Origin of the sequence: Mycobacterium intermedium (assembly GCF_002086275.1) — a bacterium.
GTDB lineage: Bacteria > Actinomycetota > Actinomycetes > Mycobacteriales > Mycobacteriaceae > Mycobacterium > Mycobacterium intermedium.
Map to the genome: position 1 here is coordinate 1 of NZ_MVHT01000014.1, position 57,671 is coordinate 57,671.

General features: G+C 63.8%; 45 protein-coding genes and 2 pseudogenes (1 of these 47 running past the window's edge). 24 read left to right on the forward strand and 23 right to left on the reverse strand.

The features are described 5' to 3' along the window. Window positions 1-55: 55 nt before the first annotated feature. Window positions 56-1,600 carry a serine/threonine-protein kinase gene (locus BST27_RS32320; RefSeq protein WP_170062280.1) on the reverse strand — a complete coding sequence of 515 codons (1,545 nt, stop codon included), beginning with the start codon at window positions 1,598-1,600 and terminating at the stop codon, window positions 56-58. Window positions 1,601-1,899: 299 nt separating this feature from the next. Here BST27_RS32320 and BST27_RS07440 point away from each other — a divergent pair, with 299 nt between their 5' ends. After that, window positions 1,900-3,012, forward strand: a complete 1,113-nt coding sequence (locus tag BST27_RS07440; protein ID WP_069419986.1) for a coiled-coil domain-containing protein — start codon at window positions 1,900-1,902, stop codon at window positions 3,010-3,012. Between the two features lie 30 nt (window positions 3,013-3,042). Here BST27_RS07440 and BST27_RS07445 read toward each other — a convergent pair whose 3' ends face one another. Then, window positions 3,043-3,837 carry an alpha/beta hydrolase gene (locus tag BST27_RS07445; RefSeq protein WP_069420008.1) on the reverse strand — a complete coding sequence of 265 codons (795 nt, stop codon included), beginning with the start codon at window positions 3,835-3,837 and terminating at the stop codon, window positions 3,043-3,045. A 269-nt stretch (window positions 3,838-4,106) separates the two neighbouring features. Here BST27_RS07445 and ngg point away from each other — a divergent pair, with 269 nt between their 5' ends. The 3 genes from ngg (at window position 4,107) to BST27_RS07465 (ending at window position 7,503) form a co-directional block, all read left to right on the forward strand. Further along, a complete protein-coding gene (gene ngg / locus BST27_RS07450; RefSeq protein WP_069419985.1) occupies window positions 4,107-5,924 on the forward strand; it encodes an N-acetylglutaminylglutamine synthetase in 1,818 nt (605 codons plus the stop codon). Between the two features lie 196 nt (window positions 5,925-6,120). Further along, complete coding sequence (locus tag BST27_RS07455) at window positions 6,121-6,378, forward strand: hypothetical protein (RefSeq protein ID WP_069419984.1); 258 nt, start codon at window positions 6,121-6,123, stop codon at window positions 6,376-6,378. A 261-nt stretch (window positions 6,379-6,639) separates the two neighbouring features. Further along, window positions 6,640-7,503, forward strand: coding sequence for a bestrophin family protein (locus BST27_RS07465; protein ID WP_069419983.1), 864 nt, complete (start codon window positions 6,640-6,642; stop codon window positions 7,501-7,503). A gap of 41 nt (window positions 7,504-7,544) precedes the next feature. Here the strand turns inward: BST27_RS07465 and BST27_RS07470 are convergent, their stop codons facing one another. From BST27_RS07470 to BST27_RS07510, 9 genes and pseudogenes are all read right to left on the reverse strand, one after another. Next, complete coding sequence (locus BST27_RS07470; protein WP_069420007.1) at window positions 7,545-7,754, reverse strand: hypothetical protein; 210 nt, start codon at window positions 7,752-7,754, stop codon at window positions 7,545-7,547. Window positions 7,755-7,782: 28 nt separating this feature from the next. Beyond that, window positions 7,783-7,938: pseudogene (locus BST27_RS07475) on the reverse strand (SDR family NAD(P)-dependent oxidoreductase); the annotation flags it as partial. A gap of 356 nt (window positions 7,939-8,294) precedes the next feature. After that, entirely contained in the window at window positions 8,295-9,215 is a 921-nt protein-coding gene (locus tag BST27_RS07480) for an FkbM family methyltransferase (RefSeq protein ID WP_170062281.1), read from the reverse strand. Between the two features lie 29 nt (window positions 9,216-9,244). Continuing rightward, window positions 9,245-10,327 (reverse strand): NAD-dependent epimerase/dehydratase family protein, encoded by a 1,083-nt coding sequence (locus BST27_RS07485; protein WP_069419981.1) that lies wholly within the window; start codon window positions 10,325-10,327, stop codon window positions 9,245-9,247. Continuing rightward, on the reverse strand, window positions 10,317-11,111 hold the full coding sequence (locus BST27_RS07490; RefSeq protein ID WP_197518129.1) for a glycosyltransferase family 2 protein: 795 nt from the start codon (window positions 11,109-11,111) through the stop codon (window positions 10,317-10,319). Before BST27_RS07490 ends, BST27_RS07485 begins: the two co-directional genes overlap by 11 nt. Continuing rightward, window positions 11,108-12,724, reverse strand: coding sequence for a class I adenylate-forming enzyme family protein (locus BST27_RS07495; RefSeq protein WP_079219943.1), 1,617 nt, complete (start codon window positions 12,722-12,724; stop codon window positions 11,108-11,110). The genes BST27_RS07490 and BST27_RS07495 overlap by 4 nt, the downstream gene beginning before the upstream one ends. Continuing rightward, complete coding sequence (locus BST27_RS07500; protein ID WP_079219942.1) at window positions 12,721-13,959, reverse strand: cytochrome P450; 1,239 nt, start codon at window positions 13,957-13,959, stop codon at window positions 12,721-12,723. The genes BST27_RS07495 and BST27_RS07500 overlap by 4 nt, the downstream gene beginning before the upstream one ends. Then, window positions 13,956-15,071: a 3-oxoacyl-ACP synthase III family protein gene (locus BST27_RS07505; RefSeq protein WP_197518128.1), complete on the reverse strand. Its 1,116-nt coding sequence runs from the start codon at window positions 15,069-15,071 to the stop codon at window positions 13,956-13,958. Before BST27_RS07505 ends, BST27_RS07500 begins: the two co-directional genes overlap by 4 nt. Before the next feature lie 1,272 nt (window positions 15,072-16,343). After that, complete coding sequence (locus tag BST27_RS07510; RefSeq protein WP_069419980.1) at window positions 16,344-16,703, reverse strand: Rv2640c family ArsR-like transcriptional regulator; 360 nt, start codon at window positions 16,701-16,703, stop codon at window positions 16,344-16,346. Window positions 16,704-16,804: 101 nt separating this feature from the next. Between BST27_RS07510 and BST27_RS07515 the strand changes: the two genes are divergently transcribed. The 3 genes and pseudogenes from BST27_RS07515 to arsB form a co-directional block, all read left to right on the forward strand. Continuing rightward, window positions 16,805-17,275, forward strand: coding sequence for an ArsI/CadI family heavy metal resistance metalloenzyme (locus BST27_RS07515; RefSeq protein WP_069419979.1), 471 nt, complete (start codon window positions 16,805-16,807; stop codon window positions 17,273-17,275). Between the two features lie 113 nt (window positions 17,276-17,388). After that, on the forward strand, window positions 17,389-18,357 hold the full coding sequence (locus tag BST27_RS07520; protein WP_232007312.1) for a TauD/TfdA family dioxygenase: 969 nt from the start codon (window positions 17,389-17,391) through the stop codon (window positions 18,355-18,357). Continuing rightward, window positions 18,354-19,457: pseudogene (arsB, locus tag BST27_RS07525) on the forward strand (ACR3 family arsenite efflux transporter); the annotation flags it as partial. The gene BST27_RS07520 and the pseudogene arsB, both read left to right, overlap by 4 nt. Window positions 19,458-19,507: 50 nt before the next feature. Here the strand turns inward: arsB and BST27_RS07530 are convergent. Together BST27_RS07530 and BST27_RS07535 are read right to left on the reverse strand one after the other, a co-directional pair. Next, on the reverse strand, window positions 19,508-19,744 hold the full coding sequence (locus BST27_RS07530; RefSeq protein WP_269149709.1) for a PIN domain-containing protein: 237 nt from the start codon (window positions 19,742-19,744) through the stop codon (window positions 19,508-19,510). After that, a complete protein-coding gene (locus BST27_RS07535; protein WP_069419977.1) occupies window positions 19,741-19,953 on the reverse strand; it encodes a type II toxin-antitoxin system VapB family antitoxin in 213 nt (70 codons plus the stop codon). The genes BST27_RS07530 and BST27_RS07535 overlap by 4 nt, the downstream gene beginning before the upstream one ends. 223 nt (window positions 19,954-20,176) lie before the next feature. Between BST27_RS07535 and BST27_RS07540 the strand changes: the two genes are divergently transcribed. Beyond that, the gene (locus tag BST27_RS07540) at window positions 20,177-21,067 is read left to right on the forward strand and encodes a DMT family transporter (RefSeq protein ID WP_197518127.1); all 891 of its coding nucleotides are present in this window, start codon (window positions 20,177-20,179) and stop codon (window positions 21,065-21,067) included. 4 nt (window positions 21,068-21,071) lie between these two features. Here the strand turns inward: BST27_RS07540 and BST27_RS07545 are convergent, their stop codons facing one another. Genes BST27_RS07545 through BST27_RS07555 form a run of 3 tightly spaced genes read right to left on the reverse strand, consistent with a single transcriptional unit; the run spans window position 21,072 to window position 25,261 of the window. Further along, window positions 21,072-21,899 (reverse strand): acyl-CoA thioesterase, encoded by an 828-nt coding sequence (locus tag BST27_RS07545; protein ID WP_069419976.1) that lies wholly within the window; start codon window positions 21,897-21,899, stop codon window positions 21,072-21,074. A 54-nt stretch (window positions 21,900-21,953) separates the two neighbouring features. Further along, window positions 21,954-22,982, reverse strand: a complete 1,029-nt coding sequence (locus BST27_RS07550; RefSeq protein WP_083148419.1) for a CobW family GTP-binding protein — start codon at window positions 22,980-22,982, stop codon at window positions 21,954-21,956. Beyond that, window positions 22,979-25,261: a SpoIIE family protein phosphatase gene (locus tag BST27_RS07555; RefSeq protein ID WP_069419974.1), complete on the reverse strand. Its 2,283-nt coding sequence runs from the start codon at window positions 25,259-25,261 to the stop codon at window positions 22,979-22,981. The genes BST27_RS07550 and BST27_RS07555 overlap by 4 nt, the downstream gene beginning before the upstream one ends. Before the next feature lie 322 nt (window positions 25,262-25,583). Here BST27_RS07555 and BST27_RS07560 point away from each other — a divergent pair, with 322 nt between their 5' ends. The 8 genes from BST27_RS07560 (at window position 25,584) to mmpH (ending at window position 36,538) form a co-directional block, all read left to right on the forward strand. Continuing rightward, window positions 25,584-27,257, forward strand: a complete 1,674-nt coding sequence (locus BST27_RS07560; RefSeq protein WP_069419973.1) for a PecA family PE domain-processing aspartic protease — start codon at window positions 25,584-25,586, stop codon at window positions 27,255-27,257. Between the two features lie 112 nt (window positions 27,258-27,369). Beyond that, entirely contained in the window at window positions 27,370-27,978 is a 609-nt protein-coding gene (locus tag BST27_RS07565) for a TetR family transcriptional regulator (RefSeq protein ID WP_069420000.1), read from the forward strand. A gap of 250 nt (window positions 27,979-28,228) precedes the next feature. After that, window positions 28,229-28,663, forward strand: a complete 435-nt coding sequence (locus tag BST27_RS07570; RefSeq protein ID WP_197518126.1) for an MmpS family transport accessory protein — start codon at window positions 28,229-28,231, stop codon at window positions 28,661-28,663. Then, on the forward strand, window positions 28,660-31,587 hold the full coding sequence (locus BST27_RS07575; RefSeq protein WP_069419972.1) for an MMPL/RND family transporter: 2,928 nt from the start codon (window positions 28,660-28,662) through the stop codon (window positions 31,585-31,587). Before BST27_RS07570 ends, BST27_RS07575 begins: the two co-directional genes overlap by 4 nt. Before the next feature lie 412 nt (window positions 31,588-31,999). Continuing rightward, on the forward strand, window positions 32,000-33,250 hold the full coding sequence (locus tag BST27_RS07580) for an Rv1453 family transcriptional regulator (RefSeq protein ID WP_069419998.1): 1,251 nt from the start codon (window positions 32,000-32,002) through the stop codon (window positions 33,248-33,250). A 201-nt stretch (window positions 33,251-33,451) separates the two neighbouring features. Continuing rightward, window positions 33,452-34,720 (forward strand): MMP alpha-(1->4)-mannosyltransferase, encoded by a 1,269-nt coding sequence (manT, locus tag BST27_RS07585; RefSeq protein ID WP_069419971.1) that lies wholly within the window; start codon window positions 33,452-33,454, stop codon window positions 34,718-34,720. Next, window positions 34,714-35,472 carry a class I SAM-dependent methyltransferase gene (locus tag BST27_RS07590; RefSeq protein ID WP_069419970.1) on the forward strand — a complete coding sequence of 253 codons (759 nt, stop codon included), beginning with the start codon at window positions 34,714-34,716 and terminating at the stop codon, window positions 35,470-35,472. Before manT ends, BST27_RS07590 begins: the two co-directional genes overlap by 7 nt. Continuing rightward, window positions 35,459-36,538: an MMP endo-(1,4)-3-O-methyl-alpha-D-mannosidase gene (mmpH, locus tag BST27_RS07595; protein ID WP_069419969.1), complete on the forward strand. Its 1,080-nt coding sequence runs from the start codon at window positions 35,459-35,461 to the stop codon at window positions 36,536-36,538. The genes BST27_RS07590 and mmpH overlap by 14 nt, the downstream gene beginning before the upstream one ends. Window positions 36,539-36,549: 11 nt before the next feature. On the opposite strand, the gene BST27_RS07600 is transcribed toward mmpH, so the two are convergent. From BST27_RS07600 to BST27_RS07620, 5 genes are all read right to left on the reverse strand, one after another. Beyond that, a complete protein-coding gene (locus BST27_RS07600) occupies window positions 36,550-37,218 on the reverse strand; it encodes a class I SAM-dependent methyltransferase (RefSeq protein WP_069419968.1) in 669 nt (222 codons plus the stop codon). Between the two features lie 50 nt (window positions 37,219-37,268). Further along, the gene (locus BST27_RS07605; protein WP_069419967.1) at window positions 37,269-38,153 is read right to left on the reverse strand and encodes a universal stress protein; all 885 of its coding nucleotides are present in this window, start codon (window positions 38,151-38,153) and stop codon (window positions 37,269-37,271) included. Between the two features lie 65 nt (window positions 38,154-38,218). Continuing rightward, window positions 38,219-40,609: a heavy metal translocating P-type ATPase gene (locus BST27_RS07610; protein WP_069419997.1), complete on the reverse strand. Its 2,391-nt coding sequence runs from the start codon at window positions 40,607-40,609 to the stop codon at window positions 38,219-38,221. Between the two features lie 340 nt (window positions 40,610-40,949). Beyond that, on the reverse strand, window positions 40,950-42,602 hold the full coding sequence (locus BST27_RS07615; RefSeq protein WP_197518132.1) for a sensor histidine kinase: 1,653 nt from the start codon (window positions 42,600-42,602) through the stop codon (window positions 40,950-40,952). Between the two features lie 254 nt (window positions 42,603-42,856). Beyond that, window positions 42,857-44,896, reverse strand: a complete 2,040-nt coding sequence (locus BST27_RS07620; RefSeq protein ID WP_069419965.1) for an erythromycin esterase family protein — start codon at window positions 44,894-44,896, stop codon at window positions 42,857-42,859. A 360-nt stretch (window positions 44,897-45,256) separates the two neighbouring features. Between BST27_RS07620 and acsA the strand changes: the two genes are divergently transcribed. The 8 genes from acsA (at window position 45,257) to BST27_RS07660 (ending at window position 55,468) form a co-directional block, all read left to right on the forward strand. After that, complete coding sequence (gene acsA / locus BST27_RS07625; protein ID WP_069419964.1) at window positions 45,257-47,059, forward strand: acetate--CoA ligase; 1,803 nt, start codon at window positions 45,257-45,259, stop codon at window positions 47,057-47,059. Beyond that, entirely contained in the window at window positions 47,059-48,069 is a 1,011-nt protein-coding gene (pdhA, locus tag BST27_RS07630; protein WP_139805057.1) for a pyruvate dehydrogenase (acetyl-transferring) E1 component subunit alpha, read from the forward strand. Before acsA ends, pdhA begins: the two co-directional genes overlap by 1 nt. Then, entirely contained in the window at window positions 48,066-49,046 is a 981-nt protein-coding gene (locus BST27_RS07635) for an alpha-ketoacid dehydrogenase subunit beta (RefSeq protein ID WP_069419962.1), read from the forward strand. The genes pdhA and BST27_RS07635 overlap by 4 nt, the downstream gene beginning before the upstream one ends. Further along, on the forward strand, window positions 49,043-50,311 hold the full coding sequence (locus BST27_RS07640) for a dihydrolipoamide acetyltransferase family protein (protein WP_069419961.1): 1,269 nt from the start codon (window positions 49,043-49,045) through the stop codon (window positions 50,309-50,311). The genes BST27_RS07635 and BST27_RS07640 overlap by 4 nt, the downstream gene beginning before the upstream one ends. A gap of 6 nt (window positions 50,312-50,317) precedes the next feature. Then, on the forward strand, window positions 50,318-50,578 hold the full coding sequence (locus tag BST27_RS07645; RefSeq protein ID WP_069419960.1) for an acyl carrier protein: 261 nt from the start codon (window positions 50,318-50,320) through the stop codon (window positions 50,576-50,578). Window positions 50,579-50,668: 90 nt separating this feature from the next. Next, window positions 50,669-52,081, forward strand: coding sequence for a wax ester/triacylglycerol synthase family O-acyltransferase (locus BST27_RS07650; RefSeq protein ID WP_069419959.1), 1,413 nt, complete (start codon window positions 50,669-50,671; stop codon window positions 52,079-52,081). 190 nt (window positions 52,082-52,271) lie between these two features. Continuing rightward, window positions 52,272-54,857: a magnesium-translocating P-type ATPase gene (gene mgtA, locus BST27_RS07655; RefSeq protein WP_069419996.1), complete on the forward strand. Its 2,586-nt coding sequence runs from the start codon at window positions 52,272-52,274 to the stop codon at window positions 54,855-54,857. Between the two features lie 143 nt (window positions 54,858-55,000). Then, window positions 55,001-55,468 (forward strand): hypothetical protein, encoded by a 468-nt coding sequence (locus tag BST27_RS07660; RefSeq protein WP_069419958.1) that lies wholly within the window; start codon window positions 55,001-55,003, stop codon window positions 55,466-55,468. A gap of 4 nt (window positions 55,469-55,472) precedes the next feature. Here BST27_RS07660 and BST27_RS07665 read toward each other — a convergent pair whose 3' ends face one another. Beyond that, on the reverse strand, window positions 55,473-56,879 hold the full coding sequence (locus tag BST27_RS07665) for a wax ester/triacylglycerol synthase family O-acyltransferase (protein WP_069419957.1): 1,407 nt from the start codon (window positions 56,877-56,879) through the stop codon (window positions 55,473-55,475). A gap of 10 nt (window positions 56,880-56,889) precedes the next feature. Next, a protein-coding gene (locus tag BST27_RS07670) for an alpha/beta hydrolase family protein (protein ID WP_197518130.1) crosses the window boundary here: on the reverse strand, window positions 56,890-57,671 show its 3' portion. It continues 385 nt past the right edge of the window; only the last 782 of its 1,167 coding nucleotides appear in the window; its start codon lies beyond the right edge, outside the window; it ends in the stop codon at window positions 56,890-56,892.

Consider the following 57,671-nt stretch of genomic DNA (forward strand, 5'->3'; position numbering starts at 1 on the left):
GGAGTCCGCGGCCGGGATATTGGCGGTCTTTGGCGTGCGTGGGGTAGCGGTCATTTCAGGGTCCTTTTCTGGGCGGCGGGTTGAACAGATGAGCGGCGGCCAGTCCCTCGACACCACCACCGGCAAATGGCGGCCGCCCGGTCAGACACTCGTAGAGCACGCAGGCGAGTGAGTACACATCCCCGCGCGCATCGGCGATGTGCTCGAGCTTGAAGCGCTCCGGAGCCATATATGCAGGGGTTCCCGGATTGACATTCGTGCGGGTCAGGCGGGTACCAGTCGCCTCCTGCACCAATCCGAAGTCGATCAGGTACACAAACTCTTCGCCGACCATCAGCAGGTTCGACGGCTTCACATCACGATGCACGAGCCCCGACTTGTGAGCTGCATCCAGCGCTGCGGCGGCCTGTTCGATAACACGGACGGCCCTGTGTGGGCTCATTTGCCCGTCGCGACGCAGCACAGTGTGCACATCGGTGCCGTCGACGATCGGCATCACCAGATACAGGCGTCCGTCTATCTCGCCGGCGTCATAAATCGGGACGATGTTCGGGTTCGCCAGTCGGCCCGCCGCAAAGGCTTCTCGGCGAAACCGCTCCACATACCCTGGCTCGGTAGCCATCTCCGGTCGCAGCAGTTTGACGGCCACATCGCGGTCCAGCGCGGTGTCGTAGGCCCGATACACCGAGCCCATGCTGCCTTGACCGAGCATCTCGAAAAGCCGATAGCGGCCGAACTCCACTTCCGTCGCCGGCTCGGGGGGTGCGGCGACGGGGGAGGCGAGGGCATCTCGTGCCGCGATGGACAGGTCGCGGACGGTTTGATAGCGGTCTTCTGGCTTTCTGGCCATGCCACGCGCGATCACTTCGTCAAATCCAGTTGGGATTGCGGGCACGATCTCGGTGGGCTTGGGGGGCTCACCCTGCGAATGCGCGTTGACGAATTGTTCCAGGCTGTCGCCGTCTACGGCCTGACGCCCGGTCAGGCACTCGTAGAGCACACAAGCCAGTGCGTAGATGTCGCTGCTGGGTTCGACGGCACCGCCATCGAAGCGCTCCGGCGCCAGATATGGCCAATCTCCGATAGCGACGTCGGCAGCCGACGCGCTCAATGCCCTGGTACGAGCTTCGACGCCAACATCGAGGAAGTACACAAATTCGCCGCATGCCACGAACAGGTTTGACGGCTTCACATCGCCGTGAACCAGCCCGCCATTGTGCGCGGCTTCCAAGGCCGCGGCGGCCTGCTCGATCACCCGCACGGCCGACCTTGGACTCATCGGCCCGTCCCGACCCAGCAAGCTCTTGAGATCAACGCCGTCGACGTTGGGCATCGCCACATACAGCCGTCCGTCGATGTCACCGACGTCGTAGATCGGGATGATGTGCGGATTGCTCAGCCGGGCGGCGCTGGCGACCTCCTCCCGGAGTTGCTCGTAGCGCCCCGGGTCGTTGGTCGACTCCGCGGGGAGCACCCGCAGGGCCGCTTCCCGCTTCATCTCCGTGTCGTAGGCCCGATAGACCGTTCCCGTGCAGCCCCATTGGAGCGTCTCGAGTAGCCGGTAGCGTCCAAAGACTTCGCCCATCGCCTCCGTCGCCACCGCACCTCCCTCTAAGCGCACGAACGGTGCCTGGATGCTACAACGCCTACAGGTGGCACCTGAGGACTTTGCTACTGGTAGTTCGTAGGCGTGCGCGCATTTTCGCCTGGGGATTCGTGGCCGCAGAATGCACGACACGGGGATCACCAGCGCGGCAAAGAGAGCGGATTTGGCAGCAGTTCGGGCAGATTCGTGAATCAAGCCCCCCGACTAGACATAGTCGCTGCCAATTCGTAACCTATCCGAGACATATCGCCGGGCCAGATCGGCCCATGCAGCGAAGGATCGTGACAGTCCGTATGACACGCGTGCGCCAATTACTGCGGCGGACGGTGTACGGCTGGGTTGCGGCGATCGCCGTGCTGGCGATGTCCATTAGCTCGATGGGCGTTGTGAATGCGGATCCGGCGAGTGACGCGATGGCGAGGCTCAACGAACTGTCCCGTCAGGCGATAAAGGCTCGCGAGGCGGTCACCGCCGCGCAGCGTGATGTCGACGCTCGACTGGCCGCCCAATCAGAGGCCGAAGCCCGCCACCGCGCCGATCTGGAGGCGCTCGAGGCCGCCAACTCACAGCTTCAGCCACTTCAGGCGGCTGCAGGCCGAGTGGTGGCGATGGCCTACATGGGTGGCCGGACCGGTGAATTGCAGACCGCGCTGACCGCGGAGTCGCCGCAGCAGCTGATCGACCAGCTGTCCATCCAGCGGTTGGTGGCCGCCCAGACAACCGAACAGATCAAGGGATATCAATTAACCCGTCAGCGCGCGGCCGAAGCTGCCTTGGCCTCGGAGAGATCGGCTGCCGACGCCCGCGCCGCGGCCGAGCAGGCCGCCGCAGTGCAAGCGGAGCTGAAAGCGAAATGGAGTGAACTGCTGCGTCAGATTGCCGCCGCGGAGGCGCAGTACGCGGCGTTGACACCGCAACAGCAAGCCATGGTCGACAATGCCGCCGCACCCCCGCCGGAGAGTGCGCCTCCGGCAGACCTGGCTGCGGCTCCCGGCCAGGCTCCTCCCGGCGACGTTGGTCCATCCCTCGCAATTGCCGGCGGGGACATCCCGGACGCACTACCCGTCGGCGTCGCGCCCGAGGCCGGGTTACAGCCCAACACCATCCTGGCCGCCCGGGCGGTCAGTGCACGGTTTCCCCAGATTTCCACCATCGGCGGGGTCCGGCCGGACTCGAAACCTTGGCACCCCAGCGGTCTGGCGATTGACATCATGATTCCCAACCCCCAGAGCCCCGAGGGCATCGAACTCGGGAACGAGATTCTCGCGTTTGCGTTGAGCAACGCCGACCGGTTCGGGTTGCAGGATGTGATCTGGCGTGGCACGTACTACACGCCGGCGGGTCCGCAGGCGTCGGGTTATGGCCACTTCGACCACGTGCACATCACTACGACGCCGAGCCGCTAACTGAGCCCCGGCCTACGCCAGCACGGCGTGTCACGCTTCGGCGGTGATGCCCTTGTCCGCCGCCCATTTGTCGAATGCCGCGAGCGTCGCCGGCATGGCCGGTCCGTCGATCAGCATGTGGTCTGAGCCGGGCAGTTCGACGTAGTCGGCGCGACCGTTGTATCGGCGGGCCGTCGCCTTGCACATCGCTGGAACGCAACACTTGTCCTCGGCACCGGCGATGACCAATACGTGGCCGCTGATCTTGTCGAAGTCGACCCGTGCCGCACGTTTGCGGTCAAACGGCCACAAGACCATCTCGCGGTATGCCCGCCCGGACTCCGCGCACAGGCTTGCGTAGAACTCGTCGGATAACGGTTGGCCGACCGCGTTGCAGATGTATTTGTCCCACCCTTTCTTGGCGACCGGGTACATCGGGCGGCCCATGATCCATTGCGGAAGAAACCGGGTCCACAGCATCGTCTGCGAGGGGTAGAACGCGAATATGCCTGCCGCCGGTGCGGGCCCGAGCAGAACGACGCCTCGGTGGGGGACTCGCGCTGCGACCAACTGTGCAAGCAGCCCGCCCAGAGAGTGGCCGATGATGACCGGAGGCGTCTCCATCGACTTCACGACGTCGCAAAGGGCATCCACATAGTCGAGGAGACCAAGCTTGCCGACCCTGTCGGCAGCGGCCCAGATGTCGATCTCTTTAGGGTGGCCGTGCTCGGGGTAGCTGGGTCCGTGGACACGGAATCCTCGCTGTGCCAGCTCGGCGCCGAAAGCGTCCCACTGCTTGCAATGCCCCCAGGTGCCGTGAATGAGAAGTACGTCTTGCGGTGCCATGGACCGTCCCTTCATCGCGTCGCAGTTACTTTCCCACCCACGACTGAGGCCAGGTTGGGCCGGCGACGACGGCGGACCTTGTCGCTGACTGCGGCTGCACTTTGGCGCTGCGATAGATTAAAGGCCTCGGCGTTAAGCATCCAGCGCCGGTGGCTTCGACGACATGCTCGGGTGGCCTAAGCACCTACTCGCCCGCTCTTGACGATGCGCTCGAAGAGTTCGCTGGGTCGGTCCAGGGAACACAACCCGAGGAGGCGGGGATCGCCGTCATGACTGCCGACAATTTATCCCAGGAACATCCCGAGGCGATTACGCTCGGGCTGCACGACGCCTCGCCGCCCCACCTGGTAGAGGCGATGGTCAAAGATGTACAGCTGGACTTGGGTTGGGGCCGGCTCATCTTCGGCCAGACTTTTGCCGATGCCGCTACTCTGACCGAGGTATTGCGTCAGGAAGCGCCTGGGCGACGCGACATCTGCATCTACGCACGCGAAGCGCACGTCATCGTTGCCGGAGCACCGCATGAGCTGTTCATTGACCCCAGTCACACCTATCGACTGCGCTTCGCAGAGCAGACTCAGCAGCACGATTCAGCACCATCTCCCGCAGGCGCGACCATACGCACGCTGAACGACCCGAGTGACGCCGATGCGATAAATCGCGTGTTAGTCAGTTGCGGAATGGTTCCCGCGCCGGTTGAGACGATCTGGCACAACCATCTGCACGCCGACGCGGTGACATACCTCATCGCCGTGCGTGACGACGACGGTGCGGTGATTGGCGCGGTGACGGGCGTCGACCACGAAGTGCTGTTCGCAGATCCGGAGCGAGGCTCGAGTTTGTGGACCCTAGCGGTCGACCCAGCCGCTGCTCTGCCTGGCATCGGGCAGGCGCTGACTAGGGCTCTGGCCGACCATTTCCGTCGATTAGGTCGTGCCTACATGGATCTGTCGGTCGCGCACGATAACGCTGCCGCCAGTGCCCTCTACGAAAAGCTCGGCTTCCGCCGCGTCCCGGTGCTGGTGATCAAGCGGAAGAACGCGATCAACGAGCCGCTATTCACCAAGCCGCCCGAGACTGTCGATGACCTGAACCCCTACGCCCGGATAATCGCCGACGAGGCCATGCGCCGCGGAATCCGGGTCGAGATTCTCGATGCCGAGACAGGGGAGATGCGCCTCACCTACGGCGGGCGCAGCGTCGTCACCCGCGAGTCGCTGTCCGAATACACCTCAGCGATTGCGATGTGCCGTTGCGACGACAAGCGATTGACCCGGCGGCTTGTCGAGCAGGCGGGCATCAATGTTCCTCGCGCACGCCTGGCCACTTTCGACGAAAAGGACTACGCGTTTCTGGCTGAGGTGGAAGAGGTTGTCGTCAAACCGGTCCGCGGCGAGCAGGGCAAAGGCATCACCGTGGGTGTGACGGTTCAAGATGGCGCCAGCGAGCTTGCCAAGGCCGCCGCATACGCAAGGCAGCAACACCCGGAAGTGCTGATTGAGCAACGACTCTACGGCGACGATCTCCGCTTGGTGGTGATCGACGGCCAGGTTGTGGCCGCCGCGCTGCGAATGCCCCCCGAGATCATCGGCACGGGTAAACACACTGTGCGTGAGTTGATCGCAGCGGAAAGCCGACGACGCTCGGCAGCCACCGGTAATGAGTCCCGCATTCCTTTCGACGACATCACCGAGAAGGCGGTATCCAAGGCCGGCTGGCAGTTCGACGATGTGCTGCCCCAAGGAACTCGACTTCAAGTTCGGCCCACCGCCAACTTGCATCAGGGCGGCACGATCCGTGATGTCACCAGCCAGGTGAACCCGGAGCTTTGTCGGGTTGCGGTCAAGGCGGCGACGGCGATCGGCATCCCCGTGACGGGTATCGACCTGCTTGTGCCTGATGTGACTGGCACCGAATACACCTTTATCGAAGCCAACGAACGACCCGGATTGGCCAACCACGAACCGCAGCCCACGGCAACGGCTTTCGTCAACTTTCTCTTCCCAGGCCAACCTGAACAACCACTCGCCTGGACGCCCGGCGAATCGCGAGGTGACCAGAAGGACTCTGCGAGCAACGACGGCTGAAGCCGTTTCCGGTGAGGGCGCCGTGATAGGTCCGGCTAGCCAACAACGGTTGGGGCAGAGCACGACTCTGTGCTGTGACTGTTAGGAATCGTTACCGCAATCGCGATTTCGCGTTCGTATCTTTGGATCTACGAGAATGCCTGAGCGTTCGACCCACAAACGCCGATCGACGTTCGCGAGTCTTGGGGGCTGTGACATGACCATCGCAATCGACACACACGATCCAGTCGAGAAATACGTAGCCGACGAGCATGAGGATTTCATCTCGGCGGTTGCAAGCATCAACGCAATTGGCGGTCGAGGGGACAACGACCGTGTCGAAACGAAGCCGCGGTGGCGACCGACCGAAGAAGAGATCGTGCGGGCGGCGATCGCGGTGATTTTCATATCCCTCATGGCATTGATCGGCCTCGCCGCGGGCGCGTTCTTGACGGTGAGCTTGACGGCGGCTTAGCAGCGGATACGGCCGCAGGCCTGTCCGGACCGGCGTGACCGGAGGCCTGTTGCCGATACCTTCCGTCCAAGGCCACCAGTTGCGGCGCCTTCCACGTGGATGATCTTGCGCCATCCCTCGAAATTTGGGACGATCCGGCGGCGGTGTGGCAGAGGCATGATCTGCAGTTTGAGCGCGCCATAGCCGTCGCCGTGGAAGCCCTCACGAAGTGCCCCGCGCCCGCGCCTGCTGAGCCCTATCCCAACTACGCCGAAACTAACCATGATTCAATACGATGCGCACAAGTGGCTGGACCATTTCTTTGACATCCGCGGCTCGCTGGTCCGGGAGATTGTCGGTCGAGTCTCCATATGCGTCGCTTGGTCGGCGGCGGTCGTCGCCTTTCACAACTATGTCGCTCCGGTCGGCATGCCGTTCCAGCTGCACACCTTGATGGGCCTCGCTCTGGGTCTCCTTCTGGTCTTCCGCACCAACTCCAGCTACGACCGTTTCTGGGAGGGACGCAAACTGTGGGGAGGGATCGTGAATGAGACACGGAACCTCGTCCGGAGCGCCACCGTGTACATCAAGGAGGATCCGGCGCTGGTCGCCCGACTCACCCGATGGACAGCCGTCTTTCCGTGGACGGTCGTGCACAGCCTGCGTGGAACCAAAGGACTCGGGCCACAAATCACTGAACTTCCACCCGATGAGGCGCAGGAGGCGATCGACGCCGAGCATCCCGCTCTCGCTGTGGCCGGCAGGATGTCCGACTGCCTCCGGGAGGCGCGCGATCGCGGCCTGATCTCGGACATGATTCTCACGTCGATGGACCAGAACATTCAGCTCCTGATCGACTACCTCGGCGGCTGCGAACGAATTACCAAGACGCCGATGCCATTCGCCTACGCCGTGCACCTGCGCCGGGCGCTTGTGCTCTATTGCTTCACCCTGCCGTTCGCCATGGTCGAGACGTTCGGCTGGACGACCATCGTCGACGTCCTTTTCATCGCTTACACATTCTTCGGCATCGAGGAAATCGGCGTCGAAATCGAAAGCCCCTTCGGACATGACGCGAATGACATCCCCATCGAGCACATCTCCGAGACGATCCACAAGAACGTCTACGCCCAGGCGGGGATTTAGGCGCGGACCATCTTGACAGCGAATCGGGTGCGTTGTGAGGTTCAGACGACGCTGCTGACGATCGCAATGACCAGCCCGGCCAGGGTGAGCACCCCAACGATCACAGACGAGGCGATCGCCCGGCGTCGTTGGCGCCGGCGGGCGCCGTCGATCGCGACTGCCATGGCGACGAGGATCGCCGCTGCGTACGCCGCCAGCGCCACCGTCAGCGTCGCCGTTGTCGCGGGGCTGGCCAGGGTCACGCTGTGCATGCCGTGAGCGTAGCCAACGACGAGACGCTCGCCCGATCTGCTCGACAGCGTCATCCAACGCATCCTGTCGTCGACCAGTGATGAAAACGTAGGCACCGTCCCCGACGAATAACTTTGCGCTCGCCAAGGCCAAACCGCTTGTCGCTCCGGTGATGACCGCAACCTTGCCGCTCAACTTCCCCATCAACGCTCCATCCTCGAAGCGCGGGCCACTGACCCGCATGTCGAACTCTTTGCCTCGATGGCTGTTCCCACCCAGCGATGCAGGAATGCGCGTAGCTCGTCTGGAGAACGGGGAGGGGATCGGGATCTCCCTGGCATGACCTCGGACGTCTCGCCGCCACCGGTGGAGACATGAGCGCAATCGACTGGGGCCGTCTGGAAACTGACCGCACCGAGGAGATCTGCTCTGCGGTCCGTGAAGTCACGACGCAGTGTGCGGGGCCAGCGCCAGCCTTCAACGCCACGCAGGATCCGGCACTACAGGGTGCCCCACACCGCAGACGCCGACTTCGCGAAAAATCCGGCTACGCAGGGTGGTTACAGTTCCGTCTGGTCGGCTCTCGATAGCACCAGATCGTACTGGCCGATCCACGACTTGAGAGGTGCCGTAACGCGCTGCGGTGGTCGCGCGGAATGTGGCCAGAAATAGCGCCACGGCAAATAGGTGTTGTCGACGCGGTACGCGTGAAAACCGGCAGCGAAGAACGGCTCGAGCACCGCCTCGGGCGACAGTTCCCCCGTCTGCCACCAGCGGGGCGAGAGTTCGAGCAGAAACTCCGCTTCAGGTCGGCAGTTTTGAAGTACGCGAGTCATGCCAGCAATCACGTCGCGCTCATTTCCCTCGACGTCGATCTTGAATAGCCGCGCCGCGCGGATTTCGTTCTCCGTGAGCAGCTCGTCTAGCGGAGCAGTGGGCACGAGCGCTTCTTGCTTCAGTCCGCGTTCGCCAAGCGTGGTGCTCCATCCGAGATTCCAGGCCGGGCCGAGATGAATGGAAAGCTCGCCGCGCTCACCCGTTGCCGCCGCGTTGATCACGCGCACATGGGAGGTCGTATCCGCAGCCAACACCAGATTCTCGCGCAGCAACTCGAAGATGAAGGGCGAAGCCTCGACACTCACCACGTGCCCGCCTTGCCCGACGAGCCGCGAAGCGAGCAGGGAGTAGTAGCCCGCATGGGCCCCCACGTCGACAAACGTATCTCCCGGCTCTAGCCGCCGCCGCACGAAACCAGAAATGTCCGGCTCCCACACCCCGAACAGGTAGACATAGAGCTGCACAAGGTCGGGCAGCAAGCAATTCATGCGCGTGCCAAAGAGCGATTCGGCCGGCACTTTCCACGGGCCTCGCACCGCTGCGCGGAGGGAAATAAGGGAATAGACCGCGGTGAACAGGCAGGTTCCGAGAATTCCGACCGCTAAGCGCACGGGCAACCACGGCGAAAGAGCGCGCAATAGCATTGCGCGTAAGAGTTGTCGCATAACGGGAATCACTGGCTTGAGCCTGCGCTTATCGGTGTACGACGGTGCGCCGCGCGAGATCTGGATAGTGAACGGCGCAGCGACGCTGTCATCGACGTCGAGACGATCGGATCGATCGTCTCGAGGCCCGACGGCGAGTCGAAGGGCGGGTCGACGTAGTCGAGCTCGTCACGCGCCTTGGTGAGGTCGTACACAAAGTCGTGGAGCAAGTGGCTCAGCTGGTACCGCGTCACGATCGGGCGCGGCAGCCGGCCGTACAGGTGCGTGGCGTCGGCGACGTTCGCGAACGCCCAGGCCGCGCCGCCGGGGATGTAGAAGATCCGCTCCGGCCGCCCGACGCGTCGCAGAGCCGTGGTGAGCAGCTCCTGCTTGGTCGCGGCGGTCGGGTCGGCGATGTTGAACGCACCCGTCGCGTCGGACTCGATCGCAAGCGCGATCGCCCAGGCCAAGTTGTCGACATGCGTAAGCGAGATGCGATCGCCGGGCTCGCCGACCATCATCAGCCGCCCGAACCGGAAGCGGCGCAGCAGGCGCGGCAGCAGCGTCGTGTCGCCGGGGCCGTACACCGCGTGCGGGCGCAGGATGATGCTGCGATCGGCGGCCTCCGCCGTCACGAGGTTCTCGGCCTCGCGCTTGGTGCGCCCGTATGCGTTGAGCCAGCGCACCTGCTTCGTGTCCTCGCCGTTGGCGGGATCGGCCTCGGCCTCGCGCACGCACGAGTGGTGGGCGCGCGGGTCGTAGACGCTCGCGCTCGAGATGTGGACGATGCGCGCCTCGGGCCAGGTCGCGAGCACGTGGCGCGTGCCGTCGACGTTGCCGCGGCGGAACGGCTCGTAGGTGCCCCAGTCGTCGACCATGCCGGCGCTGTGCACGACGGCGTCGACCTCGGGCGCGTCCTCGAGCGGACCCGCTTCGATGTCCCAGCTGCGATAGCGGGAGCGCTGCGCCTCGGGTATGCGCTCGGCGGGGCGGCGACCGAAGCGCCACACGTGGTAGCCGGCGCGCTCGAGGTGGTCGGCGGCGCGGCCGCCGATGAAGCCGCTCGCCCCGGTGACCGCGACTCGCGGCCGGCGCGGTGTATCAGCGGACATCGACGACCTCGCATCCGCCGCCGTGGTTGAGGTACCAGCGCAGGTTGTTGACGATGCCGTTGCGCGCGGCGCGGCGGTTGGAGAAACGCACGATCGCGTCCCGGCGGTAGCCGAGCCTGGAGCTCACCTTGCGCACGCGGTTGACTATCTGCTTGTCCTCGTGCACGTCCTCGATCTTCGTGCGCGGGAACCCCCCGCACTCGAGGTAGACGGTGCCGCGGATGCCCATGTTGCCGCCGGGCGCGAGGATGAATGGCGCCTGGTAGCCCTCGCCTTTTCGGTTGTTGTTGGGGCGGATACGCCCGACGAAGCGCACGAGGCCGTAGACAAGCGGGACACTCACCGACGCGCCGAACGGCGCGGTGCCGTCGTCAAAGCGCGCACGGTAGTTGCCGCCGACGAGGTCGAGCCCGCCGTCGAGCGCGTCGCGCATGCGCGCTGCCCACGTCGGCTCGGGCACGCAGTCGGCATCGGTGCGCAGGATGAACGTCGCGCCGTGCTTGATGGCATGGCGAAATCCCGTGTCGCACGCCGCGCCGGTGCCCTTCTCTTCCTCGCGGATCACGCGTACGTCGAGCTCGGGATGGCGCAGGCCCGCGGCCTTCACCTCGGCAGCGGTGTCGTCAGTGCTCGCATTGTCAACGACGAGCACCGTTGGCGAGACATCCTTCTGTAGGGCGAGCGCGTCGATCGTCGAGCCGATCCACGCCGACTCGTTGTAGGCCGGGACCACGATCCACAGCTCGTTCGCATTGCTCATCGCATTGCTCATCGCGTAGCTCATCGCATGGCTCCTTCCTGGCTCGCCGCCGCCTGCACGCGCAGCGCCTTGCGGTTGATCTTGTGGCTGCGGCCCGAGCGCGGCAGCTGCCCGACCACACGGATCTCGTCGGGAAACGCCTGCACGTCAATGCGAGTGTCGCCACTGCGGATACCGCGCTCCACACGCTTGTGCAGCTCGTCGCTGGTGAGCCCACGCACCGCCGGGTCCGGCTCGACGTAGAGCAGTACGCGCTCGTCGGCGGTCTGGGGATCCGGCACGCCGATGATCGCGCACGCCCCGACACCGTCGATGCGGCTGATCGTCGGCTCGTACAGGCCGGGGTAGAGGTTGAACTCGTCGCGGATGAGCATGTCCTTCGCGCGACCCATCAGCACGATCCGGCCCTCGTCGTCGATGCGCGCAATGTCGCCCGTCCGGTGCCAGTCGACGCGCTCCATGCCGACGTAGCCGAGGAACGTGTTGGGGCCGCGTAGCTCGAGCTCCTCACCCGCCAAGCGCACCTCGACGCCCGGCACGGGGCGGCCAACGACATCGCCGTCGCCCGACCAAGCGAGCTTCTCGCGCGAGTCGATCCACGCGACCGGGACCATCTCGGTCATGGCATACGCGCAGGTGATCTTCATGTCGTCGTTACCGAGCGCGTGCACGCGTTTGAGCACGGTCGAGGTGATCGGCGCGCTGAACAGGAACAGGTGCTGGAGTGACTCCGGCAGCTGTCGCCCGGTGCGCTCGCAGTGCAGCGCGACCTTCCACGCCTCGACCGGCAGCAGGAACGCGTGCGTGACGCGGTGCTCATCGACGTCGTGCAGGAACTTCTCGGGCGTGATTGACAGCGGCGCTACCACGCAACGCAGCCGCTTGAGAGCACCGACCACCAACGTGTGGACGCTGTGGGTGTAGATGACCGCGTCGGCCGGCAGCTCGAATTCGCTGAGCAGCATCCGCACCGCGCCGGTGATCGAGCGGCCGGTGTGCTGCACGCCCTTGGGCATGCCGGTCGTGCCGGAGGTGAAGATCACCATGCTCGGCGCGTCGGGCTCGATGCTCGCAGGCAACGCCGCGGACTCGCCGGCCGACTCCTGCACGAGCTTGTGCAGCGCGAGCGAGCGCGGTACGAGTCCTGGCACACGCCAGCCGACGCGCACGTGCTGGCCGGGCACCTTCGCCAGGCGCGGCAGCTCGAGCCCGGCGCGACGCAGGTGTATCCGCAGCGGCGTACGCGCGCTCGCCGCGTAAAGCAGCGACTCGGCGACGACCCAGCTCGGGCGCAGCAACTCGAGGCGCCGCGCGAACAGCTCGTTGCCGGCACCCGGATCCACGAACGTGACGACGGCGCCGTTGCGCATCGCGGCCAGCAGCAGCACGAGCGCGTCGATGCCGGGGCGCACGCAGAACAGGATCACGTCGCCGGGGCGCATCCTGCGCCGGCTGAACGCGTGCGCGGTGCGCTCGACCTGGTCAGCGAGCGTCGCGCCGGTGAGACGGCGGTCGCCCTGCACGAGCAGTTCGCGCTCGCCACTCGCGCGGGCGCGCTCAACGACCGCGTCGACCATCTTGGCGAGGTCGCCGCTCGTGAGCGCGACGTCGAGCGTGTCGGTCGGGATCGTCGTCACTGCCCAGCCTCCTTCATGCGGATCACGAGCCGCTCGTAGGTGGGCAGCAGCACGCCGCGTGCGGCGCGGCGGTCGACGACCTCCACCTCGTCCTCGAGGCGCATGATCGCCTCGAGCACCATCGACAGCTCGCGCTTGGCGAGGTTGAAGCCGAGGCAGAAGTGGGGACCGGCGCCGAACCACAGGTGGCGCAGCGGGCGCGGCATATCGCGACCTATGTCGAAGTGGTCGGCGTCGGCGATCACGCGTGGGTCGCGGCACGCGTTGGTCATGAACCCGAGCAGTAGCCGGTTCGCCTTGAGCTGCACGCCGCACAGCTCGTGGTCGCGTGCGATCGTGCGCGTGAATGCCGGTACCGGCGTCACGACGCGCAGGCCCTCGTCGATCGCGCCGTCGAGCAGCCCCGGGTCTTGGCGCAGCCGCGTCCACTGTCCGGTGTCGCAGAGCAGCGCGACGAGGCGGCCGATCGCGGTCGACGTCGTCTCGGTGCCGGCGAGCATAAGGATGCCGATGACGCCGCGCGCCTCGTCGAGCGAGAGCCCGATCTCGCGCATGCGTCCGGGGATCGTGTCGGGGCTGCCGCTGCGATACGCCTGGTCAGTGCCATCGACGAGGCGCGCGAACAGCTCGCGTGCCTGCTTCACCTTGCGCTCGTTGAGCCGCCGCACGCGCAGCGGCACGAGCGCGGTGAGCTGCGCGCCGACGTCGTGCAGCTCGAGCGCGCGTCGTTCGAGCGCGTCGCCCTCGAGCTCCATGCCGGTCAGGTGGCAGAGCAGCGTGCCGGTGAACACGCGCGCGAAACGGGCGACGTCCACCTCGCGACCGGCGGCGAGGTCGTCGTGCAGGCCGGTCGCGAGCTGGCCGAGCACCTGGTCGGTCACCGCCCGCACGTACTTCGGCGTGAACAGGTCCTGCAACTTGCGGCGCAGCGAGATGTGCGGGGGACCGTCCATGTTGAGCAGCGCGTACTCACCCAGCACCTGCGTCATGAGGACGCCCGTGCTCGCCGGCCCGGTCTTCGTGTAGGTCTTGCCGTCGAGCAGGATCTCGCGCGTCACCTCCGCGCCACTGACGACATATCCCAGGCCGGGCATGTGCCAGACGTCGGGATGGCGCTTCATCGCCCACTTAGAGATCGCCCAGCCGAGTGGCTGCGCGGCGATGAAGAGCTTGCGTTCGTTGCGCTGCGCGAGCGCGGCGCCGGTGTCCCAGGTCTCCTGGGTCATCGTGCTCATAGCCGGGTCGCCATCACGCCGACGCTGATGCCTGCCGCGAGGCCGATCCACAGCACGTTCGATCCACGCTCGGCGCGACCGTCGTCGATCGCGCGGCCGAGCTGCAGCGGCATCGTCGCGCTTGCGACGTTGCCGAGCGTGTCGATCGTGCGCACGATCTTCGACTCGGGCACCCCGCTGATCGTCAGGAACAGGTCGAGGAACGGGCCGGTCACCTGGTGGAAGATGACGACGTCGTAGTCGTCGAACGAGGTCTTCGTGCGCTCAAAGCAGTCGAAAAGGATCTGCGGGCCGAGTTCGAGGAACGCGTCGCGCAGCGAATTGCCGTCGCCCGAGAAATAGGTGTACTCGGGATCGCGCGGATGCATCGTGCCGCCCGCACGCAGCGTGCAGATCTCCCAGTGGCGGCTCGCCGCCTGGAAGTCGAGGTAGCGGATACCCGTGCCGTCGCTGCGCCCCTCGAGCACCATCGCCGCACCGGCGTCGCCGAACGTGTAGCCGGCGAACGACCTCTTCATTTGCTCCTCGTCCTTGAGCTCCCAGCGGATCGCCTCGCTCGGCGCCTCGCCGGTGCACACCAGGACCTTCTCGTACTGCCCGGTGCGGATGAGCCCGTCGGCGACCTGCATGCCGTTCATGAACGAGTTGCACGCGTTCTTTACGTCGAACACCATCGCGCCGTCCGCGCCGAGCTTGTAGCTGACGAGGTGCGCCGTCGCCGGCTCCACGAGGTCCTGGCTCGACGAGGCGAAGATGATGAGGTCGATCTCGTCGATCGAGGCGCCGGCCTGCTCGAGCGCGCGCTCGGCGGCACGCACCGCCATGTCGCTTGCGTTCTCGTGCGGCAGCTTGTAGCGGCGCTCGCGCACGCCGGTGCGCTCGGTCACCACGCCCGGACGCGGAGCGAAGTTGTGCATGTGGCTCGCCTCGGTGATGCGCCGCTCCACCTCCTCGGAGGTCACCACTTGGTCCGGCACCCAAGAGCCCACGCCCGCGATCGCTGCACGAACGGCGGGCCGCGCCGAGCGCGTGATCGTCGGCCGTGGGACCCGGTGCAGTTTGTCCGTCGCCGCCACGTCCATGAGCGCCGGCACAGCCATCACAACCGACATATCAGCCTCCTCCTGCCGGGTCACCTGTTCCTTGAAGCGACCTCATCACTAGATTGTGGGCGTGTTGTTCACTCTAGAGCTTCTTGTTCCATTTCTGCAACTATTAAAACTATTTCCGGGTCTCTTAGCCGTAAATAGAATCGAGGTGCAACGGACGAGTACGGTCCATCGGTGGTGGTTGGTGCGTTTACCGGCGATCGGCGAGGGGAGGGCCCTACACGTCTCAATCGGAGATAGACGACGCCTGGGAGCGGTTTGAGCTGCGTTCAGCCCACGCTCATGTGACCACCCGATTGGCAGTGGTGAAGTCCGCCGACCGGGCCCGCCAGGAGCGGTGGAGCGGTTCATGTTTCGCGGCTTGCCGTCGTGGCTGGAATTGGAATCGGTGGTCGGAGACCCGGCAACTGCGGTCTGACAGCACCTGGTGTAACTGGCTGACTATTCTGCGGCGCACGGTGACTGGCCTACACAGTTCCCGCCTGATCTGACCGCTTCCGTCCCAGCGCAGTACGGGGCCATCACGACCTGTTCCACGGCGTCATAGTTTCGCGGGTCCGTCCGAAGCCGCAGGCGAGGGCGCATCGGGTGCCTGCCGAACACGACGACTTTACTTGACATAATGTCGCTTATCGGCACAAAGGGTAAAACGAGGTGGGCCGGCTCGGTGGTGCCACAACCACATTCGAGCAGCCCACAGTCGCTTCCACAGTGACAGCCATCTCCTTCGGTGCCGCTGCGCGCACAGTATGTACGCCGCACTACGGCGTGGCGACCTCGCCACTGACAGCGACCCGGACCGCCCGGCACTTCCCGTGACTGCAACCACGGCGGGTGCGCAAGGCCCAGCTGCCTAGGGCGCCTAAGCCCCGCTCTCCGCACGCCACGCACAATACGTCACTGTGACGAATTGTTTCGTGCCGCAGGCGTTGTCGACTACGCCACGCGCGGTGCGATCGTCGGCGCGCACTGTCGCCAGCGAAATCGATGCCGTGTGGTTGGTCACCGCGTATTTGAAGCTGGCGTATTGGGCACAGCTTGTGACGAAGCCGGTCTAGCGCATTCCGTGTAACAACAGGGCCCTGCCGTCCATTGTCCCCCGTACCTGGACGCCACGTAACCGCGTCCCGCATTCGTCACAGTGACGAAAAATACTGTGCCGCAATCGCTTCGATTAGGCCTGCCGCAACGGCTTTGACTCTGCAGATTTGGCGGGAAAGACCGAGAAGGCATCGCCAAAAGCGCAGAGTCAACGGCGCTGATCCAGTCTCCGAACTACGAACAACACGTTGGGTCGAGCACCACGCACAACGCCCGCAGGGACTCCGCCCGCGGCCGGTGATAGACGTTCATGCCGCGCCGATCGGAGATGACGAGGCCGGCTTTGCGTAGTTGACCGAGATGGTGGCTGACGGTGGACTCCGAGATCCCCAGCACGCCGGCCAGGTCCCCACTCGTCTTCTCGCGGTCGGCTGAGCTGAACAGATAGGACATGATCTTCACCCGCACCGGGTCGGCGATCGCCTTGAGTCGCATCGCGACGGCAAGAGCATCCTCATCGCTGATCGGCCCAGCCGCCACTGGTGCACAGCACACCGGTGCGGACATATCGATCACAGGCAAGGACTTCGGCATGGCTCCATCCTGCCACGGTTCTTGACATATATCAAAAAGGTGGCATCCTGATGTTGACGCGTCATTTCGATATATGTCTCATCTGCGTCAGGAGGTCCACCATGTCCCGTGTTCAACTCGCCCTCAACGTCGATGATCTCGACGAGGCGATCACGTTCTACTCAAAGCTGTTCAACACCGCTCCGGCGAAGGTGAAGCCGGGCTACGCCAACTTCGCCGTCACGGCACCCCCGTTGAAGCTGGTGCTGCTGGAAAACCCCGGTCAGGGTGGCACCATCAACCACCTCGGCGTCGAGGTTGAATCCAGTGAACAGGTGCAGGCCGAGATCGTGCGACTCTCCGGCGAGGGGCTGTTCACCGCGGAGGAGATCGGCACCACGTGTTGCTTTGCCACCCAAGACAAGGTCTGGGTGACCGGCCCGGCCGGCGAGAAGTGGGAGGTCTACACCGTGCTGGCCGATTCCGACATCTTCGGCGCCAGCCCGCAGCGGCCCGGTGACAGCGACGACGCCGTGTGCTGCGGCGGATCGTCCAAGGGTGCAGAGACCGCTACAGCAGCGTCGTGCTGCTGAGGCTCGCGTGCCCACAATTCCGGGGTGGGCGTCCCCGATGCCCACCCCGGATTTGCGGGCACAAATACCCGTTGGCGCGCGGCCCGCGTGCCCGGTACGCAGACCTGGAGAACATGACCATGGCTTCCCTGGTGCCAATTGATTCCCCGTCGGTGTGGACGCCGGCCGATTTTCCCGACCCGTCCCTGTGGTCGTTCGACTTGAGCCCCGCCGAGCGGCAAGCCCTGATCGATTACGGCCGCGGTGGAACAGACCCCAGATTGCGCAGTCAGCTAGGGGCGGGCGCGGCGCAGTGGACCCAACTGCTCAACGCCGGTCCGGGGTTCGTGCGGCTACGCAACTTCCCGATCGACGAGCTCACCGATCCGCAGATCGAGCGTGCCTACCTCGGGTTGGGCTCCCTCCTAGGAACTCCCGTCGGGCAAGATCGCGACGGCAACATCCTTTCGCACATCCGCGATGAACGACTGCCGGCCAGCCCAGATGTGCGCAAGTACCGCACCAACCTGCGCCAGGATTTTCACAGTGACGGCTCCGACTTGGTCGGCCTACTGTGCCTACATCCAGCCAAAGTCGGCGGCGAATCACGCATCGTCAGCGCACACGCGGTCTACAACGAGATGCTGCGCCGCGACCCCCACCTACTGTCGGTGATGTATGCACCGATGCCGTGGAGTCGCAACAATGAACAACCCCCCGGAGAGCCGGAGTTCTTCGAACTGGCCCCCATCACCGACATCGGCGGAGTACCACGGATCTTCTTCGTCGCCTGGTACATCCGCGATTCCCAGCGCCACGACGGGGCTCCGCTGCTAACCGACGACCAGCTCGCGGCCCTGGGCCTGGTCGAGACCATCGCCAACGATCCCGCGTTTTACATCGAGATGGAATTTCGGCCCGGCGACGTGCAACTTCTCAACAACACCACCGTGCTGCACTCGCGTGAGGCCTACACCGACCATGACGAGCCGCACCTTCGCCGGCACCTGCTGCGGCTGTGGCTCACGACCGACACCCCGCAGGCCAATGAGCTTCTCCGCAGCGGTATCCCTGTCGCCACCGGTCGTCCCTTACCCGCATGACCGAGATGACGCCCTCGCCCGCACCGCCGGTTCTCGGCAAGCTCTCCACCCTCGACCGATTCTTGCCCTTGTGGATCGGCCTGGCGATGACTGCCGGGCTGCTGTTGGGGCGATGGATACCGGGCCTGAACACGGCGCTGGAACGCGTTGCTATCGACGGGATTTCGCTGCCCATCGCGATCGGCTTGTTGATCATGATGTATCCGGTGCTGGCCAAGGTGCGCTACGACCGCCTGGACACAGTCACCGGTGACCGGAAACTCCTGCTGTCCTCGTTGGTGTTGAACTGGCTGCTCGGGCCGGCGTTGATGTTCGCCTTGGCCTGGTTGCTGCTTTCCGACCTACCCGAATACCGCACCGGCCTGATCATCGTCGGGCTGGCACGCTGCATCGCCATGGTGATCATCTGGAACGACCTGGCCTGTGGCGACCGCGAGGCTGCCGCGGTGCTGGTGGCGCTGAACTCGATGTTCCAAGTCGCCATGTTCGCCGTCTTGGGCTGGTTCTACCTCTCGATCCTGCCCGGCTGGCTCGGACTCGAACAGACCACCATCACCACCTCACCGTGGCAGATCGCGAAGTCCGTGCTCATCTTCCTCGGCATCCCGTTGCTCGCCGGTTACCTGTCGCGACGTCTCGGTGAAAAGGCCAAGGACCGCGACTGGTACGAGACGAAGTTCCTGCCGCGCATCGGACCGTGGGCGCTTTACGGCCTGTTGTTCACCATCGTGATTCTCTTTGCGCTACAAGGTGATCAGATCACCAACCGCCCATTCGATGTCGCCCGCATCGCGCTCCCATTGTTGGCCTACTTCGCCGTCATGTGGGGCGGGGGCTACCTGCTCGGCACCGCGCTGGGCCTGGGCTATGAGCGCACCACCACGCTGGCGTTCACCGCCGCCGGCAACAACTTCGAACTCGCCATCGCGGTCGCGATCGCCACCTACGGCGCCACCTCAGGCCAAGCGTTGGCCGGGGTCGTCGGACCCCTCATCGAGGTACCGGTTCTTGTTGCGCTGGTGTATGTCTCGCTGGCCCTGCGACGCCGCTACCAGCATCACACCGCAGCGCATTCCCCCGTCGTCAACCGCCCCGGCGTAAGGATGTGGCGGCGAGGCCTGTAATTGCCGTGATTACGTCGAAATCCGCGTCACGGTGACGAGGTTCGCGTTGTGTTGGATTGCGACGGCCGCAAGCCATTCACAAGGCGCTCGAGCTTGGCGTGTGCCGCGTCATCAACTGCGCCGGACAAGATGTCGATGGCGATCGGCTCACACATGGCGATCTGGCCGGCTTGTTCGACAAGCAGACGACACACCTCCACCGCAGCAATCGAGCCCGTCGCACGGAAGTACTCGATCCATGCCGAAGTGTCGATCAGGATCACGCGAATTCGCCGGGCTGGTCCTGTCGCATCGCGTCCAGGTCGCCGCCCCAACCGACCCCTTCCAAGCCGAGCAGGAAGTCACGGCTCAACGGAGCGCCGACCAATCGCCGCAGCGCGAGGTGGACGGCCTCCTTCTTGGTGGACACGCCAAAGCGTCGCATCACTTCCCCGACGAGCTCGTCGTCGAGGTCGATGTTCGTGCGCGACATACACCTATGATCCACCTTCGATACACAACGGGCAGGCGAGCGGGTTGCCCGTCGTACCGCGTTACGTCACCGTGACGAATGCCGCTGCGCCGCAGTGCGATTGGTACAGTCGATACCGGCTTTAGGCCTGGTCCGCTCGGCAACGGCCTGTAGGACGTCCCGACCGACTGGTGTCGGGACGGCGCCACAGTCAGCGACGACCACCCGGGGGTAAGGCGAACACATGGATTGGCTGGTCTCACACGCGGAAGCTATCGGTGCGGCATTGATGGCCGCGTTCGTTGCTGCGGTGGGCATCGTAGTTCGGCAAGCCGCCCTGCAGCGTCCGGCCGTCGATGAGTCCGGTGCAACCGTGCTACGGGACCCGTTGTGGTGGGCGGGGACGGGCGCCGCGATCACCGCGTACGTGTTTCAGGCGATCGCACTGGCACACGGCTCGCTGCTGTTGGTGCAACCACTGCTGGTGTCCTCATTGCTTTTCGTGCTGCCGCTGAGCGCCCGACGGTCGGGCCACCGCGTCACCGGCCTCGAATGGGCATGGGCGCTGCTGCTGACGGCGGCCCTATCGGTATTCGTTCTGGTGGGCCAGCCACGCGAAGGGCACTACCGTCCCCCGGTGCCGGCCTGGACGCTTGCCCTTGCCTGGATCGTGCCGGTTTCGGTGATCTGCGTGGTGGTGGCCCGACGCAGCACCGGCCGCGTCCGCGCTACGTCGCTGGGGGTGGCGGTCGCCGTCGGGCTCGGGATGGTCGCCGTGTTGACCAAGGTGTGCACGCACCGGTTCGCCGTCGGCTCATGGCACGGGCTGTTGACCAACCCAGCCCCGTACGTTCTTGTCGCCGCAGCGATCGTGGTGACGGTATTGCAGCAGTGGGCTTTCCGGGCGGGAGCGCTACAAGCGTCCGTACCGGTGATGCTGGTCGGCGAACCGATCGTCGCGGTCGTCCTCGGCATCAACGTTCTCGGCGAGTATCTGACCATGAGCGAGCTGGGAGCCGTGGTGCTACCGGTCGCGGTCGTAGCGATGGTGATGGCCACCATCGCGCTCGGGCGCAGCGAAGGCGCCGAGACCGAAAGCGCCGGGCACCCCGCCGTAGCGCACGCAAGCCAGTAACAGTTCAGGAGCGGCGTGCGGGAAAGTACATTTCCTGGCGCACCGTGCACACCAAGTCGCCGTTGCGGTTGAACATCGTTCCGCTCGCCAGTGCCAGCGAGTCGGCACTGCTGGGCGAAAGCCTGTCATAAAGAAGCCAATCCGACAGTACCGCGGGCCCGTGGAACCACACCGAATGATCACGTTGCGCCGAGGCAGCCACTCCCCCTTGCGCGACGATTGCCGGTTCGGTCAACGTCACCGCCGACAAATACGCCACGAGGCTCGCGGTCAGCACCGGGTCGTCGGGAACCGCGCCGTCCGGTCGCCACCACATCGGCGACCGTGCGGGCGGCACGTCCTCGGCGTGGATGACGCGCCGCTCGAACCAACGCAGGCTTGCCCACCGTCCGGCGCGGCTGTCTTCGGACTCGGCCAAGTGCGGTGCAACCCGCGGCAACGTTTCCGGGTCCGGCGCCTCCGGCATCGTCGGTTGGTAGACGACTTGGGCAGCAGCAGGATCGGTGACCTTGAACGACGACATCGTCTCCATGAGAATCTTGCCGTGTTGGCGAGCGGTGACTCGACGCGCCGAAAATGTCCGCCCTTCTTGCAGATCAACCACTTCGAAGTCCACCGGCAGGCGCGCATCACCGGGACGGAGGAAGTAGGTGTGCACACTGTGCGGCACACGACCCGGTGCGGTGTGGCTCGCGGCGAACAGCGCCTGCGCCGAGATATGGCCCCCCAAGATGTGATTGGCCGGCGCGGGCAACTGCTGACCAATGAAGTTCCAGTCATCCACCCGTGTCAGCGACAGGGTGGCGAGCACGTCGTCGAGCGAGGATGACATCGGGAGTATCTTGCCCGACCGCCGGCAACGACCCACCGCCGGTCTGGACGACACTCAGACGCCAATCCCCCGATACCTCTGCAGTCGCCGCAACGCTGGGGCTGACGCAGCCCCCGCGGCGGGCCGCAGTGCCCCGGCCAGTGCCGCCCGTACTGCCCCAACGTTCAGGTGCATCCCGATCGCCACCAGACAGCTTCCTTCGGCCCGTGGCGGCGCCTTGTCGATGTGAATCGCGTTGCCGACCAGATTGACGACGTAGCGCCGAACCGACCGGCCCTGCCGGACTGCCACCACGCCCTTCAGCCGGAAGACGCCGGAGGGTGGCTGTTCGAGGAGGTCCAACAGTGGGTCGAGATCGATGCAGTCGGCGCAGCGTGCCGTGACCGCGTCAGCGTGGACGTGGTCGTGCGCCTCGTCCGGTCCGGAGGCAAGCAACAAGTCACGAAACGATAGCTGCCCCAATGGATCAGGCTCGTCCAACGCATCGAAGAGCAGCGCGTGGTCGATTCGGCCACCGCTGGTGCCAACAACGACCACGCGCGGGTTACGTTGCGCTACCCGCTGTTTGACGCGTTCCACCACCGCCGCCCGTTCGTCCTCCGGCACCTGGTCAAGTTTGTTGACGACGACGAGCGACGCGGCGCCGTAGCGCGCCGGGGGCAACTGGCTGCGGTCGACGGTGTCGAAGTGATTAGCGGCGTCGACGATGTCGACGATGCCGCCGCTACGCACCCCGGAAACCTTGCTGAATCCGATGATCCGTGCGATCGACACCGGATCGGCCACACCGCTGGCCTCGACGATGATGGCATCGAGGCGGCGCGCCGGGTCGGCGAGCTTTGTGAGGGCTTCGTCCAAACCGCCGTCATCGGGCAGGCAGCAGATGCATCCGCCAGCAATCGATGCCGGTTCGTCGATCTGGCCCGCTACCAGCCCGGCGTCGATGTTGAGTTCGCCAAAGTCGTTGACAACCACGCCGATTCGCGTGCCAGGACTACGCAGCAGATGGTTGAGCAGCGTCGTCTTGCCGGCACCAAGGTGACCGGTGAGCGCGATGACCGGTATGGCGGACCGGCTGCTCACCGGTCAGCTGTGTGGCGCAGGGTGATGATGGTGACGTCGTCGTCGGTATTGCCCCACGCCATCGAACTCCAAATCCACGACGCGGTCACGTCGCGGGTACGACCAAGGATCTGGGCCAGCCTGTCGAGACCGTCGTCGATCGCCTCCCCGCGTCGTTCCACCAAACCATCGGAATACATCACCAACGCGTGCCCGGCCTCCACCGTGAACGTACTGGGCGCATACGTGACGCCGGCAATGCCGATCGGCGGCGAGAGGCGTATCGGCGCCTGCACCGCGGGGTTCCCGGAGGGCGCCGCCGGGTTGGGTAGGTACGGCATCAGATGGCCGGCGGACGCGGCCTCCACGTGCCCGGAATCGAGATCGACCCGGGCGGCGATGATCGTGGCGAACGCGCCGGGCAGCATGTGCACACAGAAGTCATTGAGCTGGCTCAGCGCCCCGGCCGGTGTGGCGCCGGCGAACAACTGCGCGCGTAAGGCGTTGCGCAGCTGCGCCATCGTGCCGGCGGCATTGACGCCGTGTCCCGCGACGTCGCCGATCAGCACGATCAGCCGGCCGTCGCGCAGTGTGAATGCGTCGTACCAGTCGCCGCCGACGTTGTCGCCTGAGGCCGGTTCGTAGTGCGCGGACAGCTTCCAATTCTCGAGCTCGGGCATCGACTCCGGCAGCAGGCTTAGTTGCAGCGTCTCGGCGAGCCGCAGCGCACCCCGCGCGCGGCTGTACAGGGATTCGACCAGGTGGCGTCGCAGCGTCTCCGCCGATTCCGTCTCGCTCTGCGTCCACGGTTCGCTGCGCAGGCGCACGATCTCGCGCCACCGATCGAATGACTTGCGCGGACTGAGCCGCAGCTGGTCACCCTCGTTGACCGCGATGGTCTTGTTGTGCGGATCACCGCCCCAGTCCACCGAGCGCAGCACCTCGCGACGAAACCAGATTGCGTACTGCCCGTCGGGCAGGTTGAGAGCGAGCGCGCCGGCAGCCAACTGCGGGTCCAGGCCGAGGTCGGGTAGCTCGTCGGCCAGGCACTCGCAGCTCGCGATCTCCTCACCCGCGCCGCGCGCCCAGGCCGCGACCGCGGCCACGATCTCCGGGGAAGGAACTGTTCCCTGCGTCCGGCGGTCACCCTGGATGTCGACGACGACGCCGTCGGCAGGCACCAGATCGAGCAGGTCAGGCGCCCCGAGCAGCGCCGCCGACAGTGATTCTCTGTCGTCCAAGGTCGCCGCGGTGAGTTTGGTGAGCAATGCCTGCGCGGCCAGCCGTTCTTGCAGCAAATCACCCTCGAAGCGGTCGACGAGTCGCAATGACAGGGTCGAGCCGAGGAATTCGGCCGCCACCCGGGCGCCGAACGGCGGCAGATACGGACCGTCGTAGTGATGGCAGGCGATGAGCCCCCAGAGACGTCCGTGCCGCAGCAACGAGATTGACATCGACGCGCTCACGCCCATGTTCTGCAGGTACTCGATGTGTATGGGCGAGACACTGCGCAGTGTGGCGTAGGTGAGGTCCAAGGGCTTGCCGGTGTCGGGGTCCACCGTCGGAACGACGGGCGCGGGCACGTAGTGGACGTCCGAGATCAGACGTATCCAATTTTTCTCGTAGAGAGCGCGGGCTTGTGCCGGGATATCGGTCGACGGGTAATGCAGTCCCAGGAACGAATTGAGATCGTCACGTTTGGCCTCGGCGACGACCTCGCCGTTGTAGTGCGCGTCGTAGCGGTACACCATCACGCGGTCGAAACCGGTGAGTTCACGTACCGCGCGGGCGGCTGTGTCATACAGCTCGCCCAGCGTGGCGGCCCGGTTCAACTCCTCTACCGAGCCGCGCACCGCCTGATAGGTATTAGGAAAGGAGAAAGGCCGCTCGCCGTAGGCGATTTCGAGTTCGATGAGCAGGACGCGCCCGGGATCGCGATGCAGGATGGCGTCGAAGTTCTTCGACTCCCCGCCGACGTCGATCACACACTCGATGGGGTTGCGTTGGCGCAGATCACTGAACGTGGACGCGGCCTTCTCGATGCGCGCGGCCTCTTCGGTGCCGATCAGCGCCGACAGGTGCTGCCCCAGGACGGCCTCGACGGAGCGGCCTAGCAGGTCGGCGACGTTGGCGCTGATGTGGCGTATCGCGAAATCGGGCTCATGCACGACGGCAAGCACGCCCCGCGGTTGAATGCTGCCCGGGATGTGTATCGGCTCACGGGCGCAGTTGTCTAGGTCGATCGGCGTGCCGACCGGGACAAGGTCGACGTGCTGACTGTCTGATGCGGATGGCGGGATTGTTTCTCCCTTTTGGTCAGGCTCTCGGTTCTGTGAGAAGGACTAGCCCGGCCATCAGGTTATCAAGGCGTCTCCTCTTCCACCGGCATTGATCGAAGCCAACCGTCAACACCGGCAACGGCCCACTGCATGTCAGCTACTAGACGCCGCTGGCTCTAATTCCACACGCCGCAACAAGCGGGTTACCGCAGGACCAATGGGCGTAACAGGCTTTCTGTGAGTATGCGATGTATTGCAAAGGTGTTTACGGAAGCCGCACCAGCGGGGCAGGAAATGGTTAGGCTTCATCCACACAGCCGGGTACTGACGCGAGAGGGGCACCGTGTCGTTCGTAACCGTGGCGCCTGAGTGGCTGAGCTCGGCGGCAGCGGAATTGGAAAGCATCGGCGCGGCGCTGAACGCGGCGAACGCAGCTGCGGCCGCTCCGACCACCCAACTCGCCGTCGCTGCAGCAGACGAGGTATCCGCCGCGGTTGCAACGTTGTTCGCCGGATTCGGCAACGAATATCAAGCGCTCAACACGCAGGTCAGCGCCTTCCACCGGCAGTTCCTGCTGGCCTTGAACTCGGCAGCCGGTACCTATGCCTCCGCCGAAGCGGCGGCGAGCGTACCGCTGCTGGACGAGGTCTTGGGGGTCATCAACGCACCCACGCAACTGCTGCTGGGGCGTCCGCTGATCGGCGACGGAGCGCCTGGCACCGAAGCCAGCCCTAACGGCGGTGCCGGCGGCCTGCTGATAGGCAACGGCGGAGCCGGATATTCCTCGACGACACCTGGCGTAGGCGGCGGTGCCGGCGGCGCCGCAGGGTTGATCGGTAACGGCGGCGCCGGGGGTGTCGGCGGGGCGGACGCGCCTGGCGGGGCCGGCGGCGCGGGCGGATGGCTGATCGGCAACGGCGGCTGGGGCGGCACCGGCGGCATATCGACCACTCTTGTTAATGGCGGCGCCGGCGGCGCCGGAGGCAGGGCGTACCTGCTGGGCACCGGCGGAAACGGCGGGGCCGGTGGCCTGGGCACCGCCGCGAAACTTGGCACCGGCGGCGTCGGCGGCAGCGCCGGCCTGCTATGGGGCGGCACCGGCTTCAGCGGGCCTGGCATCGACGGCCGTACCGTCCCGATGTCACTGGTCGCCGGCACCGAACCCGTCGTGAACCTCTCCGTCAATGGCGGAAACTATGCACCGATCCTGGTTGACACCGGGTCCGAGGGGCTCGTCGTCCAGATGAAGGACGTGGGAGGTCTACCGGGATTGCTGAAGATGGGCATCCCCACCGGCGGCATCAGCGTCAGCGCCTACAGCGGCGGATTGACCTACCTCTTCGCCTCCTACCCGACAACGGTGGACTTCGGCAATGGCATCGTCGCCGGACCCACGAACGTCAACGTCGTGCTCCTCTCGATCCCGACGTCTCCGTTCGCGATGGGCGCATATATCCGAAACTTCTTGCAGAACCCGTTTGTCACCCCGTTCGACGCTTACTTCGAGACGGCTGGCGTGGACGGGGTTCTGGGCCTGGGGCCCAACGCCGTTGGCCCGGGCCCCAGCATCCCGACGCAGGCATTGCCGGGCGATCTGAGTTCCGGCGTACTGATCGACATACCGGACGGCAAGCTGTGGTTCGGCCCGAATCCGCTACCCAACCCGGCCGACAACATATCGATCGTCGGATCGCCCATTGCCAACCTCTGGGTGTCCGTCAACGGCGCGCCACCTGTACTCGTCCCGTCGATCATCGACTCCGGTGGCGTGCAGGGCACCATTCCGGCATCGGTCATCGGTTCTTCAACCCTGCCCGCCGGAGCAACCATTCAGGTCTTCGCCGATGCCGCCGGCACCAAGTCCCTGTACAAGTTCGAAACGGATTGGTACAAGCCAACGGTGATTACCTCAGGCCTGATGAACACTGGCTTCCTGCCGTTCTGGTACCAGCCCGTCTACATCGACTACAGCCCGGCGGGAGTCGGGACCACGATCTTCGACCATCCGCAGCCCTGAGCGTGAATCCCACGACATGACACGCCGATTCAGCGTCGCCTGATTCACGCTCGAGGGGCAGGTCACGCCCGTTCGGACTGCAAAGTTTGCAGAACGTGCAATTATGGTGGGCATGGCGAATCAGTTGGGCCTCCGCGAGCGACGGCGCCGCCAAACCAGCGCGGACATCCGTGGAGCGGCGGTGGAACTGGCGCAAGCGCGCGGCTGGGACAAGGTGACCATCGAGGAAATCTGTGCCCGGGCCGGTATCTCTGCCCGTACGTTCTTCAACTACTTCCCCAACAAGGAAGCGGCAATCGCCTACGGGCCTTCCGATTTGCCACCCGAACTGGCGGACGATTTCGTCGCGGCCGGGCCCGCCCCGTATCCGGTGGTGCTGGCCGAACTGATCACGCTGGCCGCCCACCACCTGCGCGACATGCCACCGCAACGCGAACAGGCCGTGTGCATGCTGGACCTGGCCAAGACGACCCCGGCGGTGCTGGCGGCGTTCCTCGCCGACCTGGAGCGATTCCAGACCCAGCTGACCGACATCGTCGCTCGACGCCAAGGCATGAGTCCCGATGATGAGATACCCGCGCTGATATCGGCTTTGGCGCTGACGGCCGTGCGTTCTGGCATCGAGCGCTGGTCCAAGAGCTATCCCACCGACACCGACGACACGCCGATGCCCTATGTCGAGCGTGCCGCCGCAATGGTCAACAGCATCTTCACGCGGTAATTGACGTGACCGCCAACACATAAACTTGCATACTCTGCAAAAACTGCACATGATGTATCGTGACCTTTTGGTGACAGTCCAGCGCGGTCGCTCGTCGCGGAGTGTGCCGTAGCCGGCGCCAGCGGTCGCGGACCATGCCCGGTCATGCCTGGAGCCTGATCGACCACTACTACGCATTGCCGCTGTAATCCGTTGCAGCACTGTCTATTTCGTGAATCGCGCGCAGGGACGGGAAAGGAAATCGCCACGCATGGGGATATCCAAGATCGTGCGCAACGCGTGGTTGCCGCTGTTGATCGTGGCGGTCGTCGTAGTCGGCGGTTTCGCCGTGACACGGGTCAAGTCCTTTTTCATCGCCGAGCAATCCGCCCCGGTGGGTGGCGCCAAGGTCGATGACTCCAAGCCGTTCAAGCCCAAGGTCGTCAAGTACGAGATCTTCGGCGCGGCGAGCCGTGCCAACGTCAACTACCTGGACCTCAACGCCGAGCCCCAGCGGTTGGATGGCGCGCCGCTGCCGTGGACTTTGGTCCTCACCACGACCGCGCCTTCGGTATTCCCGACCATCTCGGCGCAAAGCGACGGCGATTACCTCGGTTGCCGGATCACGGTCGACGACGAGATCAAGGACGAGAGGATTGCCAACGGCGTGCACGCCCTGACCTCCTGCTTGGTGAAATCGGCATGAGTACCACCTCTGAAGACGTGCGAGCCGACGACGCTCGGACCGACGCCATTCCCGTCGCCAAACACGCGGCCCGGCCGTTGATTCCACGATTCATCCGCACCTTCGCCGTGCCCGTCATCCTGGCCTGGATCGCGCTTATCGCTGTCCTGAACACGGTCGTCCCGCAATTGGACGAGGTCGGGAAGATGGTTTCGGTCTCGATGAGCCCGGACGACGCACAATCGGTGATCGCGACGAAGCGCGTCGGCCAAGTTTTCCAGGAGTACTCGTCCAACAGTTCGGTCATGATCGTGCTGGAAGGCGAGAATCAACTGGGCGCCGAGGCCCACGCCTATTACGACCAGATCGTCAGAAAGCTCGAGGCAGACCCGGAACACGTTGAGCACGTTCAGGATTTCTGGAGCGATCCGCTTACCGGAGCCGGCGTGCAGAGTAACGACGGCAAGGCCGCCTACGTCCAGGTCTATCTCGTCGGCAACCTCGGTGAGACAAAAGCCAACGACTCGGTCGAGGCCGTCCAAGCCATCGTGGAAAGCGTCAAGGCACCCAACGGGGTCAAGGCTTATGTCACCGGACCTTCGGCGTTAGAGGCAGACCAACACATCGCCGGCGACCGCAGCCTCCAGGTGATCACGGCCGCGACCTTCGTCGTGATCATCGCGATGCTGCTGATGGTCTACCGCTCGATTGTCACGGTGCTGATCACGCTGGCGATGGTGGTCCTGGAGTTGGCCGCCGCCCGGGGTGGTGTCGCGTTCTTGGGATACCACCGGATCATTGGGCTCTCTACGTTCGCGTGCAACCTGCTGGTCACCTTGGCGATCGCCGCCGCCACCGACTACGCAATCTTCCTGATCGGCCGATACCAGGAAGCCAGGGCCGTCGGCGAATCGCGAGAAGACGCGTACTACACCATGTTCCACGGCACGGCCCACGTGGTGCTCGGATCCGGCATGACCATCGCCGGCGCCACCTTCTGCCTGCACTTCACCAACCTGCCGTACTTCCAGACGCTGGGCATCCCGCTCGCCATCGGCATGGTGATCGTGGTTTTCGCGGCGCTGACGCTGGGTCCTGCGGTCATTTCGGTGGCATCGCGTTTCCGCCAGATCCTCGAGCCCAAGCGGGCCCAGCGGATTCGCGGCTGGCGCAAGGTCGGCGCAGTGGTCGTGCGGTGGCCGGGACCGGTGCTGGTCCTGACGATCGGCATCGTGCTGGTCGGCCTGCTCACCCTGCCCGGCTACCGGACCAACTACAACGACCGCAACTACCTGCCCGCGGATCTACCGGCCAATGCCGGCTACGCGGCAGCGGATCGGCACTTCTCGAAGGCACGCATGAACCCCGAGTTGCTGATGATCGAAAGTGACCACGATCTGCGCAATTCCGCTGACTTCCTGGTCATCGACAAGATAGCCAAGTCGATCTTCCGGGTGCCCGGCATCAGCCGCGTTCAGGCCATCACCCGACCGCAGGGCACGCCGATCGAGCACACCTCGATCCCCTTCCAGATCAGCATGCAAGGCGTCAGCCAACAGATGACGCAGAAGTACCAGGAAGACCAGATCGCGGACATGCTGCGTCAGTCCGAGGAAATGCAGACGACCATCGACAGCATGATCGAGATGCAGGACATCACGGCGCAGATGACCAACGACATGCACATCATGGTCGGCAAGATGCACGCGATGACGATGGACGTCGCCGAATTGCGCAACCACATGGCCGATTTCGAAGACTTCTTCCGTCCCATCCGGGCCTACTTCTACTGGGAGAAGCACTGCTTCGACATCCCGGTGTGCTGGTCATTGCGATCGGTCTTCGACGCGCTCGACGGCGTCGACATCATGACCGACGACATCGAGAGCCTGATGCCCGTGATGGATCATCTCGACACGCTGATGCCGCGGCTGAATGCGCTGATGCCGCAGATGATCCAGAACATGAAGAACATGAAAACCATGATGCTGACCATGTATTCGACCCAGAAGGGTCTGCTGGAACAGCAACAGCGGGCGCAGCAAGACTCGGCCGCCATGGGTAAGGCGTTCGACGCATCCAAGAACGACGACTCGTTCTACCTGCCACCGGAGACGTTCGACAACCCCGAGTTCAAGCGGGGCATGAAGAACTTCATCTCCCCCGACGGTCACGCCGTACGCTTCATCATCAGCCACGACGGCGATCCGATGACGCCGGAAGGCATTTCGCACATTGCCGCGATCAAGAAGGCCGCCTATGAGGCCCTGAAGGGCACGCCGATGGAGGGCTCGAACATCTACCTCGGCGGCACCGCGGCGACCTTCAAGGACATGCAGGAGGGCAGCAACTACGACCTTCTGATCGCCGGAATCGCTTCCATGTGCTTGATCTTCATCATCATGCTGATCATCACGCGAAGCGTTGTGGCGTCGGCGGTCATCGTGGGCACCGTGTTGATTTCCCTGGGTGCATCTTTCGGGCTTTCGGTGCTCATCTGGCAGCACCTCATCGGCATCGAACTGCACTGGATGGTCCTGGCGATGTCGGTCATCATCCTGCTTGCCGTGGGCGCCGACTACAACCTGCTCCTGGTGTCCCGATTCAAGGAAGAGATCCACGCTGGCCTGAACACCGGCATCATCCGCTCGATGGGCGGCACCGGTTCGGTGGTCACGTCGGCCGGCCTGGTCTTCGCGTTCACGATGATGACGATGGCGGTGAGCAAGTTGATCGTCATCGGCCAGGTCGGCACCACCATCGGCCTCGGTCTGCTGTTGGACACGCTGATCGTCCGGTCGTTGATGACTCCATCCATCGCCGCGCTGCTGGGCAAGTGGTTCTGGTGGCCGCAACGGGTCCGTCAGCGTCCCGTCCCGTCGCCGTGGCCCAAGCCGAGCAAGCACTCGGCCGAGGATGCCGAATTGGTGGCAACTGCCAACTGAGCCCAGCCGAACGGCGGACGGCGACCAGCTGCCGGAGGTCAGCCATCGGCCATCGGGTTAGGCGCCGCCGACGCTCCAACTCCCCCCAGCGCCCCTCCCCTAAAGCACGCGGGGCGTGCCTAGGCGGCGATCCATCGATCTCAGCGCGGCGTGTCGGGACGCGGCTGCACTGTTCTGTACCGTGAATCCGCATGTCACGGGGCATACGTTCGGTCAAGCACGGTCGGTCGCGCATGTATCGCATACGTTTAAGTATAAGATGCTTGACTGTATAGGATACGTGTATGTAGCATTCTTGTTACGTCCTCCGACAGCACTCAGAACCCCACATCGCCGGCAAACCAGCCCAACAGCATGCGAGAGACCGATGAAGCTGCGTACCCGTACCGCACCCGCAACCGAATGGCCGCCCATGGTAGACAGCCAGCTGACACCGCGGATTCGTGAGCTGATCCGCCAGGGAGCGTGGATGGCTCTCAACCCCAGCCCGGAGTGGCTCGAAGAGCTCGACCAAGCCACCGTGGTCACGAATCCCACGATCATTGAGAACCCCGCTTTGGCCCAAGCGGTCAGTCTGTCCAACCGCACGACGCTGATCCACTTCGCGACCGCTCACCTGCGCGCTCCGGGCGCGCCAGTGACCCCCTACCTAGGACCCGAGCCGCTGCGCATGGCGCGGATCCTGGCGCGCCGCGATGTCGGAGTAACCGCCTTCGACATCTACCGCGTCGGCCAGAACCTTGCCTTGCAACGTTGGACGAATATCGTTTTCGAGCTCACCTCCGACCCGGACGAGTTGCGTGAGCTTCTCACCGTGATGTCGCAATCGGCCAGCGATTTCGTCGACGCAACGCTCGTCGGAGTCAGCCGGCAGATGCAGCTGGAACACCACGAACTTGCCCAGAGCGTGCTGGTCGAACGCCGCAAGATCGTCGAACTCATCCTCGACGGCGACTCGATGCAGCACAGCCGCGCCGAAGCTCGCCTCGGATATGCCCTCAGTGGGCGACACACCGCCGCCATCATCTGGTGCGACGAGCACGAGCACGACTACCACCTGCTGGACAGGGTGGCCGAGGAGCTCGGCCAAGTGGTCGGGAGTCCGCGCCCACTCACCGTGACGTCGGGCCCGGGTACTCGTTGGGTATGGATGAGGGACGCCGGCACCTTCGAAGCCGACAGGATCCGCGAGTTGCTCGAAAAGACGCCCACGCTGCGGATCGCCATCGGCAACGGTGCGCAGGGTACCGAAGGCTTCCGTCGCAGTCATTTTGATGCGCTCGCGACGCAGCAGATGATGGTGCGACTGCAGTCGCGACAGCGGGTTGCGTCGTTCGACGACGTCCACATGACCGCTCTGTTGACCCAAAGGCCCGATCGGTCAGACGATTTCATCGACAGCACGCTGGGGGCTTTTGCTTCGGCGAGCGACGTCCTGCGCAACACCGTGTTGACTTATATCAACGAGCAGTGCAACGCGGCACGCGCTTCCCAGCAGCTCTACATTCATCGCAACACCTTGTTGAGCCGCCTGGACGCCGCACAACGCCTTCTGCCTCGGCCATTGGAGCACAACACCGTTCGCATCGCTGTCGCGCTCGAAGCACTGAAATGGCACGGGACGCGGGATCAGGAGTCGTCCAGCCAGAACCGTGTGTCGTAGCTAACCCTGCGACCGACTCGTCCTCAACGACGATCCGTCGCCCAGTCGGCCCCTGCATTTGAGCACCCCACACCACGTTAGATATGGTGGACAGGTGTCCAGTTTGCGATGGGGGCGGTAGCGGTGCGGGTAATCGCAGTGGAGTCAGGGGCGCCCCTCCGCAGCCATTTTGCCCTCGAATAAGGCTCGGAAGGGTTAAGTATGCGAATTGCCTTACTGTCCTACCGCAGTAAGACCCATTGCGGCGGACAGGGCGTCTACGTGCGCCAGCTCAGCCGCGGACTGGTCGACCTAGGCCACGAGGTCGAGGTGTTCTCCGGCCAGCCCTACCCGGAGCTGCTCGACCCGCGAGTCCGGTTGACCGAAGTTCCGAGCCTGGACCTATACCGAGAGCCCGACCCTTTTCGAGTTCCGTGGCCGAGTGAGATTCGCGACTCGATCGACCTGTTGGAACTCGGCACCATGTGGACCGCCGGATTCCCGGAACCGCGTACCTTCGCACTGCGGGCAGCCCGGGTCCTAGCAAACCGGGGTCGCGACTTCGACGTCGTTCACGACAACCAATGCCTGGGAACGGGCCTGCTCACCATTGCCGGCCGCGGCATGCCGGTGGTGGCCACCGTGCATCATCCGATCACCCGGGACCGCGCCCTTGACATCGCCGCCGCGCCGTGGTGGCGGAAACCCCTGGTGCACAGGTGGTACGGCTTCTCCACAATGCAGAAGAAGGTGGCGCGCCAGATCCCTGACCTGCTGACCGTTTCGTCCTCATCGGCAGCCGACATCGTCACCGACTTCGGCGTTTCGCCTGACCAACTCCATGTCGTGCCCCTCGGGGTCAACACTGAGTTGTTCCAGCCCGGAGCCGCGCCCCGACAGCCCGGGCGGATCATCGCGATCGCCAGTGCCGACACGCCGCTCAAAGGCGTGAGCACCCTGCTTCACGCGATCGCCCGACTCCGCGTCAACCACGACATCGAGTTGAGGCTGGTGGCCAAGGTAGAACCCAACGGCCCCACCGAGAAACTCATCGCCGAACTCGGCGTCTCCGACATCGTCCACATCTCCAGCGGGCTTTCCGATGCCGAACTAGCGGCATTGTTCGCCTCGGCCGAAGTGGCCTGCATTCCTTCGCTCTACGAAGGGTTTTCGCTTCCTGCGGTGGAGGCGATGGCGAGCGGCACCCCCATCGTGGCCAGTCGGGTGGGCGCGCTGCCCGAGGTCGTCGGCACCGACGGCGCTTGCGCCGAGTTGGTTCCTCCAGCGGACGTCGCCGCCCTGACCCACGCGCTCGGCGACCTACTCGATTCGCCGGAAAAGCGGCGCAGATTGGGCAGCGCGGGCAGAACCCGTGCCGTGAACGTCTTCAGTTGGGACGCCGTGGCGGCCCAGACCGTGCAAGTGTACGAACGGGCTATCGCCCGCAAGTCCACCACCGGCCGGGGAGCCGAGGGGAAAGCCCAATGCTGACAGTCGATTTCGACCGACTGGGCATCGGCCCGTCCACCACCGTCATCGACGTGGGTTGCGGGGCCGGCCGGCATGCGTTCGAGGCATACCGGCGCGGCGCCGACGTCATCGCCTTCGACCACGACGCCGACGAAATACGCTCGGTGGACACGATGCTCAAGGCCATGGCCGAGGCGGGCGAAGCACCCAAGACTGCGTCCGCCAAGGCGGTCGTCGGTGACGCGCTGCACCTGCCGTATCCAGATGAGACGTTCGACTGTGTCATCGCCTCGGAAATTCTGGAACACATCCCGCAGGACGACGCCGCGATCGCCGAACTGATCAGAGTACTCAAAGTTGGCGGCACCCTCGCGGTCAGCGTCCCGCGTTGGCTGCCCGAGCGGGTGTGCTGGCTACTGTCCGATGAATACCACAGCAACGAAGGTGGCCACGTACGCATCTACCGCGCCAATGAGTTGCGGGACAAGATCACCCGCGGCGGGATGGAATTGACCCATTCACACCATGCCCACGCGCTGCATTCCCCGTTCTGGTGGTTGAAATGCGCTATCGGCGTTTCCAACACCGATCATTTCGCCGTGACGGCATATCACAAGCTCCTGGTATGGGATCTCATGCAACGCCCGAGGATCACGCGGATGGCGGAGTCGATGCTCAATCCGCTGGTCGGTAAGAGCGTGGCGATGTATTTCACCAAGCCGCAGACCGTAGAAAGCGAAGCGACGCAGGGGTATTCAGTTGCATCGGGTTAACGCTCCGGTGGTTTCGGGAATACTGACTTCCGAACAAAGCCGACAGACCGCGCTGTCCATTGCCGCAACCCAGGAATCATCCGGCGCCATCCCGTGGTTCGAGGGCGGTCACACCGACCCGTGGGATCATGTCGAGTGCGCGATGGCGCTCACCGTCTGCGGGTTGCTGGAGCCCGCGCGGGCCGCGTTCGACTGGAGTCGGCGCACGCAGCGGGACGACGGTTCGTGGCCGATCCAGATCCGTTCGGGGACAATCGAAGACGGCAATAGCGACAGCAATTTCTGCGCCTACATTGCCACCGGCGTGTGGCACTACGTGTTGGTCACCGGTGACAAATCCTTCGGTGTGGCGATGTGGCCGACGGTGAAAAAAGCCATTGACTTCGTCATCGACCTGCAGGTCGGATATGGCGAGATCTGTTGGGCCCGAAGTGCTGCCGGTCCACTTCCCGAAGCCTTGCTCACCGGGAACGCGAGTGTCTTCCACAGCATCCGGTGCGCACTTGCACTGGCCGAACTGGTCCGGGAACCCCAGCCGGAGTGGGAATTCGCGTTGGGCCGCCTAGGCCATGCGATTACCGAGCACCCCGAAGTCTTCACCATCAAGGACCGCTATTCGATGGACTGGTACTACCCCATTCTCGGTAGCGCGCTGCGCGGTCCGGCGGCCAGCGCGCGAATCAAGCAGCGCTGGAGCGACTTCGTGGTCGACGGCCTTGGCATTCGCTGTGTGGATGACCGGCCGTGGGTGACCGGCGCCGAAACCTGCGAGCTGGTGCTGGCGCTCGACGCCATCGGCTCGCGGACAGCTGCGCATGAACAATTTCGCGCGATGCAGCATCTGCGCGAGGACGACGGGTCCTATTGGACGGGTTTGGTTTTCGCCGACGGCAAGCGTTGGCCCGAGGAGCGGACGACCTGGACGGGTGCGGCCATGATCTTGGCGGCGGACGCGTTGTCGAACACCACACCTGGTGCCGGTATTTTTCGCGGCGACGGCCTGCCGATGGGCCTGCAGACCGACTTCGATTGCGAGTGCATCGCGGCCGGCCCTCGCCGCCCCTAGGCGACAAACCCTCAGGCGGGCACTTGCTCGCCGGCCTGCCCGCTGGTCCGTTCCAGCACCCGCAACGAACCTGTCACCGACACCTCCCGAAACTGTCCAGAATCGATTGCCCGGCAATAGATTTCGTATGGTGGTCGGCCGCCGTCCTTCGGGTCCGGGAACACGTCATGGATGAGCAGCGCCCCGCCGGTGGTCACCCATTTGGCCCATCCGTCGAAGTCCTGACGCGCGGCGGTCTCGGAATGTCCACCGTCGATGAACAAGAACTGCAGCGGAGATCGCCACGTCCGAGCCACAATCGGCGACTTACCCACCACGGCGACGACGTGGTCGCCGAGGTCGGCGACGTCGAGCGCGCGACGAAATGTCGGCAGCGTGTCGAACAGGCCCGTGACCTCGTCGACCAGCGAGGGATCGTGGTATTCCCAGCCGACCTGGTGTTCCTCGGAGCCATGGTGGTGGTCGATCGTGTAGATCACTCCGCCGGTCTCCTGGGCGGCTGCGCCTAGCAGCAAAGTGGACTTGCCGCAGTAGGTTCCGATCTCGACGCCGACGCCACCGTCGAGGTATCGTCGCGCGGCCTCAAAGAGCGCACGGCCTTCATCCTGGGGCATAAAGCCTTGCACCTGCTCGGCGAGCGCGAACAGTCGCTCGGTGGAACTGATGGAGTGGGAGCCCATGTATCGACCCTATCGGTCCCTAATCCGAGCCTCTCGAACAGCCGCGAATTCTAAGTGGGCCGCGCTATCACTAACGGCGTGTGCACCGAGTGCAGGACCGCGTTGCTGACCGAACCCAACAGCGCTCCCTTGACGTGGCCGCGACCGTGGCTGCCCACGACAACCAGCTGAGCGGATTCGGATTCCTTGATCAGTCGTCGGGCCGGTCGATCGCGTACCACGCGTCGGTGCACCGTCACATCGGGATAGCGCTCCTGCCAGCCGGCGAGGCGTTCGGCCAGGACTTGCTCGGCTTCCTCGCTGAATGCAGACCAATCCAGATCTGCAAGTTCGCTGACGTCGATATCACTCCACGCATGTACCGCCCTCAACTCGACACCGCGGCGCGCGGCTTCTTCGAAAGCTATCGCTGTCGCAAGCTCCGAAGCCGGTGAGCCGTCAATCCCCACCACGACGGGACCTTGCGCAGGAACGGGGTGCGCCGGATCTTCCTCACGGACCACCGCGACCGGGCATTTCGCGCGTCGGGCCAGCCCGGAACTGACGGAACCAAGCAAGCCGCGGGCCACCGCTCCCCGGCCACGGCTACCCACGACGACCATCTCCGCTCCTTCGGATATTTCGAGGAGTGCGGGTTGCGGTGGCGACCAGATCAATTGACCCTTTATTTCCACATGCCGGTCATTCGGTACGACTTCTTCGGCCAGCTGCTGCGCACGCTCGAGGACCTGGCGACCGTCTTCTTCCCGCCATACCGAGATGCCGGTGGGCATTGGCCCCGCGGGCCACATCGGGGTCAGGTTCACCGCGTGGACCAAGGTCAATGAGAGGGTCCGCAGCGCGGCGTCTCTCGCTGCCCAATGCAGCGCCGCGTCCGATGCGGCGGATCCGTCGACTCCGACGACAATGCCGTAACGCTTCGCTGCGGTTGACATGTTTCTCTCCCTCGGCGACTCGCGGAGAACCCATGCTAGTCCCGGACCGCACGGATCTGGGGCTCTTACGGGCGCGTGATTGCTTGGTTACCCAGTGCAGTTGGTGTGCAACGCGATTCGTCTGCGTCGCCATCATCCTCAGCGAGGCTGAAATAGCTTTCTTCCTCCTGGACAAAGTGCAGACGCAGCAGCGCGTATAGACCGTACAGACAGGCCAAAAGGTCGTTGACTTGCTCGCGCTGTATGGCCCCGGTCGAGCGCGCCGAGGCCAAGTGGATGGCGATCCGATCAGCGAGCCGCTGGATTTCGGCGTGCATCCTGCTCATTGTTGCGGTGGCTTCGCCGCTACCGAGGGGCTGGGCCAACGCCGGGTAGAGCTGAGTCTCCTCGGCCTGTTCGTGCGGCAGAATCCGTTCGGTTAGCAAAGCGTGGACCGCACTCAACGACTCGAGCCCGGCGGCATTCGCACCCGTAACCAGTAGATCGGCGGTGGTGCGCAGCAATCCGATGGCGTCACGCAGCTGGTCGTGTTCGGCCGAAAAGCGGCACAGCAGTTGCTCGGTGTCCTTAGCTAACGAAACATCGGTGGCAGGGTCACCACGCAGCGCCCGCAGAGCATTGAGAATCACCGCAAGGTCTATGCCTTCCTGCAACAACGCGCCAGCTGCTGGCGGCAACAGGCCCAAGGCGGCGACCATCATCGCCAACAGCGACAGCGACATGCCAACCACCGCGCTTTGCACAGCGATCCGACGCGACCAACGGGCGATGTCCATTGCATCGGCAAGTCGATCGAGCCGATCGGTGGTCAAAACGATGTCGGCAACTTCCGAGGAAGCCGTGGCCCCGCGTGCGCCCATGGCCACGCCAACCGTCGCCGCCGCGAGCGCGGGGGCGTCGTTGATGCCATCACCGACCATGACCGTCACGGCCCGTTCGGCTTCGGCGCGCACTGCGTCAAACTTGTCCGCCGGAGTCCGGTCGGCGTACACCTCGTCCAGACCCAAGATGGTGGCCACCTCACGCGTCGGTTCGGCTCGGTCGCCCGTGAGCAGGATCAGCCTGGTCAGTCCAGCCTGCCGCAACCTCCGAATAGTTCGCGGCGCATGCCGGCGCAACGGATCCCGCAGCAACACCGCACCAATGGGATCGCCCTCGAAGCACACCCAAGCGATCGCTGCGTTGTCCAAGCGAGCGCGATTCACCGCCGCGCTCGCCCACGCGCTTGTCACCGCATCGGCGGGCAGCTTGCCGACGGTGACCCGATGCCCGTCGACGGTAGCGGTGACACCGCGGCCAGGCTCTTCCACAACATCCGTAGGTACCCACAGCTCTAAGGAACGGTTCAATGCCTCCGTGACGATTGCCTCGGCCAGCACATGCGGGGACAACTGATCTACCGAAGCCGCCAACCGCAACACCTCGTTCGGGTCACGCTCCGGTGCAGACACCACGTCGACAACCGCGGGCCGACCCATGGTTAAGGTGCCGGTCTTGTCCATCACCAAAGTCGTTGCACGTCCTAAGTTTTCCAGTGCACCACCGCTGCGAATCACCACTCCGGTGCGGGATGCGCGCGACAGGCCGGCGACGATCGCCACCGGCGCCGCCAACAGCAACGGGCAGGGGGTCGCGACCACTAGCACCGCGACGGCGCGCACGACCGATCCGCTGGCAAGCCACGCAATTGCGGCGACCAGCAGCGCCACCGGCAAGAACCATGCCGCGTAGCGGTCTGCCAATCGGACGATCGGGGCACTGCCGGCACCCGCCTGTTGAGCCATTCGAACGATGCCCGCGTAGGTGCTCTCGTCAGCAGATGCGGTGGCTCGTACCTCAAAAGCGCTACCCGCGTTGACCACACCGCTTCGCACCGGTTCACCGACCGCCCGATCGACCTGAAGTGGTTCGCCGGTCAGTGCTGACTCATCCAGCACAGCCACTCCGTCGGCAACGCGTCCATCCACCGGGACAACCTCGCCGGGTCCGACAATGAGGATGTCGTCGACGTTCACTTCATCCAGTGGAATGACATCGATCTGCGTTCCAGTTCGTCGCCGCGCAAACCGTGGAGCGCGGCGCAACAGGGCCCGCAGATCACGGGCCGCTCTGCGCTCGGCGGCGGCCTCCAGCGCCCGCCCTCCGGCCAGCATCACGGCGATCAATGCACCCGCTAGGTACTCGCCGACCAGAAGGGTGCCGACAAGCGAAAGCAAGGCAATAACGTCTACACCCACTCGGCCCTGCCGCAACGTGAGGACTAACCACACCAGCGCAGGAACGATCGCGCCTACAGTCGCGGCAATCCAGCAACCGTCCGCCAAGGCGCGCTTGTCTAGCAGCCAGGCGATGCCACCGGCGGCTAGCCCGCCCACCGTGAATACCACCAGTAATGGTCCAGTTACTGAGCGCAGCAACGTGATTCGGCCGGGGACAGCGGTCGCGTGCTCTGTCATCGGACCTTCTTTCTCTGAAATGCCGCAGCGCCAGTTCAGTTGTCGCAACGCCACGCGGGCGCCGCCCCAATCACCGCCAGATTCCGCTGCTAGACCGTAACGTCGCTGCACGATGCGGCGGATCCATCGGCTCCGGCGACGATCCCGCAACGCGTAGCGGTTGTGGACATGTGTTCTCTTTCAATGCGCCACATCAAACGCTATCGCGCAGATGGTGGTTGGTCACGGGTCATTGGTCCTCAACGAGACGGCCCTAGATCCCTGATCAGCCCGAGGTAATAGAAAGAACGGCCACCACAAAGCGTCCTGTCAGGAAGGCGAACGATGGTGCGGGTGCGCATCATCGATCGGGTAGGGGTACCGTCCAGCAGACCCGAGTCCCCCCCTTCGGAGAACTTGTGAACTCGCATGTTCCGCCGAGCTGTTCGGCACGATGCGCCATATTGGCCAAGCCGCTGTGCCGGCGATTGTCGACGGGTATGCCAGAGCCGTTGTCAGTGATGGCCAGCGTAAACATGTCGGCGGCGCTGACTTCGACGGTCAGCCTCGAAGCGGATGAATGGCGCACCACGTTACTGATGGCCTCGGTGAGGACCGCTTCGGCGTGCTCGGCGATGTCGCCATCGATAGCACTCATTGGGCCGTCGATGTGGACGATGGTCACGATGTCCCGATTCTCGGTTAAGTCGGCCACGATCCCCTGAAGGCGGTGGCGGAAACCGCCATCGGAACCCAACGGCGACTTCAGCTGGAAGATCGTGCTGCGAATCTCCTCGATGATCCCCTGTAGATCGTCGAGCGTGCGGTTGAGCCGGCTGACGACCTCGGGCGAACGTGCTCGAGCGAGAGTGCCCTGCAAGTCCATCCCGGCGGCGAAGAGCCGTTGGATGACGTGATCGTGCAGGTCGTGTGCGATGCGTTCGCGCTCAGCGAGAATGGTCAATCGCCGCGTATTTTCCTGGCCAGAGGCCAACATCAGCGCGATTGCGGCGTGGGTGGCGAACTGGCCTACCAGATCGAGATCACTACTGTCGAACGGCGTCTGATAGGCACTGCGCGCCAGGGCGATGACCCCAAAAATCTCATCGTGGGCGCGCAACGGCATCACGATGGCGGAGCGCTGCCCGACGTCGGTGAACGCCTCGATCGGATAACTCAAGGATTCGGTGATCAACGGCTTCCCGGAGCGAAAGACGCTGCCGCTAGTAGAGCCTTCTACCGGGACTCGATGACCGATGACATCATCGGCGTTGACTCCTACGGCCGCAGTGACGATCAATGTGTCGGTTTCTTCCGGTGGCAGGTCAGCGTCGATCGGTATAAGGACGATGGCCTGCTCGGACTCCGTCAGCGCGCACGCGCGTTCAGCGATCAACTGCAACGGTCGTCCCCGCGACTCAGTGCTGGAAAGTAGTAACGCGGTGGTGATTTCGCGACTAGCTTCCATCCACTTCACCGACGTGCGTTCGTGCGCGAACACCTGCGCATTGTCGATGGCGACGCCGGCCGCAAACGCCAGTGCTCGAGCCGCGAACTCATCGGATTCAGAGAACACTCGGTCCGGGTCAACCTGGGTCAAATACAGGCTGCCGAACACCGTCCCGCGGATCGTGATCGGCACACCCAGGAAGGCACGCATCGGTGGATGGTGTTCCGGGAAGCCGACGGCGGCTGGATGCAACGTCAGGTCGTCGAGGCGTAGCGCCGGCGTCTCGCTGAGCGATAAGCCCAGCACCCCCTTGCCCACTGGCAAGTGGCCGATCTGCTGCGCGTTCGCCTCGTCTATCCCGGTGTGGACGAACGACAGCAAAGTTCCTTCGGGATCACGGACGGCAAGTGCCCCGTATGGAGCAGAGGTCAACTCCCTAGCAGCGAGGATGATCCGTCGTAGAGTCGCGTCGAGGTCAAGATCCGAACCAATCTCGACGATCACACGTAGCAATTGCGCCATTTGATCGCGTGCAGCCAACAACTCGTCGAGTTGCTGGTGCATCCGGCTCACCAGAACTGGCCGACCCAGTCCGGCAAAAGCCGAGCCGTCTTCGTCGCTGGCCACTCGAGTAAGACCTTCCACGACGGCTACTGGCGTAGCGCAATTAGCGTTGCGGGCTACAACGCCAGTTGCAGACTACTCACGATGATGTGACCCGACTACTGTTTGACGCGGGAGTTAATAAGGGAACTCGCGAGCCCGATTGGTCGCCTTCCGCTCGCTGCACTGCTTGTTCTCGCTCTCCCCGTTGTCGGCTACAGACCGCTCGGGTAGGTTTCCGGCGTTTCGCCGGCGATCCACAAACTCGTCGTCTCGAGTGGTTCGAGCGCCCGGGTGTGATCGATATGGATCATCGCGTCGAACTGGTCGGCTGGCCGGACGTGGTAGTAGTGGCTTTGCCGTTCCGTGGCAGGCAGATATATCACCCCTATCGCGCGCCCCAAGCGAACGTTACTGAGTGGGCCAGCGGTCTCTGGTTGGATCGCTGCGGAAACCAAGAAGGCGTCCTTGCCCGATTCGTGCAGCATCTCTTCGACGCTCCCATTGAGCGCCGGCCGGACTACCTTTCGCTCGGCCAGGCCGCCCCACTCGCTCGCGGCGGTGACGGTGCCGGTGTAAGTGCTCAGTCCGATGAGGCGAGATTCGTCACCGTATCGTTCCCGAACGAGTTGACCAAGGGTGAGCTGCCCGTCTGAACTCACCTCGGCCGCCCGCGCGTCACCCACGTGAGAATTGTGGGCCCACACAACTATCCGGGCTGATGCACTCGAACTGTGGCGGTCTAGATGTTTCAGCAGCGCGTCCAGCGTCGCCGCCATATGCCTGTCGCGCAGATTCCACGAAGTGACCCGGCCGCTGAGCATCGCGCGGTAGTAGACCTCTGCGTCGCGCACTGTCTGCGCGTTCTGCTCGGCGTAGAACAGTTCGTCCTCGGCCAGCAGTCCGTCCCTGCGTGCGTAAGCCAACGCATTGCGCTGGATGTCCACAAGTTGCTCGATCGCCTCGCGTTCACACGACGGACCGGCACCGAACGCCGCCGAGAATCCGTATGCCTGACCGTCATCGGCCGAAGCGTGATCGAAGCACGCATACCGGGTACGGGCGCGCGCCGCGGCCGCCGGGTCGACCTTGTCCAGGTAAGCGATCACTTCGTGGATGGAGCGGTGCAGACTGTAGAGATCCAGACCGTAGAACCCGGCCTGTTGCTCGCTGCTTGTGGATGCACCATTGCGCGTTCGCAGCCAGTCGACGAAGTCGCGGACAACGATGTTGCGCCACATCCAAGCGGGAAACCGTACGAATCCGCTCAACGCCTCGTCCGCGCTCTTGTCCTCGCCTAGTCCACGGACATACCGATTCACCCGGTATGCATCGGGCCAATCCGCTTCTGCGGCAACGGCACAGAACCCCTTGTGCTCGATCAACCACTTCGTGATTTCGGCCCGTGCCTCGTAGAACTCATGTGTGCCATGCGAACTCTCGCCGATCAGGACGATCCGCGCATCGCCGATGAGTTCCTCGAGGGCTTCGCGTGGTGGGACGCCGCCGGGGGCATCAATTGCCACGCGCCTGATCACCTCGGCTGCCGTGGGAGCCCGAAGCCCGCCCGTCGCGGGCGTCTGCGTGGGGGACGCTAGCAACTCACGTACTTCATCGTCGGTGACTTGCTTGAAGTCCCAGAATGACTCGCCCACAGCAAGAAACGGGGTCGGCATTGATGCGCAAACGACGTCATCGACGAGACCGGCAAATTCCCGGCAGGTGGATTCGGGAGCCGCCGGCACCGCGATCACAATCTGCGCGGGATCGGCCTCCCGCAACGCTTGCACCGCGGCGAACATGCTCGCACCGGTGGCCAAACCATCGTCGACGAGAATGACCGTCTTACCGGTTACCTCAAGCGGCGGACGCCCCCCACGATAGGCGGCCTCCCGCCGAATAAGTTCGCGGCCTTCACGTTCCGCGACATCCCGCAATTGCTGCGGTGTGATTCGCAAACCCCGCAACACGTCGTCATTGACAACGACACGGCCGCCGCTCGCCAACGCTCCGAACGCGAACTCTTCGTGGCCAGGGACACCGAGCTTGCGCACGATGTATGCGTCCAGTGGGGCTTGCAGCGCGGCCGCAACTTCCCACGCCACAGGTATCCCGCCCCTCGCCAGGCCAAGCACCACGACGTCCTCGCGGCTCCGATAGGCGCTCAGAAGTTTTGCCAACACCCGTCCGGCCTCCCGGCGGTCGCGGAATACGCGACGCGGCGAGCAGCGACTGACTTCAGCTGCTGTGGCCATCTCACACCCGCCGCCAACTCAGTTCGTGGCGTGGGTCTGACGGAAGGCTTGGACGACGGCCCCGTCATGGGGGAAGACCGCCCCTGCCGCGCGTTGCACGAGAAGCGTACTCATGATTGCCTCCCGGATGGAGAATTGATGTGACGATGTACATCTGACCACTTATGGAGCGCCAACGACAGGGACGGAGGTCCCTTCTGGCGAGGCACTTCGTCGATCCCAGCAGCGAAGGCACAACACCCTCGACAAGCCTCCGATAGGCCCTTCGATACTGGTGACTTTCGTCTCTATTACCGGGTGGCTACCGAGGAAAACGATGAAGGGATCCGAGCACAGCTTGGCGACGCTTAGGAACCCGTCATGGAGATCATCCGCAAGACGCCACACGACCTCAGCGTGCGGCCAAATCTCACCGATTACGAGTCGACATGTGCGCGGTTCGACTGGAGCGATGTGCCAGCACTTTGCGAAGGCATGGGCGGCGCGGGCAGCTGCAACATCGCGTACGCCGCCGTAAACCGCCACGCCGCGGGACCCGCCCGGACCCGTACTGCGTTGCGATTCATCGGCGCCAAAGGCCCCGATGGCGCACTGGCCACGCACGATATTGCTTACGGTGAGCTCCACGCATTGATCAAGCGATTCTCCGGGGTGTTGCGATCCCTCGGCGTTGGCAAGGGCAGTCGTGTGTTCACGATCATGGGCCGCATCCCCGAGCTGTACATATCGATGTTGGGGACGCTGTATACCGGCGGTGTGGTCTCGCCACTGTTTTCCGCGTTCGGCCCTGAACCGATAGCCACCAGGGTGAACATCGGCGAGGCGGATGTACTGGTAACCACCAGATCAATCTTTCAACGCAAGATCGCCAAGATTCGCGATGGCATCCCGTCGGTAAAACACATCTTGATAGTTGACGAGCACCACTCCGGTGCCCCACCAGCTGGAACTCTCGATTTCTGGCAATTGATGAACTCGGTTGACGAAGACACACCGATCGAACCGACAAGACCCGATGACCCGGCGTTGCTGCACTTCACCAGCGGCACCACCGGCACACCGAAGGGTGCGCAACACGTACACGGCGCAGTGGCAATGCATTACGTGACCGGCTTTTATGCGCTCGATTTGCACGACGACGACATTTATTGGTGCACCGCCGATCCCGGCTGGGTCACTGGAACTTCGTACGGCATCATCAGCCCGCTGCTGCACGGGGTGACGTCCATCGTCGACGAGGCGGAATTCGACGCAGAGCGCTGGTACTCGATCCTGCAAGACCAGGCCGTCTCGGTGTGGTACACGGCCCCGACCGCAATCAGGATGCTGATCAAGGCAGGCCCTGAGTTGGCTTCTCACTACCGATTCCCCCGTCTCCGGTTCATTGCCAGCGTGGGCGAGCCGCTCAACCCGGAAGCTGTCTGGTGGGGTAAACGTGTGTTGGGATTGCCAATTCACGACAATTGGTGGCAGACCGAAACAGGCGGCATAATGATCGCCAACACCCCCGCCTTCGACATAAAACCCGGATCGATGGGTCGACCGCTGCCCGGAGTGGCCGCATACATTGTGCGGCACAACGATGACGGCACCATCACGGTCGTTGATGAACCCGGTGTCGAGGGCGAGCTGGCGCTCAAACCGGGCTGGCCATCGATGTTCCGGGGCTATCTACACGCCGATGAACGTTACGAAAAGTGCTTCAGGGACGGGCTTTACCTGACCGGTGACTTGGCCAAGAAGGATGCCGATGGCTACTTCTGGTTTGTCGGTCGAGCAGACGATGTGATCAAGTCCGCAGGACATCTGATCGGTCCCTTCGAAGTCGAGAGTGCACTCACGGACCATCCGGCGGTTGCCGAAGCCGCGGTGATCGGTAAACCAGATCCCACCGTCGGCGAACGAGTGAAAGCCTTTGTCACCGTGAAGTCTGGTGTCGTAGCCGACGAAGACCTCCGCATGGAACTCCTCGGCCACGCCCGCAAACGACTCGGTGCGGCCGTCGCACCAAAGGAAATTGAGTTCGTTGCCATGCTGCCACACACAAGCAGTGGCAAGATCATGCGGCGACTCCTGAAGGCGCGCGAACTAGGCCTGCCCGAAGGCGACACCTCGACCATCGAACGCCAGCCCCAACCGGAGACCCAAGGGGCGTCACTGTGATTGAGGGAAACTTGGCGCGGGCGCTGTTGTCTGACATGATCCGCGTGCGCCGGATGGAAGAGAAATGCGCGGAACTCTACAGCGCGGGGAAAATCCGTGGGTTCCTGCACCTCTACGTTGGGGAGGAAGCCGTCGCCGCCGGGTCATTGCGCGCGCTGAGCAATGTCGACGCCGTCGTCGCGACCTATCGCGAGCATGCCCACGCGCTATTACACGGCATCCCGATGACCAGAATCATGGCCGAGATGTTCGGCAAGGAGCAGGGCTGCTCGCGTGGACGCGGCGGGTCGATGCACCTTTTCGATGCGGCTACTCGTTTCTATGGCGGCAACGCCATTGTCGCCGGCGGGCTACCGCTTGCGGTGGGAATCGCCTTCGCCGACGCGATGTTTCACCGGAAACAGGTGACAGCGTGCTATTTCGGCGACGGCGCTGTGGCCGAGGGCGCATTTCACGAGGCGCTGAACATGGCGGCCTTGTGGCGCCTGCCGGTGCTGTTCTGTTGCGAGAACAACCTGTATGCGATGGGGACCGCCCTGGATCGGGCGCAGTCACAGACCGACCTCACCATCAAGGCGGCGGCGTACCGTGTTCCGACGCTAGCCGTGGACGGGATGGACGTAGAAGCGTGCTATTCCGCCACACAACAGGCCGTGTCGCACGTCCGCGGCACGGGCGGTCCATTCTTCATCGAGTTTCGCACCTACCGGTTCCGTGCGCATTCGATGTTCGACCCAGAGCTTTACCGGGACAAGGCGGAAGTCGAGAAGTGGCGCGAGCGCGACCCGATCCATTCATTTGTCGCACAGTGCCTGTCCGACGGGACGCTGTCCGACGGCGACGTTGACGACATCGAGAGTGCGGCGGCCGTTGAGATCGGCGATGCGGTGGCCTATGCCGAGGCTGGAACCTGGGAGGACACCGCGGATCTCGAGCGCGATGTGCTTACCCCGCCAGCTACTGATCACGAGGTAGCACTCGAGGAATCGACACCGGAGCCGGCGCGATGAAGAAGAATACCTACCGCAGTGCGGTGCACGATGCGATCCGCGACGCCTTACACGAAGATGACCGCGTAGTGCTGATCGGCGAAGACGTGGGTCGGTACGGCGGAACGTACGCGGTGTCCAAGGGCCTACTGGCCGAATTTGGTGTCGACCGGGTACGCGATGCTCCCCTGTCGGAACTCGGCTTCGTCGGTGTTGGAATCGGCGCTGCCCTCAACGGGCTCCGCCCGATCGTCGAGGTGATGACGGTCAACTTCAGCCTGTTGGCGCTGGATCAGATCGTCAACACCGCTGCAGCCCTCCGTCATATGTCGGGCGGGCAGTTTTCGGTCCCGCTCGTAATCCGGATGGCGACGGGCGCGGGGCGCCAACTGGCAGCGCAGCATTCTCACAGCCTCGAACCGTGGTACGCCCATATCCCCGGCATCAAGGTGCTGTCCCCTGCCACCGTCGAAGACGCCTACGGCATGCTGGGCCCAGCACTGGCCGACCCCGATCCAGTGGTGATCTTCGAGCACGTTCAGCTCTACAACACGTCGGCAGATGTCGACGAACTCGTTGCGACGGACATCGACCGCGCGGCGATTCGACGCTCTGGCAATGACGTCACCCTGCTGACCTACGGCGGCTGTCTACCGAAGGCACTCGATGCGGCGAATGAGTTGTCCCTACGCGGAATCGATTGCGAAGTCGTCGATCTACGGGTGCTGAGACCCCTGGATGAAGACACCATCCTGGAATCGGTCCGCAAGACACATCGTGCCGTCGTGATCGACGAGGCCTGGCGCAGCGGAAGTCTCGCGGCAGAAGTCATGGCCCGGATCATGGAGGGAGCCTTCTACGATCTCGACGCGCCTGTCGCCCGGGTATGTAGTGCCGAGGTCCCCATCCCTTACGCGAAACACCTCGAGCAGGCCGCACTGCCGCAACCCGCCGCGATCGTGTCCGCGGTGGAATTCCTTTTTGGTGACCGGCCATGATCGAGTTCAAGATGCCCTCGCTGGGCGCCGACATGGATGAAGGCACACTCGACGAGTGGCTGGTGAAGCCCGGCGACGAGGTGACGCGGGGGCAAGTCATCGCAGTCGTGGACACCACCAAGGCCGCGGTCGAAATCGAATGCTGGCAGGCCGGCACAATCAGCGAGATTCTGGTCCCGGTCGGTGAGACCGTCCAAGTGGGGACCGTATTGGCGACACTGGTGGAACCCGGCGCTCCCCCGGTCAAACCGCCCAGTCGACGCTCTCGGCCGTCGTCGAAACCCAAGAAGGAAGCCGCATCGCCGAAGCCCAAGCGGGCGGCCCCGCCGAAGGCCAAGCAACCGGCGATGTCACCGAAAACGCCGGCGGCGGTTGCCACTCCCGGCCCGGTCTCGCACCGACGTCGCTGGATCTCCCCTGCGGCGCGCCGCCTGGCCCAAACCCTGAGCATCGACCTGGATGGAGTCCAAGGCACCGGTCCACAAGGTGCGGTCACCATCAGCGACGTCGAGCACGCGTCAGCATCGTTGGCCGCCCAGGAACCGGCCAAGGAACCGTTCACCAAGCCGCCAGGGAAGCGGACCGCAGCCGATCGGGCAGCCCAGATGCGAAAGTCCATCGCTGCCGCGATGAGCCGATCTAAGCGCGAGATCCCACACTATTACCTTGCCCAAGAAATTCTGTTTGACAAATCGTTGACGTGGCTGACCGCGCGCAACGCGGAGCGTTCCATCGACGAGCGTGTGTTGCCCGCCGCATTGCTCGTCAAAGCCGTCGGCATCGCGGCGCAGCGTTTTGGCGAATTCAATGGCTTCTGGACAGACGCCGGCTTCGACGCCGCGCCCAAAGTTCATGTCGGCGTGGCGATCTCCCTGCGCGGCGGGGGTCTCGTTGCGCCCGCCATCCATGACGTTCCCGACAAGAAGCTCGATGAACTGATGGACAATCTGGCCGATCTCGTCGCGCGCGCCCGGTCCTTCTCACTGCGCAGTTCCGAGATGTCCGACCCGACCCTCACCGTCACCAACCTCGGCGACAAAGGCGTCGATACCGTCTTCGGCGTCATCTATCCACCACAGGTGGCCATCGTCGGATTCGGACGCCCAACCGAACGGGTTTGGGTCGTCGACGGCGGTATCCGCATTGTCAAGACCATCCAAGCCACGCTTGCCGCCGACCATAGGGCCAGCGACGGCCACCGCGGCGCCCTGTTCCTCGCCGCAATCAATGACCTGCTTCAACAACCCGAACTACTAGAGAAATGATGCGCCATGACCAACGGTGACACGCGGGAACAGGTTCTTGACATTCTGAAAACCATTGCCCCAGAAGTTGAAACCGACGAAATTCAGGACGACGAACTGCTGCGCGAGCAAGTGGACCTTGACTCCATGGACTGGCTGAGCTTTCTGCGCCGGATACACCAACAACTGCACGTAGATATCCCGGAATCGGATTACTCTTCCCTAGAGACGTTGGCTGACGTGGTCGGCTACGTCGAGAGGAAGGCACCCATCACGGGTAGCAGTTGAGTTGCCCTCCGAAGGGGACCAACGGCACTATCAGTTGTGGCCCACACCACGAAAAGTGATGCCCAGAGGCGCAGTTGGAGGTGGGTGGCGATGGAACAGCTGACAACCACGGAGGCGAGTTTCCTGGAGGCGGAGGACGCCGACCGGCAGATGAATCTGGCGATCGGCGCACTGGCCGTCATCGACGGCCCCACCCCCGAACGCGATGACCTGATCACGACGCTGTCGCAGCGACTGGCCACCATTCCTCGCTTGACCCAGGTGGTGCGCAAACATACCCTCGAGGTCGCGGCACCAGAATGGGTCGACGACGCGAATTTCCACATCACCCACCATGTCCACTGGGCTGCCGTGCCACCGCCCGGAAATGACCGCGAGTTGTTCCGCGCGGTGGCCGACCTGATGGAACGCCGACTCGATCGCGACCACCCGTTGTGGGACTGCTGGGTCCTTGACGGACTTCCGGACGGCCGATGGGCGGCGCTGTTGAAGATCCATCACTGCCTTGCCGACGGGGTCGCCGCAGTTCGGATGCTGGCGATGATCTCTGACGCGGGCCCTGGCGCGACGTTCGCCAGCGAAATCCATGCCATCAAGGAGACTCCGGCACCTGCACCCGGTTCGTCAGGGCTGAGCCTCAACCCGCTGGTGTGGTCCAAGGGAATGTGGCGCGTATCGGTAGCTGGCACCAAGTTCGCTTCTCAAACAGTGCGTGGTGCAACGGAATTTGCAGCGGGATTGGTTATGCCTGCCGCGGGCTCGTCGGTCAAGGGCTCGGCGCCCGCGATGCGCCGCTACAGCGCGACGCGGTTGTCGCTCAACGACGTCGAAACCATATGTGACGCATATGGGGTGACGCCGAACGATGTGGCACTGGCCGCCATTACCGACGGCTATCGTGCGGCACTGACGCGCCGGGGTCACAAACCCCGCCGCAACTACCTACGCACCCTGGTCCCGGTATTGGTGCGTTCACCAGACGCCCCGGAAGGCTTGGATATTCGAGTGTCGGCAACGCTGCCGTACCTGCCGATCGAGCAGAGTGACCCGGTGAAGCGGTTGCGTCTCATCCACAGCCGACTGAACAGACTCAACAGCGGCGGGGAGCGCGAGGCCGAGAGTCCCATTGTGAGGGTGACCGAACACGTACCCTTCATGCTCAGCGCGTGGACGGTTCGGCTGCTGACTCGGCTGCCGCAACGCAGCGTTGTCACGCTTGCGACCAATATGCCGGGTCCCCGTCACCGGCTACAGGTGCTGGGTCGACCGGTGGAAAGGTTGCTGCCAGTACCACCCATTGCGATGCACTCGCGCACCGTCGTCAACATGCTTAGCTATGTCGATGAGCTGGCATTCGGCATCACCGGCGATTACGACGCGACCCCCGATGTCGATGAACTCACGCAAGGCGTCAAGCTCGGAGTCGCCCGACTGCTCGCCCGCGCCCTATCGCGTAACCGTTCGAAAGCTAAGCGCAGCAGGCCTTCTGCGTCAGCCAACTAGACAAACCAAGTAAACAGCAGGTTGACTGGCGGCTACTTCAGGCCCAGCCATTGCACACAGTGCCATGTCGCTACGAAAAAGTGGAGCGCAACAGCCATCATGTCCAGTATGAGAATGCGTAGCCCAGGGCAGTGCGTTGACGGGAAAATATAGCTCCGACCATGCGGGCGTCTCTGCGGATCGCGCGGACCTGTCCCGATCTCGAATTGCCGACGCAACGGTCGCCCAGGTAATGAGCTGGTTGGATACCTCGGCGGAGGGGTTGTCCGTGGCCGAAGCCAAGGCCAGGTTGGGCACGTTCGGTCCGAATTCCGTTCGCACTCACCGAGTGAGTGCCCTCGCCCTGCTGGGACGCCAACTCAACAACGCGGTGCTCGTGCTACTGGCGCTAACTGCGGCTTTGTCCTACCTGCTGGGCGACAGCACACAAGCCGTCATCATCGGTGTGATCTTGTCAGTCAGCATCGGCCTTTCGTTTTTTAACGAATACCGTGCCGAGCGGGCTTCGGCTGCTCTGCATGACCGTGTTCGCCATACGGCGGTGGTCCTCCGCGACGGCAAGTCCATCCGCATGGATGTCACTGCCTTGGTCCCAGGCGATGTCATCCGATTGATACTGGGCGAAGTAGTGCCGGCCGATACCCGGTTGATCACCGTGAATGGGTTGGAGTGCGATGAAGCCATCCTCACGGGCGAAGCGACCGCAACGCAGAAAGTGTCGGAACCAACCCCTCAGGCCAGAACAATCAGCGACGCAAACAATCTGGCGTTCATGGGCACTATCGTCAGCGCCGGCGAAGCCACCGGGGTGATTTACGCGACCGGAGCAACTGCCGAGTTCGGTCGCATCGCGATCGGATTGGGCGAACGACACCCCGAAACAGACTTCCAGCGCGGACTGCGGCGGTTCTCCTATCTCCTGCTCAAGGTTGCGCTAGCGCTCACCGTGGTCATCGTCTGCACCAATCTGGTACTGCGCCGACCGTTCATTGATTCGGCCCTCTTCGGCCTGGCCATCGCCGTCGGTATCACACCGCAATTGCTTCCCGCAATCGTCAGCACCAGCCTGGCCTCGGGTGCACACCGGTTGGCCCGGCTCAAGGTACTGGTGAAGCGCCTGGTCTGCATCGAGGATCTGGGCGACATAGACGTCCTTTTGACCGATAAGACGGGCACGTTGACCGACGGGCGGATCGAGTTGGTTGACGCCGTCGCCCCCGACGGACAACACGCACCCCTGGTGCTGCGGTATGGATTGCTGGCCACCGACCTCGACCCGTCGACGGGCGGCGTAAGCGCGAACGACCTCGACGCCGCACTGTGGCGTGGCCGCCCTGCCGTCTCGGGAGTTGCGCGTCTGGCTTTTCTTCCCTTCGATCACAGCCGACGGGCCACCTCGGCCATCATCGAGTCGGCAGAGGGCAGGCTCGTTGTGGTCAAGGGGGCGCCCGAGCAGGTAATGGCGCACTGCAACGAGATTCCCGACGTTGCCCGCCAGACGTTGGCCGCGCTGTTCGCTGACGGTCGTCGAGTCGTCGCGGTGGCGAGCAAACCCGCCCCCGGACAGACCACCCTTTGCGCCGAGGACGAGCGAGATCTGGAACTTGCGGGTTTCCTCGTCTTCGCGGACAACCCGAAGTCAGATGTGCGGGATTCCCTAGCCCGACTCGCCGCGTTGGGCATCGAGGTCAAAGTGGCCACCGGAGACAATCCTCGAGTAGCCGAGAAGGTTTGCACTGATATCGGATTGGTTAACAAGGGCGCCATCGACGGCGCCGAACTCGAAACGATGAGCGATGACGAACTCCGCTCCGCCGCAACCACTCACAGTATTTTCGCGCGCATCTCGCCCGAGCAAAAGGCGCGCCTCATCACCGCACTCCGGCACTCCCGACGCTCCGTTGGATTCCTCGGCGACGGAGTCAACGATGCGCTGGCCCTTCATGCGGCCGATGTCGGTATTTCCGTCGACACCGCAACGGACATCGCAAAGGACGCGGCCGATGTGGTGTTGCTGCAGAAGGATCTCGGGGTACTGGCCCAGGGTGTCGCCGAAGGCCGACGCATCTTCGCCAACACCATCAAGTACGTTTTGATGGGCACTTCAAGCAATTTCGGCAATATGTTCAGCGCCGCGGCCGCCTCGGCAGTACTTCCCTTTCTGCCGATGTTGCCCAGTCAGATACTGCTCAACAATTTGCTCTACGACACCTCGCAGCTTGCGATACCCACCGACCGCGTGGACAACGACCAGCTGCAGGCGCCGGCACACTGGAACATTGGGTTCATCCGTCGATTCATGTTGACGTTCGGACCGATCAGTTCGCTGTTTGACTTCCTGACCTTCGGCCTCATGTTGGTCGTCTTGCACGCCGGTGCCGGCGAGTTCCACACCGGCTGGTTCGTGGAATCCCTTGCCACACAGACACTGATCATTTTCGCCATCCGGACACGGCGGGTGCCCTTCCTCCGCAGCCGACCTGGGTTGCTTCTAACGGTGTCGACAGTGTCAATCGTCGCACTGGGAGTGACGCTGACGATTTCGCCGCTGGCCCACAGTCTTGGGTTCGTATCCCTGCCCTGGCAGTTCTTTGCCGCACTTGTCGGCCTCACCGCTGGCTACCTTGGGCTCGTCGAAATCATCAAGTCTTGGTTCTACCGCGAACCGAGCCGTCCGGCCACTCAACCGTACCGCATCCGTGGGCGCACATATCGAATTCATCGGCGGGCGGCGCGGTTCAGCGATCGAGGCCCACTGCCCGCCCTAACACGTTAGACTGCAACGCTATTGCGTCCGGTAGCGAACGTGCGTGCTGGGCGAATGAGGACCTTCGACTCTACCGAGGGCACCCGCCAAAGTGGTCGAATCATCTCGATGGGATGGAAAATCCCATGAGTGACGCAAGATCGAGGTGAATCATGAGTTCGTCACAGCAGACCACACTCACTACGCGCAGGTTTGCCCGCGTACTCGGCCCCTACGTCACGATTATCACCGTGGTGGCGATTTCACGCGCGTCAGCAATGCGAACGCTGATGACCGATTTCCGCGCAAACTCGGCGTGGCCATGGGTTACCGGCGCGTTCGTGCTGCTAAGTGGGTTGATAGTTGTCGCTCTGCACCCATATTGGCGGGGCGCTCCGGCGGTCATCGTGTCAACGCTCGGGTGGCTGACAGTTCTCAAAGGGGTCTTTCTGATGACAGTGCCATACGGCTATATGTCCTTCGCGGATTCCGTAGCCGGCGCGTTCGACTGGTGGCGCGCAGGCTTTGTCGTTATCGCATTGCTCGGGGTGTACCTGACCTTCGTCGGATGGATGCCCACCCCAAGCCGGCAGGTTGAACAGCCGACACATTCGGCACCTGATATCCCCCGCGCGGCTTAGGGAGTCAACAAGGTCGTGCACCGACCGCCGACTCCAGTTCGGTCAGGCACGCCTCGGTCAATGGGATGAGTGAATCAATATCAGGTATCACCTCGGCGCCCGCGACATACCCAAATCCAATCCGATCGGCGTATGAGCACGTCGTCACGTTGAGCGATTGGCCGTCAAAGACCGTCGACACCGGGTAGATCTCCTCGACAAGCGAGCCGTTCCAATACATTTCGGCGCGGGGACCCGGCACGTGCGAGATCGGCAGGTTATATCCGGTACGGACATTCGGCGTGAAAGGCAGCAGGGGCGAGATCACCGTCGCGGCGATGCTTCCGGCGTTGGTCAGCAGCGATGCGGTGGAGCCACGTTTGGCTACCCACTGTTTCCCCTCCAGCATCGACCGGTGGATCAGCCGCAGACGCACCGCCGGGTCGTCCAGGTGCGTGCCCAGCGGACACATCCAAAGACCGAACATGTTGCCGTGTTGCTCGTTGGCTGGATTGCCGGCACGGCTACGCACGGTAATCGGGCAGCTCGCCACCAGTGACTGCGTGGGCAGTTCCCCACGTTCATTCAGCCATCGACGCAGGACGCCGGATACCACCGCGGTTGCCACATCGTTGGCGGTCACGTTGGCCGCGTCCTGGACGGCCCGAATTCGGCTCTTGGCCCAGCTAGCCGCACAGACGGCGCGCTGAGGCCCCAGACGATCGTTGAACCTCGTACGAGGCGCTCCGAACGGCAACACGGTACGGTGCCCGACCAGGCTGTCGATGACAATGTTCAGTTCGCCCGTGATGACGTGCTCGGCCAACTCGATACCCGACGCCGCCTTTTCGACTGCCGAACGTATCGGCCCCACCAAGCGATGCACCAATCCCCCCGGCGCTGTCGGTACCGCCGATTCGCCGCCGCGGTCGGCATAGAAGGGCGTCATCGATCGGACTTGTGGGTCGTCGCTCAGCGCATCGGCGATCATCCGGAATCCTGCGACACCGTCGGCAAGGGTGTGATGCACCTTGAGGTAGAAGGCGAAGCGACCATCGTCGAGACCGTCGATCAGATACGACATCCACATTGGACGCGACCGGTCAAGGCGCTCGGCATCCAGCTCGCCGATCAACGGCCAGAACTCGGCGCGCTCTGAAGAGATGGTGCGTCGCTGGCAATGTCGGCTCAAGTCAACGGTATCCACTTCTCGCCAGACCCAAATGCCGCCGGTATCAAGACCGCAATGCGGATATCTGCGCAGTCGCGGGTCAACCGAATCGCACTTGTTCGCCGCGGCATACAGTTCGTCGGCATAGTCCGATCCGGCATCGGGTGGCGGCGACAAGATCAGCACAGCGCCGACGTGCATGGGGTTGGCGATCACTTCCGCGGTCATCATCGCGGCATCGAGCGGATCGAGCGGGTCCATCTCGTCTCAACTAGGCAGGGCGGGCACATCGAGTCGGTGGACCATCCAGAAGTCCTGACTGCTGCAATGCATCCCAGACGAAGCGCTGCACCGGTTGAGAGCGGAAGAATCCGGTGTGACCGCCTGGATACCAGACGATTTCGGGCTTGCCCCAGTGCTTCCAGAGACGGTTGACCTGCTCCCGGGGATGCACGAGGCGGTCAGCGATGCCGGCATAGATAAACCGGCCCGACATGGACACCAGCGGGGTCAACGACAGAGGTGACACCATCTGTCCGATAGGTGCGGCCAACTGCATCGTGTGCAGCCGAGGGTCGTCGTGGCGAAGGCCGGAGTGTCGGGCCAGAACGTCGACGAGATCGGCCACGGGCACACCGAGAATGGCGCAGGAAAGTCCGTCTTCGAGGCTGGCGACCAGCGCCGCGATATAGCCGCCCAGCGAAAGACTGTTCAACCCAATCCGTGCGGCCGGCTCCTGTGAACGGATCCAGGACAACAGCCGACGGATATCCCAGACGGCCTGGGCTGTCGCGTGCACGTTGTCTAAGACGTCTTCGCCGGGAAACACGGCCCCCTTCGGCAATCCGTGCGCCCGGGGTCCGTGCATCGGCAGGACCGGTATGACGACATTGAGACCGAGCTCCTCATGCAACTTCCAGGCCCGAAACAGGGCAAGATCAATTGCGGCGCGGCCCATTTCAGTACCGTGCACGCACACCAACCAGGGCCGCGGTTCCGCATGACGCAGTAACAGCGCGTATTCACGGTTGTTGGCGGTGTAGGACTGCCACC

Bases quoted from the DNA above. Each gene is read 5' to 3' on its own strand.
- BST27_RS07620 (WP_069419965.1), bottom strand. From the start codon at position 44,896: ATGGCCACAGCAGCTGAAGTCAGTCGCTGCTCGCCGCGTCGCGTATTC.
- BST27_RS07500 (WP_079219942.1), bottom strand. From the start codon at position 13,959: ATGAGCACGATGACCCAGGAGACCTGGGACACCGGCGCCGCGCTCGCG.
- BST27_RS07650 (WP_069419959.1), top strand. From the start codon at position 50,669: ATGGAACAGCTGACAACCACGGAGGCGAGTTTCCTGGAGGCGGAGGAC.
- BST27_RS07570 (WP_197518126.1), top strand. From the start codon at position 28,229: ATGGGGATATCCAAGATCGTGCGCAACGCGTGGTTGCCGCTGTTGATC.
- BST27_RS07640 (WP_069419961.1), top strand. From the start codon at position 49,043: ATGATCGAGTTCAAGATGCCCTCGCTGGGCGCCGACATGGATGAAGGC.
- BST27_RS07445 (WP_069420008.1), bottom strand. From the start codon at position 3,837: ATGGCACCGCAAGACGTACTTCTCATTCACGGCACCTGGGGGCATTGC.
- BST27_RS07665 (WP_069419957.1), bottom strand. From the start codon at position 56,879: ATGGACCCGCTCGATCCGCTCGATGCCGCGATGATGACCGCGGAAGTG.
- BST27_RS07520 (WP_232007312.1), top strand. From the start codon at position 17,389: ATGACCATGGCTTCCCTGGTGCCAATTGATTCCCCGTCGGTGTGGACG.
- BST27_RS07660 (WP_069419958.1), top strand. From the start codon at position 55,001: ATGAGTTCGTCACAGCAGACCACACTCACTACGCGCAGGTTTGCCCGC.
- BST27_RS07490 (WP_197518129.1), bottom strand. From the start codon at position 11,111: ATGAGCTACGCGATGAGCAATGCGATGAGCAATGCGAACGAGCTGTGG.
- BST27_RS07540 (WP_197518127.1), top strand. From the start codon at position 20,177: ATGGATTGGCTGGTCTCACACGCGGAAGCTATCGGTGCGGCATTGATG.
- BST27_RS07605 (WP_069419967.1), bottom strand. From the start codon at position 38,153: ATGTCAACCGCAGCGAAGCGTTACGGCATTGTCGTCGGAGTCGACGGA.
- BST27_RS07545 (WP_069419976.1), bottom strand. From the start codon at position 21,899: ATGTCATCCTCGCTCGACGACGTGCTCGCCACCCTGTCGCTGACACGG.
- BST27_RS07505 (WP_197518128.1), bottom strand. From the start codon at position 15,071: ATGTCGGTTGTGATGGCTGTGCCGGCGCTCATGGACGTGGCGGCGACG.
- BST27_RS07600 (WP_069419968.1), bottom strand. From the start codon at position 37,218: ATGGGCTCCCACTCCATCAGTTCCACCGAGCGACTGTTCGCGCTCGCC.
- BST27_RS07575 (WP_069419972.1), top strand. From the start codon at position 28,660: ATGAGTACCACCTCTGAAGACGTGCGAGCCGACGACGCTCGGACCGAC.
- BST27_RS07470 (WP_069420007.1), bottom strand. From the start codon at position 7,754: ATGCACAGCGTGACCCTGGCCAGCCCCGCGACAACGGCGACGCTGACG.
- acsA (WP_069419964.1), top strand. From the start codon at position 45,257: ATGGAGATCATCCGCAAGACGCCACACGACCTCAGCGTGCGGCCAAAT.
- BST27_RS07565 (WP_069420000.1), top strand. From the start codon at position 27,370: ATGGCGAATCAGTTGGGCCTCCGCGAGCGACGGCGCCGCCAAACCAGC.
- BST27_RS07455 (WP_069419984.1), top strand. From the start codon at position 6,121: ATGACCATCGCAATCGACACACACGATCCAGTCGAGAAATACGTAGCC.
- BST27_RS07465 (WP_069419983.1), top strand. From the start codon at position 6,640: ATGATTCAATACGATGCGCACAAGTGGCTGGACCATTTCTTTGACATC.
- BST27_RS07480 (WP_170062281.1), bottom strand. From the start codon at position 9,215: ATGCTATTGCGCGCTCTTTCGCCGTGGTTGCCCGTGCGCTTAGCGGTC.
- BST27_RS07580 (WP_069419998.1), top strand. From the start codon at position 32,000: ATGGTAGACAGCCAGCTGACACCGCGGATTCGTGAGCTGATCCGCCAG.
- BST27_RS07515 (WP_069419979.1), top strand. From the start codon at position 16,805: ATGTCCCGTGTTCAACTCGCCCTCAACGTCGATGATCTCGACGAGGCG.
- BST27_RS07485 (WP_069419981.1), bottom strand. From the start codon at position 10,327: ATGTCCGCTGATACACCGCGCCGGCCGCGAGTCGCGGTCACCGGGGCG.
- BST27_RS07635 (WP_069419962.1), top strand. From the start codon at position 48,066: ATGAAGAAGAATACCTACCGCAGTGCGGTGCACGATGCGATCCGCGAC.
- BST27_RS07440 (WP_069419986.1), top strand. From the start codon at position 1,900: ATGACACGCGTGCGCCAATTACTGCGGCGGACGGTGTACGGCTGGGTT.
- BST27_RS07510 (WP_069419980.1), bottom strand. From the start codon at position 16,703: ATGCCGAAGTCCTTGCCTGTGATCGATATGTCCGCACCGGTGTGCTGT.
- BST27_RS07590 (WP_069419970.1), top strand. From the start codon at position 34,714: ATGCTGACAGTCGATTTCGACCGACTGGGCATCGGCCCGTCCACCACC.
- BST27_RS07645 (WP_069419960.1), top strand. From the start codon at position 50,318: ATGACCAACGGTGACACGCGGGAACAGGTTCTTGACATTCTGAAAACC.
- ngg (WP_069419985.1), top strand. From the start codon at position 4,107: ATGACTGCCGACAATTTATCCCAGGAACATCCCGAGGCGATTACGCTC.
- BST27_RS07535 (WP_069419977.1), bottom strand. From the start codon at position 19,953: ATGTCGCGCACGAACATCGACCTCGACGACGAGCTCGTCGGGGAAGTG.
- BST27_RS07615 (WP_197518132.1), bottom strand. From the start codon at position 42,602: ATGCACCAGCAACTCGACGAGTTGTTGGCTGCACGCGATCAAATGGCG.
- BST27_RS07610 (WP_069419997.1), bottom strand. From the start codon at position 40,609: ATGACAGAGCACGCGACCGCTGTCCCCGGCCGAATCACGTTGCTGCGC.
- manT (WP_069419971.1), top strand. From the start codon at position 33,452: ATGCGAATTGCCTTACTGTCCTACCGCAGTAAGACCCATTGCGGCGGA.